Annotated in this window: 56 protein-coding genes and 2 pseudogenes (1 of these 58 running past the window's edge); 25 read left to right on the plus strand and 33 right to left on the minus strand. The window is 67.2% G+C overall.

The genetic code is table 11. The features are described from left to right. Positions 1 to 155, minus strand: a pseudogene (locus AC07Z7_RS06915) (5-dehydro-4-deoxyglucarate dehydratase); the annotation flags it as partial. A gap of 224 nt (positions 156 to 379) precedes the next feature. On the opposite strand from AC07Z7_RS06915, the gene AC07Z7_RS06920 reads away from it, so the two are divergent. Then, a complete protein-coding gene (locus AC07Z7_RS06920; protein WP_494765787.1) occupies positions 380 to 1417 on the plus strand; it encodes a LacI family DNA-binding transcriptional regulator in 1038 nt (345 codons plus the stop codon). Here the strand turns inward: AC07Z7_RS06920 and pdxR are convergent. Then, entirely contained in the window at positions 1414 to 2883 is a 1470-nt protein-coding gene (pdxR, locus tag AC07Z7_RS06925; RefSeq protein ID WP_494765788.1) for a MocR-like pyridoxine biosynthesis transcription factor PdxR, read from the minus strand. The genes AC07Z7_RS06920 and pdxR overlap by 4 nt on opposite strands. Positions 2884 to 2989: 106 nt before the next feature. Here pdxR and AC07Z7_RS06930 point away from each other — a divergent pair, with 106 nt between their 5' ends. Further along, on the plus strand, positions 2990 to 3646 hold the full coding sequence (locus AC07Z7_RS06930) for a pyridoxamine 5'-phosphate oxidase family protein (RefSeq protein ID WP_494765789.1): 657 nt from the start codon (positions 2990 to 2992) through the stop codon (positions 3644 to 3646). A gap of 4 nt (positions 3647 to 3650) precedes the next feature. Here the strand turns inward: AC07Z7_RS06930 and ispF are convergent, their stop codons facing one another. Beyond that, complete coding sequence (gene ispF, locus AC07Z7_RS06935; RefSeq protein WP_494765790.1) at positions 3651 to 4130, minus strand: 2-C-methyl-D-erythritol 2,4-cyclodiphosphate synthase; 480 nt, start codon at positions 4128 to 4130, stop codon at positions 3651 to 3653. 148 nt (positions 4131 to 4278) lie between these two features. Continuing rightward, on the minus strand, positions 4279 to 5184 hold the full coding sequence (locus AC07Z7_RS06940; RefSeq protein ID WP_494765791.1) for an IspD/TarI family cytidylyltransferase: 906 nt from the start codon (positions 5182 to 5184) through the stop codon (positions 4279 to 4281). A gap of 192 nt (positions 5185 to 5376) precedes the next feature. On the opposite strand from AC07Z7_RS06940, the gene mfd reads away from it, so the two are divergent. From mfd to AC07Z7_RS06985, 9 genes and pseudogenes are all read left to right on the plus strand, one after another. Continuing rightward, complete coding sequence (mfd, locus tag AC07Z7_RS06945) at positions 5377 to 8853, plus strand: transcription-repair coupling factor (RefSeq protein WP_494765792.1); 3477 nt, start codon at positions 5377 to 5379, stop codon at positions 8851 to 8853. An 82-nt stretch (positions 8854 to 8935) separates the two neighbouring features. Beyond that, positions 8936 to 9598, plus strand: a complete 663-nt coding sequence (locus tag AC07Z7_RS06950) for a hypothetical protein (protein WP_494765793.1) — start codon at positions 8936 to 8938, stop codon at positions 9596 to 9598. Then, complete coding sequence (locus tag AC07Z7_RS06955) at positions 9582 to 10367, plus strand: alpha/beta hydrolase (RefSeq protein ID WP_494765794.1); 786 nt, start codon at positions 9582 to 9584, stop codon at positions 10365 to 10367. Before AC07Z7_RS06950 ends, AC07Z7_RS06955 begins: the two co-directional genes overlap by 17 nt. Before the next feature lie 136 nt (positions 10368 to 10503). After that, positions 10504 to 10617: pseudogene (locus AC07Z7_RS06960) on the plus strand (DUF3149 domain-containing protein); the annotation flags it as partial. A 211-nt stretch (positions 10618 to 10828) separates the two neighbouring features. Further along, on the plus strand, positions 10829 to 11542 hold the full coding sequence (serB, locus tag AC07Z7_RS06965) for a phosphoserine phosphatase SerB (protein ID WP_094287681.1): 714 nt from the start codon (positions 10829 to 10831) through the stop codon (positions 11540 to 11542). A gap of 22 nt (positions 11543 to 11564) precedes the next feature. Continuing rightward, entirely contained in the window at positions 11565 to 12149 is a 585-nt protein-coding gene (locus tag AC07Z7_RS06970) for a redoxin domain-containing protein (protein WP_494765795.1), read from the plus strand. A 166-nt stretch (positions 12150 to 12315) separates the two neighbouring features. After that, positions 12316 to 12780: a (2Fe-2S)-binding protein gene (locus AC07Z7_RS06975; RefSeq protein WP_494765796.1), complete on the plus strand. Its 465-nt coding sequence runs from the start codon at positions 12316 to 12318 to the stop codon at positions 12778 to 12780. Beyond that, positions 12777 to 14888 carry a xanthine dehydrogenase family protein molybdopterin-binding subunit gene (locus tag AC07Z7_RS06980; protein ID WP_494765797.1) on the plus strand — a complete coding sequence of 704 codons (2112 nt, stop codon included), beginning with the start codon at positions 12777 to 12779 and terminating at the stop codon, positions 14886 to 14888. Before AC07Z7_RS06975 ends, AC07Z7_RS06980 begins: the two co-directional genes overlap by 4 nt. A 29-nt stretch (positions 14889 to 14917) precedes the next feature. After that, positions 14918 to 15952: a helix-turn-helix transcriptional regulator gene (locus AC07Z7_RS06985; protein WP_494765798.1), complete on the plus strand. Its 1035-nt coding sequence runs from the start codon at positions 14918 to 14920 to the stop codon at positions 15950 to 15952. Positions 15953 to 15992: 40 nt separating this feature from the next. Here the strand turns inward: AC07Z7_RS06985 and AC07Z7_RS06990 are convergent, their stop codons facing one another. Further along, complete coding sequence (locus tag AC07Z7_RS06990) at positions 15993 to 16523, minus strand: RrF2 family transcriptional regulator (protein WP_494765799.1); 531 nt, start codon at positions 16521 to 16523, stop codon at positions 15993 to 15995. 92 nt (positions 16524 to 16615) lie between these two features. Here AC07Z7_RS06990 and ytfE point away from each other — a divergent pair, with 92 nt between their 5' ends. Further along, the gene (gene ytfE, locus AC07Z7_RS06995) at positions 16616 to 17386 is read left to right on the plus strand and encodes an iron-sulfur cluster repair protein YtfE (RefSeq protein WP_205734102.1); all 771 of its coding nucleotides are present in this window, start codon (positions 16616 to 16618) and stop codon (positions 17384 to 17386) included. Next, positions 17383 to 17823: a group III truncated hemoglobin gene (locus tag AC07Z7_RS07000; protein WP_494765800.1), complete on the plus strand. Its 441-nt coding sequence runs from the start codon at positions 17383 to 17385 to the stop codon at positions 17821 to 17823. The genes ytfE and AC07Z7_RS07000 overlap by 4 nt, the downstream gene beginning before the upstream one ends. 31 nt (positions 17824 to 17854) lie before the next feature. Here the strand turns inward: AC07Z7_RS07000 and AC07Z7_RS07005 are convergent, their stop codons facing one another. After that, a complete protein-coding gene (locus AC07Z7_RS07005; RefSeq protein ID WP_165773869.1) occupies positions 17855 to 18028 on the minus strand; it encodes a LiaI-LiaF-like domain-containing protein in 174 nt (57 codons plus the stop codon). 36 nt (positions 18029 to 18064) lie between these two features. Next, a complete protein-coding gene (locus tag AC07Z7_RS07010; RefSeq protein WP_494765801.1) occupies positions 18065 to 18958 on the minus strand; it encodes a LysR family transcriptional regulator in 894 nt (297 codons plus the stop codon). 132 nt (positions 18959 to 19090) lie between these two features. Here AC07Z7_RS07010 and AC07Z7_RS07015 point away from each other — a divergent pair, with 132 nt between their 5' ends. Then, on the plus strand, positions 19091 to 19627 hold the full coding sequence (locus tag AC07Z7_RS07015) for a GNAT family N-acetyltransferase (protein WP_165773868.1): 537 nt from the start codon (positions 19091 to 19093) through the stop codon (positions 19625 to 19627). Then, entirely contained in the window at positions 19624 to 20727 is a 1104-nt protein-coding gene (locus tag AC07Z7_RS07020; protein WP_494765802.1) for a branched-chain amino acid ABC transporter permease, read from the plus strand. The genes AC07Z7_RS07015 and AC07Z7_RS07020 overlap by 4 nt, the downstream gene beginning before the upstream one ends. A 27-nt stretch (positions 20728 to 20754) precedes the next feature. On the opposite strand, the gene AC07Z7_RS07025 is transcribed toward AC07Z7_RS07020, so the two are convergent. The 3 genes from AC07Z7_RS07025 to AC07Z7_RS07035 are packed head-to-tail and all read right to left on the minus strand — an operon-like array spanning position 20755 to position 21819. Continuing rightward, a complete protein-coding gene (locus tag AC07Z7_RS07025) occupies positions 20755 to 20982 on the minus strand; it encodes a DUF3820 family protein (protein ID WP_094287647.1) in 228 nt (75 codons plus the stop codon). Positions 20983 to 20992: 10 nt separating this feature from the next. Then, positions 20993 to 21355 (minus strand): translation initiation factor Sui1, encoded by a 363-nt coding sequence (locus tag AC07Z7_RS07030; protein WP_494765803.1) that lies wholly within the window; start codon positions 21353 to 21355, stop codon positions 20993 to 20995. After that, on the minus strand, positions 21352 to 21819 hold the full coding sequence (locus AC07Z7_RS07035; RefSeq protein WP_094287643.1) for a DUF2721 domain-containing protein: 468 nt from the start codon (positions 21817 to 21819) through the stop codon (positions 21352 to 21354). Before AC07Z7_RS07035 ends, AC07Z7_RS07030 begins: the two co-directional genes overlap by 4 nt. Before the next feature lie 210 nt (positions 21820 to 22029). Here AC07Z7_RS07035 and AC07Z7_RS07040 point away from each other — a divergent pair, with 210 nt between their 5' ends. Then, the gene (locus AC07Z7_RS07040; RefSeq protein ID WP_494765804.1) at positions 22030 to 23310 is read left to right on the plus strand and encodes a DEAD/DEAH box helicase; all 1281 of its coding nucleotides are present in this window, start codon (positions 22030 to 22032) and stop codon (positions 23308 to 23310) included. A 32-nt stretch (positions 23311 to 23342) separates the two neighbouring features. On the opposite strand, the gene AC07Z7_RS07045 is transcribed toward AC07Z7_RS07040, so the two are convergent. After that, positions 23343 to 23717: a DUF6172 family protein gene (locus tag AC07Z7_RS07045; RefSeq protein ID WP_494765805.1), complete on the minus strand. Its 375-nt coding sequence runs from the start codon at positions 23715 to 23717 to the stop codon at positions 23343 to 23345. A 91-nt stretch (positions 23718 to 23808) separates the two neighbouring features. On the opposite strand from AC07Z7_RS07045, the gene AC07Z7_RS07050 reads away from it, so the two are divergent. After that, positions 23809 to 25071 (plus strand): sensor domain-containing diguanylate cyclase, encoded by a 1263-nt coding sequence (locus AC07Z7_RS07050; RefSeq protein ID WP_252658985.1) that lies wholly within the window; start codon positions 23809 to 23811, stop codon positions 25069 to 25071. A gap of 56 nt (positions 25072 to 25127) precedes the next feature. On the opposite strand, the gene AC07Z7_RS07055 is transcribed toward AC07Z7_RS07050, so the two are convergent. Beyond that, positions 25128 to 25331: a hypothetical protein gene (locus AC07Z7_RS07055; protein ID WP_063461871.1), complete on the minus strand. Its 204-nt coding sequence runs from the start codon at positions 25329 to 25331 to the stop codon at positions 25128 to 25130. A gap of 67 nt (positions 25332 to 25398) precedes the next feature. Then, positions 25399 to 27090, minus strand: a complete 1692-nt coding sequence (locus tag AC07Z7_RS07060) for a methyl-accepting chemotaxis protein (protein WP_494765806.1) — start codon at positions 27088 to 27090, stop codon at positions 25399 to 25401. A 309-nt stretch (positions 27091 to 27399) separates the two neighbouring features. On the opposite strand from AC07Z7_RS07060, the gene pstS reads away from it, so the two are divergent. The 3 genes from pstS to AC07Z7_RS07075 all read left to right on the plus strand — a co-directional run bounded on the left by pstS (position 27400) and on the right by AC07Z7_RS07075 (position 30841). Next, the gene (gene pstS / locus AC07Z7_RS07065) at positions 27400 to 28470 is read left to right on the plus strand and encodes a phosphate ABC transporter substrate-binding protein PstS (protein ID WP_494765807.1); all 1071 of its coding nucleotides are present in this window, start codon (positions 27400 to 27402) and stop codon (positions 28468 to 28470) included. Positions 28471 to 28561: 91 nt separating this feature from the next. After that, entirely contained in the window at positions 28562 to 30121 is a 1560-nt protein-coding gene (locus tag AC07Z7_RS07070) for a CYTH and CHAD domain-containing protein (protein ID WP_494765808.1), read from the plus strand. Between the two features lie 72 nt (positions 30122 to 30193). Then, a complete protein-coding gene (locus tag AC07Z7_RS07075) occupies positions 30194 to 30841 on the plus strand; it encodes a 3'-5' exonuclease (RefSeq protein WP_252658981.1) in 648 nt (215 codons plus the stop codon). 118 nt (positions 30842 to 30959) lie between these two features. Here AC07Z7_RS07075 and AC07Z7_RS07080 read toward each other — a convergent pair whose 3' ends face one another. Then, positions 30960 to 33014 (minus strand): oxidoreductase, encoded by a 2055-nt coding sequence (locus tag AC07Z7_RS07080; RefSeq protein ID WP_494765840.1) that lies wholly within the window; start codon positions 33012 to 33014, stop codon positions 30960 to 30962. Positions 33015 to 33123: 109 nt separating this feature from the next. Between AC07Z7_RS07080 and AC07Z7_RS07085 the strand changes: the two genes are divergently transcribed. Beyond that, positions 33124 to 33756 (plus strand): TetR/AcrR family transcriptional regulator, encoded by a 633-nt coding sequence (locus AC07Z7_RS07085; RefSeq protein WP_494765809.1) that lies wholly within the window; start codon positions 33124 to 33126, stop codon positions 33754 to 33756. Between the two features lie 7 nt (positions 33757 to 33763). Here AC07Z7_RS07085 and AC07Z7_RS07090 read toward each other — a convergent pair whose 3' ends face one another. Together AC07Z7_RS07090 and AC07Z7_RS07095 are read right to left on the minus strand one after the other, a co-directional pair. Beyond that, positions 33764 to 33991, minus strand: coding sequence for a SlyX family protein (locus AC07Z7_RS07090; RefSeq protein WP_094287625.1), 228 nt, complete (start codon positions 33989 to 33991; stop codon positions 33764 to 33766). A gap of 7 nt (positions 33992 to 33998) precedes the next feature. Beyond that, positions 33999 to 35189 carry an aminotransferase-like domain-containing protein gene (locus tag AC07Z7_RS07095; RefSeq protein ID WP_494765810.1) on the minus strand — a complete coding sequence of 397 codons (1191 nt, stop codon included), beginning with the start codon at positions 35187 to 35189 and terminating at the stop codon, positions 33999 to 34001. Positions 35190 to 35307: 118 nt separating this feature from the next. Here AC07Z7_RS07095 and AC07Z7_RS07100 point away from each other — a divergent pair, with 118 nt between their 5' ends. After that, positions 35308 to 35784, plus strand: a complete 477-nt coding sequence (locus tag AC07Z7_RS07100; protein WP_252658978.1) for an AraC family transcriptional regulator — start codon at positions 35308 to 35310, stop codon at positions 35782 to 35784. Between the two features lie 22 nt (positions 35785 to 35806). On the opposite strand, the gene AC07Z7_RS07105 is transcribed toward AC07Z7_RS07100, so the two are convergent. Then, positions 35807 to 36790, minus strand: coding sequence for a Bug family tripartite tricarboxylate transporter substrate binding protein (locus AC07Z7_RS07105; RefSeq protein WP_494765811.1), 984 nt, complete (start codon positions 36788 to 36790; stop codon positions 35807 to 35809). Positions 36791 to 36843: 53 nt separating this feature from the next. Next, positions 36844 to 38316, minus strand: a complete 1473-nt coding sequence (locus AC07Z7_RS07110) for an amidase (RefSeq protein ID WP_494765812.1) — start codon at positions 38314 to 38316, stop codon at positions 36844 to 36846. 124 nt (positions 38317 to 38440) lie between these two features. On the opposite strand from AC07Z7_RS07110, the gene AC07Z7_RS07115 reads away from it, so the two are divergent. Both AC07Z7_RS07115 and nth read left to right on the plus strand, forming a co-directional pair. After that, on the plus strand, positions 38441 to 39406 hold the full coding sequence (locus AC07Z7_RS07115; RefSeq protein ID WP_094287616.1) for a LysR family transcriptional regulator: 966 nt from the start codon (positions 38441 to 38443) through the stop codon (positions 39404 to 39406). Positions 39407 to 39408: 2 nt separating this feature from the next. Then, the gene (nth, locus tag AC07Z7_RS07120; RefSeq protein ID WP_494765841.1) at positions 39409 to 40047 is read left to right on the plus strand and encodes an endonuclease III; all 639 of its coding nucleotides are present in this window, start codon (positions 39409 to 39411) and stop codon (positions 40045 to 40047) included. An 89-nt stretch (positions 40048 to 40136) separates the two neighbouring features. Here the strand turns inward: nth and AC07Z7_RS07125 are convergent, their stop codons facing one another. The 8 genes from AC07Z7_RS07125 to AC07Z7_RS07160 form a co-directional block, all read right to left on the minus strand. After that, the gene (locus tag AC07Z7_RS07125) at positions 40137 to 40532 is read right to left on the minus strand and encodes a type II toxin-antitoxin system death-on-curing family toxin (RefSeq protein WP_494765813.1); all 396 of its coding nucleotides are present in this window, start codon (positions 40530 to 40532) and stop codon (positions 40137 to 40139) included. Then, positions 40529 to 40753, minus strand: coding sequence for an AbrB/MazE/SpoVT family DNA-binding domain-containing protein (locus AC07Z7_RS07130; RefSeq protein ID WP_063461858.1), 225 nt, complete (start codon positions 40751 to 40753; stop codon positions 40529 to 40531). Before AC07Z7_RS07130 ends, AC07Z7_RS07125 begins: the two co-directional genes overlap by 4 nt. Before the next feature lie 54 nt (positions 40754 to 40807). Continuing rightward, entirely contained in the window at positions 40808 to 41554 is a 747-nt protein-coding gene (locus tag AC07Z7_RS07135) for an aspartate/glutamate racemase family protein (protein WP_494765814.1), read from the minus strand. 22 nt (positions 41555 to 41576) lie between these two features. Then, positions 41577 to 42341 (minus strand): GntR family transcriptional regulator, encoded by a 765-nt coding sequence (locus tag AC07Z7_RS07140; RefSeq protein WP_056747172.1) that lies wholly within the window; start codon positions 42339 to 42341, stop codon positions 41577 to 41579. A 13-nt stretch (positions 42342 to 42354) separates the two neighbouring features. Then, positions 42355 to 43242 carry an ABC transporter permease gene (locus AC07Z7_RS07145; RefSeq protein ID WP_494765815.1) on the minus strand — a complete coding sequence of 296 codons (888 nt, stop codon included), beginning with the start codon at positions 43240 to 43242 and terminating at the stop codon, positions 42355 to 42357. Between the two features lies 1 nt (position 43243). Continuing rightward, positions 43244 to 44155 (minus strand): ABC transporter permease, encoded by a 912-nt coding sequence (locus AC07Z7_RS07150; protein WP_291507309.1) that lies wholly within the window; start codon positions 44153 to 44155, stop codon positions 43244 to 43246. Between the two features lie 178 nt (positions 44156 to 44333). Next, positions 44334 to 45647: an ABC transporter substrate-binding protein gene (locus AC07Z7_RS07155; protein WP_494765816.1), complete on the minus strand. Its 1314-nt coding sequence runs from the start codon at positions 45645 to 45647 to the stop codon at positions 44334 to 44336. A gap of 61 nt (positions 45648 to 45708) precedes the next feature. After that, the gene (locus AC07Z7_RS07160; RefSeq protein WP_494765817.1) at positions 45709 to 46779 is read right to left on the minus strand and encodes an ABC transporter ATP-binding protein; all 1071 of its coding nucleotides are present in this window, start codon (positions 46777 to 46779) and stop codon (positions 45709 to 45711) included. A 270-nt stretch (positions 46780 to 47049) separates the two neighbouring features. Here AC07Z7_RS07160 and AC07Z7_RS07165 point away from each other — a divergent pair, with 270 nt between their 5' ends. Next, the gene (locus AC07Z7_RS07165) at positions 47050 to 48246 is read left to right on the plus strand and encodes a GGDEF domain-containing protein (RefSeq protein ID WP_494765818.1); all 1197 of its coding nucleotides are present in this window, start codon (positions 47050 to 47052) and stop codon (positions 48244 to 48246) included. A 13-nt stretch (positions 48247 to 48259) separates the two neighbouring features. On the opposite strand, the gene cobT is transcribed toward AC07Z7_RS07165, so the two are convergent. The 7 genes in view from cobT to AC07Z7_RS07200 are tightly spaced (at most 50 nt apart) and all read right to left on the minus strand, a layout consistent with a single transcriptional unit that may run on beyond the window. Beyond that, positions 48260 to 49330 (minus strand): nicotinate-nucleotide--dimethylbenzimidazole phosphoribosyltransferase, encoded by a 1071-nt coding sequence (cobT, locus tag AC07Z7_RS07170; RefSeq protein ID WP_494765819.1) that lies wholly within the window; start codon positions 49328 to 49330, stop codon positions 48260 to 48262. A 50-nt stretch (positions 49331 to 49380) separates the two neighbouring features. Further along, positions 49381 to 50859: a cobyric acid synthase gene (locus AC07Z7_RS07175; protein WP_494765842.1), complete on the minus strand. Its 1479-nt coding sequence runs from the start codon at positions 50857 to 50859 to the stop codon at positions 49381 to 49383. Between the two features lie 35 nt (positions 50860 to 50894). Next, positions 50895 to 51287: a DUF3037 domain-containing protein gene (locus AC07Z7_RS07180; RefSeq protein WP_094287594.1), complete on the minus strand. Its 393-nt coding sequence runs from the start codon at positions 51285 to 51287 to the stop codon at positions 50895 to 50897. After that, complete coding sequence (locus tag AC07Z7_RS07185; RefSeq protein ID WP_494765820.1) at positions 51274 to 52068, minus strand: HipA family kinase; 795 nt, start codon at positions 52066 to 52068, stop codon at positions 51274 to 51276. Before AC07Z7_RS07185 ends, AC07Z7_RS07180 begins: the two co-directional genes overlap by 14 nt. Then, complete coding sequence (locus AC07Z7_RS07190; RefSeq protein WP_494765821.1) at positions 52065 to 53165, minus strand: aminotransferase class I/II-fold pyridoxal phosphate-dependent enzyme; 1101 nt, start codon at positions 53163 to 53165, stop codon at positions 52065 to 52067. Before AC07Z7_RS07190 ends, AC07Z7_RS07185 begins: the two co-directional genes overlap by 4 nt. Then, positions 53162 to 54166: an adenosylcobinamide-phosphate synthase CbiB gene (gene cbiB, locus AC07Z7_RS07195; RefSeq protein WP_494765822.1), complete on the minus strand. Its 1005-nt coding sequence runs from the start codon at positions 54164 to 54166 to the stop codon at positions 53162 to 53164. The genes AC07Z7_RS07190 and cbiB overlap by 4 nt, the downstream gene beginning before the upstream one ends. Further along, positions 54154 to 54233, minus strand: the final stretch of a protein-coding gene (locus tag AC07Z7_RS07200) for a PepSY domain-containing protein (RefSeq protein ID WP_494765823.1). It continues 1465 nt past the right edge of the window; 80 of the gene's 1545 nt are visible here — the last part of the coding sequence; its start codon lies off the right edge, out of view; the stop codon is at positions 54154 to 54156. Before AC07Z7_RS07200 ends, cbiB begins: the two co-directional genes overlap by 13 nt.

Here is a 54233-nt window from a genome sequence, read left to right on the forward strand (position 1 = left end):
CCGGCGGCAAACGGGGCACTGGCGCCGTAGGGGGCGAGCCACTCCAGGCGCTCGATGTAGGTCTTGGGGCGGAAGTTACCCTGCGCGTCGAAGTCCGTGATGGGGAAGGACAGCAGGCCGGAGCCCATGATGGTTTTGAGGTCTTGGGGAGTCATGGTGAATGGCGCGCGGTGAAGGGTGGAAAACAAACCAACAGGTCGTACAAGCTAGTTCTTCTCGCGGTAAATCTGAAAAATCTCGCCTGAATACGCAAATGTTAACGTTAACATCATCAGACAACATAGGATAAACCCTTGGTTTTGACTTCAATGAACGCGGATGCACCGCGAGGCCGCCTGCGGCATCGGTCAAGCGACTTCCCGCTTTAGACTCCGCCACCATGCACGCCCCCGACCCGGCCCACCCTGCCCCTCTCCTTGGCCGCGACCGCCCCGCCGTCACGCTGCGCGAGGTGGCCGAGCGCGCAGGCGTGTCGATGATCACCGTCTCGCGCGCCATCAATACGCCGCAGCAGGTGTCCGAGCGCACGCGGGAACGCGTGCAGGAGGCCGTGTCTGCACTGGGTTATGTACCCAACCTGGTGGCGGGCGGGTTACGGTCGGCACGCAGCCATGTGGTCACGGCTTTAGTGCCCACACTCACAGGCCCCTTGTTTGGCGAGATGGTGCAGGCGCTGACCGAGGCTCTGGAACTGCGCGGCTTTCAGGTGATGCTGGGCCAAGTGGGCTACGCGCGTTCCCGCGAGGACGAATTGCTGCGCGCCATCGTCGGCCGACGACCCGATGGCATCGTGCTCACGGGTGTGATGCACTCACCCGAAGGGCGGCGTCTGCTCACCGCCTCGGGCATCCCTATTGTCGAAACCTGGGACTTCACCGACACCCCCATCGACATGCTGGTGGGCCTGCGGCATGAAGCGCTGGGCGCGGCCGTGTGCGAGCACCTGTTTGCCAAGGGTCGGCGACACCTGGCGCTGCTCAGTGGTGGCGACGAGCGCGCCGCCCGCCGCGCACGCGGCTTTGAAGCCGCCGCCCTGCGCCTGGGACTGCGCCAGCCCGCCATACGGCTGGGCAAATCCCCCACCACCCACGCCGATGGTCGCGAGGGATTGGTGGCCCTGCTGGCCGATACGCCCGACATCGATGCAGTGTTCTGCAGCTCCGACATGCTCGCCCTGGGCGTGCTGACCGAAGCGCGCGTGCGCGGCATCGCCGTGCCCGATCAGCTCGCAGTGATGGGATTTGGCGACATCGACTTCGCAGAGACCGTGAGCCCCAGCCTCTCCACTGTGCGCATCGACGGCACCCGCATGGGCCAGGCGGCGGCGCAGCTGATTGCCGACCGGGCCGAGGGCCAGCCCGTGTCAGAACCCGTAGTGGACATCGGCTTTTCCATCATCGAGCGGGACAGCACCTAGGCACCGCCACGCACCACGGCAGCGAGCTTTTTCACCAGCGGCTCCATCGCCTCCACCGGCACCTGCGCATAGCCCAGCAGAAAGCCGCGCCAGGGCTGCGCGCGCAGGCCCACGGCGTGCAGACTCAGGGCCGGAGCCATGATGCCGTGCTGTGCCATGAGGCGCCTGCTCAGCGCCACATCATCGGCCGCAGCGTCGTGCAAGCGCAGAGCCAGGTGCATGCCCGCCGTGCCGCCGTGTACGGTAGCCACATCGCCCAGGTGCTGCGCCAGCGCGGCCACCAGCGCATCGCGCCGCTGGCGGTACAGGCGGCGCATGCGCCGCAGGTGCAGGGCGAACTGGCCACTCACGATGAACTCGGCCAACGCCCGCTGGTCGGCCGTGCGCCCACGCGGCGCGGCGCGGTCCAGCAGCAGGGCCAGCGCGGGCGCCAGGGCCGTGGGCACCACCATGAAGCCGATGCGCAGGCCGGGGAACATGGTCTTGCTGAAGGTGCCCAGGTAGACCACCGGCGCGTCGGGCGCCAGCCCCTGCATGCAGGCCAGGGGCGGCCCGTCGTGGCGAAACTCGCTGTCGTAGTCGTCCTCTATCACCAGCGCGCCCGCCTGGCGCGCGCCATCAATCAGCGCCAAGCGCCGCGCCAGGCTCATCACACTGCCCACCGGGTACTGGTGCGAGGGGGTGGTGTAGATCAGCCGGGGCCGCTGGCGCAGCCAGTCGCTCGCCGTGGGGGCCATGCCGTCGGCGTCCACCACAATGCCCACGGCCTTGAGCTGCGCGGCGCGGAAGGCCGCCACGGCGCCCTGGTAGCCGGGGTTCTCCATCCACAGCTTGTCGCCTGCATCGGCAAAGGCGCGAGCACACAGGTCCAGGCTGCTTTGTGTGCCGTCGGTGATGAAGACCTGCGCGGCGTCTACCAACGCGCCGCGTGCCACGCGCAGGTGGCCCGCGATGGCCTCGCGCAGCGCGGGCTCGCCCGCCGGGTCGGCATAGTTGAGCTGTGCGGGTGCTAGCGACGCCCAGGCTTTGTCCAGCATGCGCCGCCAGCGCACCACCGGGAAGTCGCCCAGCGCGGGCACGCCGGGGGCGAACGCCGCCGCCGTTTCCGATCCGGGCAGCAGTGGCATGTTCTGCGCGCGCCGCGACAGACACGAGCGTCCCTCAAGCACAGGCGCCACGGGCGTGGAGCCTGCCACCAGTCGCCCAGCCAGCGGTGCCACCACACTGCCGCGCCGGGTGGCCACGATGAAGCCCTCGGTGGCGAGCTGCTCGTAGGCATACAGCACACTGTTGCGCGCCACGCCCAGCTCGACGGCCAGCGTGCGGCTGGCGGGCAGGCGGGTGCCGCTGGCCAGGGCGCCACTGCGGATGCCATGGCGCAGGCACTCGTGCAGCTGGCGCTGCTGCGACCAGCGCACATGTGCAGGCTGCGCCTTGAAGGCGCCGAACAGCAGCTGAAAATCCATGGCGGTCTGTGGCCCTAAAAAATAGTTTGCTTGTGGGTCTTATTCTGGCACCAAGCAGCGTCTACATTGCGCCCCTTCATCCACTTCCCCATCGGAACCACGCACCGTGAACGACACAGCCGCCACCCAGCCCGCCACCGACCGCACCCGCGTCCGCCGCGTGGCCGAAAACGCCCGCTACGACCGCGCCACGCTGCACGCCATCATCGACGCCGCCTACCTGTGCCATGTGGCCTTTGCCGACGACAAGGGCACACACAACATCCCCACGGCCTGCTGGCGCGAGGGCGAGCACCTATACATCCATGGCTCGAATGGCGGGCGCATGGTCAAGTGGCTGGGCCAGGGTGCGCAGGCCTGTGTCACCATCACCCACCTCGACGGCCTGGTGCTGGCGCGCTCGGCCTTCAACCATTCGATGAACTACCGCTCGGCCATGGTGTATGGCCGCTTCGAGCCCGTGGCCGACAAGCACGCCGCACTGACCGCGCTCATGGACCACATCGCAGTGGGCCGCCAGGCCGATATCCGCGCGGGCAATGACAAGGAGTTTGCGGCCACCACCGTGCTGCGCATTGCCCTCGATGAAGCCGCCTGCAAGGTGCGCAGCGGCCCGCCGGTGGACGACGCTGAGGACATGCTGCACCCCGTGTGGGCGGGTGTGCTGCCGCTGGTGCAGGTGCGCGGTGCGCCCGTGGCCGACCCGCTGAACACGGCCGCCACACCGGGCTATGTAGCAGCCTGGGCGGTGCAAACCGACTGAAGGCTCAGGCCTTGTAGATCAGCGCCACTGCGCGCGCTTCCATGGCCAGGCCCTGGCCCACGGGCCCCAGGCGCTCGGCCGTCTTGGCCTTCACATTCACCTGGTCGGGCGCCACCTGCAGGGCCTTGGCGATGCACTCGCGCATGCCGGGGATGTGCGCGGCCAGGCGCGGCGCCTGCGCCACCACGGTGCTGTCCACATTGCCAATACTGTACCCCGCAGCGCGCACCCGGCGCGCCGCCTCGGCCAGCAGCACGGCCGAATCGGCGCCGCGAAACTGCGCATCGGTGTCGGGAAAGTGCCGGCCGATGTCGCCCAGCCCTGCTGCACCCAGGATGGCGTCGGTGATTGCATGCAGCAGCACATCGGCATCGGAGTGGCCGAGCAGGCCCATGGTGTGCGGAATGAGAACGCCGCCGATCACCAGGGCACGGCCGGGCACCAGCGCATGCACATCCCAACCCTCACCAATCCTGAAATTCATCTCTATCCTTTTCTAAGCGATTCACAAAGCTGTCTTGGCGCGGCTGCACCACCCTGACAGAGCCGCTGCACAAAGCTTGGTGAACCGCTGCATGTCTATTGATCCATCACTTCTCTGCACAAACACTGACCACGCGCGCAGGAAGGCTTCAAAAAATCGTCTTGCGCCCTGTCTCGCTGGCGCCGTGGCCGCGCTCGCCGCCAAAACGGGCCAGCGTAGTGCCGTAGCCGCGCTGGGCCAGCACGGCCTCGGCCAGCGCAAAGTCGTCGGGGTAGGTCACCTTGAAGTTCTGTGCGCCGCCCGGCACCAGGCGCGGGTGCAGACCCATGGCCTCCATGGCGCTGGCTTCGTCGGTCACGTTGGTGCCCACCTTGGCCAGCGCGTCCTGCAGCGGGCCAATGCGAAACATCTGCGGCGTCTGTGCCAGCCACTTGTTGCTGCGGTCCACGGTGGAGGCCACGCGCACGCCGCCCGGTCCATCGATGGAGGTCTTGAGCGTGTCGGCCAGCTGGTGGGCCAGCAAGCCGCCTACGGAGTCGTGCACACAGGCGTCGATGAGCCGATCGATCTGCTCGGCCGTGACCAGGCAGCGCGCGGCATCGTGCACCAGCACCCAGTCGTCGCGCTGGGCGCCGCGCTCCAGCAAGGTTTTGATACCACCCTGCACCGTGGCGGCGCGCGTCGGGCCGCCGCAGTGGGCCACAAAAAACGAGGGATGGGCATGGGCGTCCAGGAAGTGGTCCCCCGGCGCCACCGCCACCAGCGTGCCCGCCAGCCGCGCCACGCCCGCAAACGCGGCCAGCGTGTGCATGACCATGGGGTGGCCCGCCACCAGGTGGTACTGCTTGGGCAGCGGCGGCGGCGCGGGCTCGCCCGCAGCACCAGCCAGCGCGCCAAAGGCCGACACCGTGCTGCCTGCGGGGGCTGCAGGCGGTGCAGCCACGGCCCGCAAGCCCATGCCCGCGCAGGGCACCAGCGCCCACAAACGCCCTGGTGACGACGTGGGTGCGTGGGGGGCAGCGAGCGAGGGTTGCAGCAGCGGGTCGATGGTCATGAGAGGCGCATTCTAGGAGGATGCACCCAGGGGTCTGCGCAACAACCCGACGCCCGACGTGGCACCGGCATCCAAGGCGGCATACAGCGCATCCGGCCATGGGTCACTAAAATGTCCCGTTGCCCCCGATCCAGCCCGTGCGCGCTCCGTGCCCCGGGGGATGCGGTGGCCCTGACGACCGACACCGTCCGCATGGAACTCCCCAAACTCTCCCCCGGAAAACGCTTTGCCCTGCCCCGCCCCGTGGGCAGCGCCGACTCCCTGCTGCTGGCCCGTCTGGCCGAGCGCGACAAGGCCGCAGGCCGCACCACCGCCATCGTCACGGCCGACGCCACCGATGCGCAGCGCCTCATCGACGAGATGGCTTTCTTCGCACCCACGCTGCGCTGCGCGTTGTTCCCCGACTGGGAGACCCTGCCCTACGACACCTTCTCGCCGCACCAGGACCTGATCAGCGAGCGGCTGGCCACGCTGTGGCACATCTCGCAGAAAGACAAGGAAACAGGCGCCGACGTGGTGCTGGTGCCCGCCACCACGGCGCTGTACCGCCTCGCCCCGCCCTCCTTCCTGGCGGGCTACACCTTCCACTTCAAGGTCAAGCAAAAGCTCGACGAGGCGAAGTTCAGGGCCCAGCTCACGCTGGCGGGCTACTCGCATGTTTCGCAGGTGGTGAGCCCGGGCGAGTACGCGGTGCGCGGCGGGCTGATCGACCTGTTCCCCATGGGCTCCCTGGTGCCCTACCGGGTGGACCTGTTCGACGACGAGATCGACAGCATCCGCACCTTCGACCCGGACAGCCAGCGCAGCCTGTACCCGGTGCCCGAGGTGCGACTGCTGCCCGGCCGCGAGTTCCCGATGGACGACGACGCGCGCGCCAAGTTCCGCAGCCGCTGGCGCGAGATGCTGGAAGGCGACCCGACCAAGAGCCGCATCTACAAGGACATGGGCGCGGGCGTGGCCACGGCCGGTATCGAGTACTACCTGCCGCTGTTCTTCGACGACACGGCCACCGTGTTCGACTACCTGGGCGGCGAGGCGACCGTGGTGCTGCATGGCGACCTGGAGCCCGCGTTCCAGCGCTTTTGGCAGGACACGAAAGACCGCTTTCGCCTGGTGCAGGGCGACCCCGAACGGCCGGTGCTACCGCCCGAGTCACTATTCCTCTCGGCCGACCAGTTCTACACACGTGCCAAGGAGCATGCCCAGCTGTCCATCCGCCCCGGGGTGGAGGACGTGGACGACAACCCGCACTTCCAGAAGCTGGGCGACCTGTCGGTGGTGCGTGGGGCCGAGGACCCGCTGGCCCGCCTGCATGCCCACATCCGCAACACGCAGCACCGCGTGCTGCTGCTGGCCGAAAGCGATGGCCGCCGCGAGAGCCTACTCGACTTTCTACGCGCCAGTGGGGTGAACCCACCCGCCTTCGACTCGCTGGCCGAGTTCCAGGGCACGGAGGGCGAAAAGGTGGGCATTGCCACCGCCGGCCTCACCGTAGGCTTCAGCTGGATCGAGGACGGTATCGACTTCGTCACCGAGACCGAGTTGTTTGCCGCCGGCCCCACCACGCGCCGCCGCAAGAAGCAGGAGCAAGTGAGCGATGTCGAGGCCCTGATCAAGGACCTGGCCGAGCTCAACGTGGGCGACCCGGTGGTGCACAGCCAGCATGGCATCGGCCGCTACCGGGGCCTCGTCAACATGGACGTGGGCAACAAGAACCCCGACGGCACGCCCGCCATGCAGGAGTTCCTGCACCTGGAATACGCCGACAAGGCCGTGCTCTACGTGCCCGTGAGCCAGCTGCAGCTGATCAGCCGCTACACCGGTGTGAGCGCCGACGAGGCCCCGCTGCACAAGCTCGGCAGCGGCCAGTGGGAAAAGGCCAAGCGCAAGGCCGCCGAGCAGGTGCGCGACAGCGCGGCCGAGCTGCTCAACATCTACGCCCGCCGCGCGGCGCGCGAGGGCCATGCCTTCCGCTACAGCCCGCAGGACTACGAGACCTTTGCCAACGACTTCGGCTTTGAAGAAACGGCCGACCAGAACGCCGCCATCCACGCCGTGATCCAGGACATGATCAGCCCCCGCCCCATGGACCGCCTGGTCTGCGGCGACGTGGGTTTTGGCAAGACCGAGGTCGCCCTGCGCGCGGCCTTCGTGGCCGTCACCGGGGGCAAGCAGGTGGCCTTCCTCGCGCCCACCACGCTCTTGGCCGAGCAGCACTACCAGACGCTGGTGGACCGCTTCAGCAAATGGCCGGTGAAGGTGGCCGAAGTGTCGCGCTTTCGCTCGGGCAAGGAGATCACCGCCGCCATCAAGGGCATCGGCGACGGCACGGTGGACATCGTGGTGGGCACGCACAAGCTGCTGTCCGAATCCACCAAGTTCCACAACCTGGGCCTGCTCATCATCGACGAGGAGCACCGCTTTGGCGTGCGCCACAAGGAGCAGATGAAGGCCCTGCGCGCCGAGGTGGACGTTCTCACCCTCACGGCCACGCCCATCCCGCGCACGCTGGGCATGGCGCTCGAAGGGCTGCGCGACCTCAGCGTCATCGCCACCGCGCCGCAGCGGCGCCTGGCGATCAAGACCTTCGTGCGCAACGAGGGCACGGGCGTGATCCGTGAAGCGGTGCTGCGCGAACTGAAGCGCGGCGGCCAGGTCTACTTCCTGCACAACGAGGTGGAGACCATCGAGAACCGCCGCCAGAAGCTCGAAGAAATCCTGCCCGAGGCCCGCATCGCCGTGGCCCACGGCCAGATGCCCGAGCGCGAGCTGGAGCGTGTGATGCGCGACTTCGTGGCCCAGCGCTTCAACATTCTGCTGTGCTCGACCATCATCGAGACCGGCATCGACGTTCCCACGGCCAACACCATCATCATGAGCCGCGCCGACAAGTTCGGCCTGGCGCAGCTGCACCAGCTGCGTGGCCGCGTGGGCCGCAGCCACCACCAGGCGTATGCCTACCTCATGGTGCCCGACACCGAGGGCCTGACCAAGCAGGCCGCGCAGCGCCTGGACGCCATCCAGCAGATGGAGGAACTGGGCAGCGGCTTCTACCTGGCCATGCACGACCTGGAAATCCGCGGCGCCGGAGAGGTGCTGGGCGAAAACCAGAGCGGCAACATGCTGGAGGTGGGCTTCCAGCTGTACAACGAAATGCTGAGCGAGGCCGTCAAGGCGCTCAAGGCCGGCAAGGAGCCCGACCTGCTCTCGCCCCTGTCGGTCACCACCGACATCAACCTGCACGCCCCCGCCCTGCTGCCCGACGACTATTGCGGCGACGTGCACCTACGCCTGTCGTTCTACAAAAAGCTGGCCACCGCCAAGACGCCCGACCAGATCGACGGCCTGCTCGAAGAGATCGTGGACCGCTTCGGCAAGCTGCCGCCCCAGGCCCAGACCCTGATCGACGTGCACCGCCTGCGCGTGCTGAGCCAGCCCTACGGCGTGGTGAAGGTGGATGCGGCGCCTGGCGTCATCAACATCACCTTCAAGCCCCAGCCCCCCATCGACCCGATGCGCATCATCGAGCTGATCCAGAAGAACAAGCACATCAAGCTGGCGGGCAACGAGAAGCTGCGCATCGAGCGCGAGCTGAAGGAGCCCAAGGACCGCGCGCAGATGGTGCGGGACATCCTGCGGTCGCTGGGGCAGCCGGTGGTGGCCGCATGAGTGACCAATTTTGAGAAAAATTGGCCTCTCCCGCGCTTCCATCAAGCCGCAACAGCTATCAATAGCGTAGCAAAAGACGGCCATGTGGATTGAAGGCATCCTCCTCCTTGTGTCCCTGGCTGCCGCCCTGGCCGCACGGCCCTGGCGCATGCTGGCCAGCCGCAAGCCGCTGGCGCACGAAACCCACGGCACGCCGTCGGCGCTGTGGACGCCGCTGCTTGCCACGCTGGTCTTTCTGCCCTGGATGTGGGCCCTGCCCACACTGCACGCCATGCCGCTGCAGCTGCAGTGGTCAGGCGCCTGCCTGGTGGTGCTGATGCTGGGCTGGCCGCTGGCCATCCCCGTGCTCATGGCCGTGGGCACCCTGGCCTGCCTGGTTTCGCCCGCACTGGCCTGGGCGGACGCGCTGGGCGCCACGGTGTGGCTGGGCGTGGTGCCCGCCACGCTGGCGCTGGGCCTGGGCGCGCTGGTGCGGCGCTACACCGGCACCAAGCCATTTGTCTATGTACTGGGCCGCGCGTTTCTGGGCACGGTGGTCTGCGTGTTTGCAGCGGGCGTGCTGTCGCAGTGGAGCGGCCACCTGCTGCCCGGCGTGGGCGATGAGCTGTCACTGGTGGCGCGCTGGCTGATGGCCTGGGGCGACGGTTTTGTCACCGGCATGCTCGCGGCGATTTTTGTGGCCTTCAAGCCCGAGTGGCTGGCCACCTGGTCGGACCGGCTGTACCTGCATGGCCGAAAGCCCTGACTCCGACGCCCCAGAGGCCGCAGTGCACAGCGCACCCGTCGCCGTGCGCACGCCTTTTACCGTGGCCCACGGCGCCCACCAGTTGCATGGCTGCACCTGGAGCCACATGGCCGCATCGGTGCCGCGCCTGCTGTCTCTGCATGGCGGCGGTGCGACCACCAACCACCGGCGTGTGGACTACCTGCTCCAGCCTCTGGCCACCCAACGCTGGGCCGGTGCTGCCTTCGACTTTGTAGGCCACGGCACCACGGGCGGCAGCCTGCTGGGCTCCAGCCTGGCAGACCGCCAGGCTCAGGCGCTGGCTGTAGCGGCCCACCTGGGCCTGGGGGCAACACATCCGCCCTTGGCCTTGATCGCCTCCAGCATGGGCGGCCACACGGCCTGTCAGCTGCTGGATACGCTGCAGCCACGCGCCCTGGTGCTGTTCTGCCCAGCGGCCTACACACCAGCGGCAGAGCACCAGCCCTTCGGCCCAACCTTTCAGCAGACCTTGCGCGCCACCACGGACTTCGCCGATGCCCTTGCCTGGGCAGCATTGCGGCGCTTTCGCGGTCGGTTGCTGCTGGTCTGGGGCGCGGAGGATGCGGTGATCCCGCCCACGGTCATCCGGGGCTACAGCCAGGCCGCCATGGCCGCGCGCAGCGTGGACGTGGTCCAGTTGCCTGGCGTGGGCCATGCCCTGCACGCGTGGCTGCAGACCCAGCCGGTGGCGGCCCTGGCGCTGCTGCAGCGCATCGCCGCCCTGCTGGCGGCGGCGGAACGGGATTGAGTCACACGGCGCCATAGCCGAGCACGTCCCTCCCGCTTCAGGCCATGCCAGCATGCAGCCGATGCTTGACAAAGCGCAAGAGGCATTGCCCGGCGCAGCGCGATAGTGCACGCCACACCAACCAGGAGTGCCCACCATGAAGCTGCTGAACGATCTTTTCTCTACCGACTACGGCCTGATGAGCATCATTGGCATCGGGTTCATGCTGTGCATGGCCGCGTTTTTCCTGCGCATGTTCCTGGTCAAGATGAACGAGCCGCCCGCACCCAACCCTGCGGGTCGCGCAGGGGCTGGCAGTGGCAGCATCAAGGGCCCGCCGCCGTCGCGCTGAAGCGGCGGCGCTGCGGGGGCGCCGCACCCACTGTGGCAGGGCAACCGGCGCAGACGGAAGGGGCATGAAGCGGGGCGATACCATTGCGGGTTCTGTTCTCCCCCACACCAAACACCCCGTCGTCTGCGCCATGACCCACGCTACCGAATTCGCCCCCGGCCTCGTCATCCAGGGCATCACGCCCCCGCTGTCCCTGTCGAGCTACAAGCTCATCGCTTTTGACATGGACTCCACCCTCATCAACATCGAGTGTGTGGACGAAATCGCCGACGCCGCAGGCCGCAAGGCCGAGGTGGCCGCCATCACCGAAGCGGCCATGCAGGGCGTGATCACCGACTACAAAGAGAGCCTGCGCCAGCGCGTGGCCCTGCTCAAGGGCGTGACAGTGCAGCACATGGAGCAGGTCTTCACCGAGCGCCTGCGTTTCAACCCCGGTGCCAAGGAGTTGATCACCGCCGCCAAGGCGGCGGGCCTGACCACGCTGCTGGTCTCCGGCGGCTTCACCTTTTTCGCCGACCGCGTGAAGGCCGGGCTGGGCATTGATTTCGCCCGCTCCAACATGCTCGAAGTGCAAGATGGCCAGCTCACCGGCCGCATGGTGGATCAGGCCTGGGGCGACATCTGTGATGGTGCCGAAAAGCGCCGCACGCTGCTGGAAGTGGCTTCGCTCATGGGCATCTCGCCCCAGCAGGCGATTGCCGTGGGCGACGGCGCCAACGACCTGCCCATGATGGGTGCAGCGGGCCTGTCGGTGGCCTACCACGCCAAGCCCGCCGTGCGCGCGCAGGCCAAGGTGGCCATCAACCAAGGCGGGCTGGACCGGCTGCTGGAAGTGCTGCGCTGATTCGCAACACCACAGCCCCGCCATGCTGAAGGCCCTTTCCGCCCGCGCCGCGCAGTCCTTGCGCAAAAGCTGGAAGCAGCACCTGACGACCCTCGTGCTCGCCTGGGTCGCCATCGTGGCGGTGGACACCTGGCGCACGCGCGACCTGCCACAGGGGCCCGCACCCGATGCTGCGCTGGTGATGGCCGCCAGCGCTGGCGCCCCCGCCCCCACCACCCTGGCCGCATGGCGCGCCCAGCATCCCGGCCAGGCCGTGGCCGTGCACTTCTGGGCCGAATGGTGTGCAGTGTGCAAGCTCGAAGAGCCCAGCATTGCCAGCCTGTCCGGCCACTGGCCCGTGCTGGGCGTGGCTATGCAGTCGGGCAACGCCGAGCGGGTGGCCCAGGTGCAGCGCCAGCGCGGCATGCCCTGGCCCACGGCGGTGGACCCACAGGGCACCCTGTCGCACAGCTGGGGCGTGCGCTCCGTGCCCGCGCTGGTGGTGATCGATACGCACGGCCAGGTGCGGTTTGCCACCTCGGGCTACACGCCCGAGTGGGCCATGCGCCTGCGGCTGTGGTGGGCACAGACCATGCCACAGTGGAAAGCATTGCTTCCAAAACAATAGCTGCTTGCGCTTGATGGACGCGCGCAGACGGCTATTTTGACCACTATTTTTTGTTCCACCGGGCGCCCCATGCCCTGATGCGCCCCGCGCTGCGTGTGGCGCAAATCTTCAAGACCCGCCACCCCCGTCCTTTGCACACTGGCCCCGTCACACCCACGGAGGCCCCATGCACATCACCCTGAACCAACAAGCCCAGCCGGTGCCCCCCGGCTGGGAGGACGAACCCCTGCTCTGGCTGCTGCGCGAGCCGCTGGGCCTCACGGGCACCCGCTTTGGCTGCGGCATGGGCCAATGTGGCGCCTGCACCGTGCTCATCGACGGCGTGGCGCAGCGCGCCTGCCTGCAGACGGCGCGCGGGCTGCAAGGGCGCTCCATCACCACCATCGAAGGCCTGGCGGCGCCCGATGGCACGCTGCACCCCGTGCAACAGGCCTGGCTGGACCTGCGCGTGCCCCAGTGCGGCTACTGCCAGAGCGGCCAGATCATGGGCGCCGTGGCCTTGCTGCGCGCCACGCCCCGCCCGAGCGATGCACAGATCGACGCCGCCATGTCGGCCCACCTGTGCCGCTGCGGCACCCAGCACCGGGTGCGCGAGGCCATCCACCAGGCTGCTGAGGGTGCGAAGCCATGAAGCGCCGCCAGTTTTTGGCAGCGGCAGGCGCCGGGGTACTCACCGTCACGCTGGCGGGCTGCAGCCTGGTGCCGGTGATCCCCAAGCGCCCCACCTCCACCGCCGATGACGCGCTGGGCTGGATACGGCACGAAAACGGCCGCTACACCCTGTGGCTGCCCAGTGCCGAAATGGGCCAGCAGATCAGCGCCGCGCTGCAGGGCCTGGCCGCTGCCGAGCTGGGTGTGCCGCCCGCACAAGTACACCTGCAACTGCCCAGCACCCGCCACATCGCCCGCGTGCGCGCCACCCTGGGCAGCGCCAGCGTGCAGGACTTTGCCCTGCCCCTGGCCCGCGCCTGCGCCACGCTGCGCGAGGCCCTGGCGCAAGGCCAGACCACGGGTACGCTGGCCGCGCGCGACATCCCGGCCAGCGCGCTGCGCAGCCTGCAGCCGCGCACTGGGGCCGCCAAAGAAGCTGCGGTGGCGCCGGGCCAGCTGCACGCCCTCGTCACCGGCCAGCCGCTGTTTGCGGGCGACACACGCCTGCCCGGCCTGCTCTATGGCCGCGTGCTGCGCGCACCGGTGTCGGCCGAAATCACCTCGCGCCCCAAGGCGTGGGACGAAACAGCCGCTCGCGCCGACCCAGCCTGCGTGGCCGTGGTGCAGCACCCGCGCCTGTTGCAGATGGGCAGCCTGGGCCTGGGCATCGTGGCGCGCACGCCCTCAGCGCTCGACCGCATCGAGGCCACGCTGGCGGTGCAGTGGCAGGTGGAAGATGGCAGCGCCTTCGAACAGGCGGCCATCGACGAGCGCATCGACATCGACACGCACCTGCGCCGGGGCGCGCTGCAGCACCGCCTGCGCAAGGACGACCTGCCCACAGACACAGCCTGGTCGCTGGACCTGCGCATGGACGTGCCCCTGGCCGCCCACGCGCCCATCGAGCCACGCAGCGCCACGGCGCATTGGCTGGCCGACGCAGGCAAAGAAGGCATCGCCCTGAAGGTATGGGCGGGCACCCAAGACCTGTTCTACATGCGCGACGTGCTCGCCCGCCAGTTCAGCCTGGACGCTGAACGCATCGAGGTCCAAGCCTGCCGCATCGGCGGCGGCTTTGGCGGCCGCACCCTGTGCACGGTGGAGCTGGAGGCCACCGTGCTCGCCCAGGCCGTGGGCGCGCCCGTCAAGGTGCAATGGAGCCGCGCGCAGGAGTTTGCCCAGGGCTTCCAGCGCCCGCCCTCCAGCCACCGTGTGCGGGCCCGCGTGCAAGGCGGGCGCATCACCCACTGGTGGCATGCGCTGGCCAGCAGCCACATCCTGTTCACGCCCGCCGCCATGCCGGTGTGGATGCAGACCCTGGCCGACCTGGCGGGCGACAGCGGCGTGGCCCGCGGCGCACAAATGCCCTACGACGTGGCCCAGCAGCGCATCGAATTCACCGCCCAGCGCCTGCCCGTGCACACCGGCCCTTGGCGCGGCCTGGGCGCGGGGCCCAACACCCTGGTGGTGGAAAGCGCCATGGACGAATGCGCGCGCCACGCCGGGGCCGACCCGCTGGCCTGGCGCCTGCAGCACACCACTGATGAACGTCTGGCCCAGGTGCTGCGCCGCGCCGCCGCCGAAGCCCGCTGGCCAGCGCGCCCCGCCAGCGACGCCACCACCCTGCGCGGGCGCGGCATCGCAGGCGGCATCTACAAAGGCGTGAGCTATGCCGCCGCCGTGGCCGATGTGGAGGTGCAGCGCGCCACCGGCCAGGTGCGTGTGGTGGCGATGTGGTGCGCGCACGACTGCGGCCTGGTGCTGCAGCCCGACGGCGTGCGCGCGCAGACCGAGGGCAACCTCGTGTGGTGCCTGGGCATGGTGCTGCACGAGCAACTGCCCGTGGCCCGCTCGGGCGTGGCAGCGGCCAGCTTTGCCGACTACCCGCTGCCACGCATGGGCGACATTCCGCCGCTGCATGTGCACCTGATCGACAGCAGCGCGCCGCCCACCGGTGCTGGAGAAACCGCCATGGTGGCCGGGGCCGGAGCGATCGCCAACGCGCTGCGCGACGCCACCGGCGTGCGTTTTGCCCGCCTGCCGGTGCGCAGTGCTGATGTGCTGCAGGCCTTGTCCACGCAGGCTTAGCGGGGTCGCACCAACGGCACAATCCGCCCATGCAAGACTTTGCCAGCGCCGCCATGGTCCGCCTGCTGGTGCGCGCCATGGCTGCGCACGGGCTGGTGCCGCCACCGCCCCCACCGGGTGCCGACGGGCTGGCCGCGAGCCACGTGCCCCTGGCCTACAAGCGCAGCGTGGTCGAAGCCGTGCTGCACCAGGGCGGCCTGGGCACGCTGCTGCAGCTGGCGCAGCGGGTGGACCTGCTGGCGGGCGACCCGGTGCACCGCGCGCTGCTGGGGGCAAGCAGCCCGCCCGAGCTGATGGCACGCTGGCAGCGGCTGGAGCGGTATGTGCATTCGCGCCACCAGGTCAGCATCACGGCCAGCATCCCCGGCGAACTGGCACTGCGCCACCACGCGCGCCCCGGTGTGCCGGAAGAACCCCACCCCACCGAAAGCCTGGCAGTACTCGGCGTGCTGATGGGCGCCAGCCGGGCCCTGGGCGTGCGCGGGTTGCGGGTGGAGATCGGCGCGCCCGAGGCCGCAGGCCACCGCGTGAACCTGCGGATGGAAGCCCCTGTCGCCACCCCGGCCGAACTGCACGCGCAACTGGCACCGCTGGCCGCGCAAAAATTGCTAGGCCATTGGACCTTGCATTGGGAACATCACGACAGCAAGGCGCCCACGCCCCCCACCTTGCAGCCCCAGCCCGCCACCCACCTGTGCGACGCCCTGCCCTGGCCACCGCTGGCGCACCAGCTGGCGCGCCATGTGCTGCAGGACCCGGCAGCGCTGCACACGGTGGATGCACTGGCCCAGCACACGGGCCTGGCCCGCCGCAGCCTGCAGCGGGCGCTGACCGAACGCGGCCTGAGCTGCCGCCACATCGTGACAGAGGCACGTGCGCGGGTAGCTGCGCAATGGCTGCTGGAGAGCCCGCATGGCCTCGCAGAAATCGGGTTTGCGTGCGGCTTTGCCGACCAGCCCCACTTCACACGCGAATTTGCGCGGCATGTGGGCCTGACCCCGGCGCGCTACCGGAAGGCGTTTGCTGGTGCATGCATGGCAGAGCCGCAGAAACTATCAATTTGATAGCAAATAGCCGATATCCATCGCGCGGAAACCGCGATTTTTATTCAAGATTCTCGGCTTTGGACGGCAGCCCGGCCACGGGTGCGCGCCTGCGCGTGGCGCCACCGCCCTGGGGCAGTGCCACCGTGGGCAGCAAGGCCCGTGCGGCCGCCCCACCCGCAGCGGCCGGGGCCATCAGGTCGGCCAGCGTCACGCTGTCCAGCACCGCCAGATAAGCCTGCATGGCCTGCCACAACACGCCCTTGAGGCGGCAGTGGCTGCTCAGGCGGCACTGGTTGGTGGTGGGGTCAAAACACTCCACCAGGTTGAAGTCGGTCTCGGTGGCGCGCACCACGGCGCCGACGTTGATGGCCGACGCAGGCACCATCAGCCGCATGCCACCGCCCCGCCCGCGCGTGGTCTCCAGCAGCCCTTGGGCGGCCAGCTGCTGCACGATTTTCATCAGGTGGCTGCGCGAGATGCCATAGCCCTCGGCCACTTCGGTGATGGTCGCCGGCTGCTCGCGGGCTTCGGTGGCCGCGCAGTACATGAGCACGCGTAGCGTGTAGTCGGTCCATTGGGTCAGGCGCATGGGTTTTGCCGCAGGTCAATTTAAAGAGGTATGCGGGATGAATTTTATTGAATAAAATATTCACAACAAATGAATCTTTAAAAGGAACCGCCATGAACGCCCGCGTTGACCACCTGGATACTGCTCCCGCCCACCCCACGCCCCTCAGCACCGACCAGCAGATCGGCCAGATCGCGGTGCAACTGCCCGGTGCCACGGCGGTGTTTCGTCGGCTCAAGCTCGACTTTTGCTGCGGCGGCCAGGTGAGCCTGGCCCAGGCGGCGGCTGACAGGGGGCTGGATGCCAACGCCGTGCTGGCCGAGCTGGCCACCCTGCAACGCAGCGACGCCGTGCCCGAAGCCGCATCGCCCAGCGCGCTCATCGACCACATCCTGGCGCGCTACCACGAGGTGCACCGCCAGCAGCTGCCCGAGCTGATCCGCATGGCCCGCCGCGTGGAAGCCGTGCACCGCGACAACCCCCATGTGCCCGCCGGGCTGGCCGATCACCTCGAAACCATGCATGAGGAGCTGCTCTCGCACATGCTCAAGGAAGAGCAGGTGCTGTTCCCCATGCTCAAGAGCGGCGGCAACCCCTTTGTGGGCCAGCCCATCGGCATGATGCGCGCCGAACATGTGGACCATGGCGAGGCGCTGGACAAGCTCAACGCCCTGACCAACGACGCCACACCGCCCCAAGGCGCCTGCAACACCTGGCGCGCGCTGTATGCAGGCATTGCCCAGCTGGGCGACGACCTCATCCACCACATTCATCTGGAGAACAACGTGTTGTTCCCGGTTTTCGAGGCCAGCGCGGCACCTGCGTCGCAAGCTTGCGGTCCGTCAGGCTGCGCCTGCAGCGGCGGGGGCACACTGCAGGCATGACGCAGCAAACACCTTTACCCGACAGCTCCGTGAGCCATATGCCACCCAGCGTGGAAAGCATCACGCGGCTGGTGCATGGCTTCTACGGCGATGTGCGCCAGAACCCGCTGCTGGGGCCCGTGTTTGAAAAGGCCCTGCACGGCCAGTGGGACGCCCACCTGCAGCGGCTGGTGGACTTCTGGAGCACGGTGGCGCTGGGCACGCGCAGCTTCAAGGGAGATGTGTTTGGCAAGCACATGGCGCTGGAGGGCGTGACGCCCGCCCACTTTGCAGCCTGGGTGGGGCTGTGGCAGCAGCACACCAGCCGCCTGTTCGCCCCCGAGGTGGCACACGACCTGCAGGTGGCGGCGCATGGCATTGCGCGCAATCTGTTCCGGGGCTACTTTGGCAGCGACCCGGCGTTTGTGCCGCCGCGCAGCGAGCACGGCGGAGATTGAGTCAGGGCCCGGCCTGTTGTGCCGGGGCCAGTTACTTCTTTTTGTCGCCAGGCGTGAAGAACAGCGCCAGGCCCACCGCAATCAGCGCCACCGGCCACCACACCCGCAGCAGCTCGCGCAGGCTGATGCTGATCAGCCCCAGGTTGGTCAGCAGAAAAAACACGCCCAAAACGACCAGGACGATCGCAGCGATATGGCCTCTCATGTGCATTCCCTCGGGTAGTTGTGTGAATGGGCGCGATTATGGCGGGCCGGAGAGCTGGGCCCCCAGGTGATCCACAAACACACGCACCTTGGGTGACAAATGCCTGCTGGAGGGCCACAGCGCCCTGAATTGGCGGCTGGGGCCCATGTCCTGCTCCAGCACGCTGACCAGTCGGCCATCGGCCAGGGCATTGCGCACCAGAAAGTCAGGCAGACAGGCAATGCCAAGCCCGCGCAGCGTGGCGCCTAACACCGCCTCGATGTTGTTGCAGGCGAGTACGGTGCGCAGGCGCGGCTCGGGGCTGTCCAGGTTCTCGCGCCAGGGCCAGTCGAGCAGTTTGCCGGAGTCCGGGTGGCGAAAACGCACGCAGGCGTGCAGCTCCAGGTCGCGCATGGCAACGGGGGTGCCATGGCGCGTCAGGTAGGCCGGGGCCGCGCACAACAACAGCCGAAACGCCTGCAAAGGGCGCGAGACAAGACGGGAGTCGCGCAGATCGCCGCTGCGGATGGCCACGTCAATGCCTTCGTCGATCAGATCGACCGCACGGTCGCTGAAATTGATGTCCAGCTCCACTTCGGGGTGGCGCGCCAGAAACTCCGGCACCAGGGGAATCAGGAAGTGGTAACCCACGATGGGCGCGCTCACCCGCAGCCGTCCACGGGGGGCCTCGCGCGACAGGGACAGCATGGCCTGAGCATCGTCCAAGTCATCCAGGATGCGCCTGCAGCGCTCGTAAAACAAATTCCCCTCTGCCGTGAGCTGGATGCGCCGGGTGCTGCGCTGCAAAAGCCGCACACCCACCTCCTGCTCCAGCCGCGCCACGCCCTTGCCCACGGCAGACGCGGAGATCGCCAGCGCCCTTCCCGCCGCCACAAAGCTGCCCAGTTCTGCCGTTTTGACAAAGGCCCACATGCCGCTGAACTTGTCCATATGCCCCGCCGTTTTGGGTGTGTGCAATGCGCCTCATTCAAGCGTTTCATTCCGCAATGAAAGGAATAGAAACCACTTTTTTAACCATTCAAGCCAGTTTAATCTTCTCCAACCCACCCTCAAACCCACCGCATGACCACCCCGTTGTTCATTCACGCGAGCGCCCAAAGTCCCAGCGCTCTCCATGATTCACTGCTTGGCCTGCAAGCGGAATATCTGTCCTGGGTGCACCGCGAGATGGCGCGGTGCACTCCCGAAGTCGAGCTGCCGCAGGCCAATGGCGACGTGGATGTGGTTCAGGCGCTCTGCGCAGGGCTCTCAACGGGCAGCGCGCTTTATCTGATCGAAGTGGACGGCAAGGCTGCTGGCATGTGCGGCCTGCGCAGACTGGCTGGCAACATCGCCGAGATCAAGCGCCTGTACGTCCGCCCCGCCTATCGGGGCATGCAGCTGGGGTCGTCGGCCCTGCAAAGGCTGCTCGCAGATGCCCACCGATGGGGCCACACTCACCTCTGCCTGGATACTGCCCCCTTCATGGAGGCGGCACACCGGCTGTACGACACCCACGGGTTCACCGACTGCGCAGCATACGAAGGCACCGAGGTGCCTGTCGCGTGGCACAGCCAGTGGCGTTTCATGCAGCGCAGCATCGCTCCCGCCCGCCCATGAGGACATGTTTCGCACGGCATGCCAGGCACGCTGGCCTGGCCGCCAGCCTGCTCCTGCTGCCCCTGGTGCTGCAGAGCTGGGGCCACCACTGGGTGCGTGTGGCGGACATCAGCCTGCTGTACGTGATGTTGGCGCTGGGCCTGAACGTCGTGGTGGGCTATGCGGGCCTGCTCGACCTGGGGTATGTTGCCTTCTACGCTCTGGGTGCCTACCTGTTTGCGCTGCTGACCTCGCCGCACCTGACAGAGCACTTTGCCTGGATCGCAGCACGGTTTCCCAACGGGTTGCACACCCCCTGGTGGGTGACCATCCCGTTGGGCGCGGCGCTGGCAGCCATCCTGGGCATGCTGCTGGGGGCACCCACCCTGAAACTGCGCGGCGACTATCTGGCAGTGGTCACGCTGGGCTTTGGCGAGATCGTGCGCTTGCTGGTCATCAACATGGGCCACCCTGTCAACATCACCCACGGCGCACAGGGCCTGGGGCTGATCGACCCGGTCCGCATCCTGGGGGTGGACCTGGGCAAACCTCTGGTCGTGGCAGGCCACGAACTGGCCTCTGTCACCCTCTACTACTACCTGTTCCTGGCCCTGGTGCTGATCACCATAGGGGCCTGCCAGCGCCTGCAGGATTCGCGCATTGGCCGCGCATGGATGGCCATCCGCGACGACGAAACTGCGGCACGCTCCATGGGCATCAACACCCGCAATCTCAAGCTGCTGGCTTTTGGCGTGGGAGCCAGTTTTGGCGGTGTCACCGGCGCCATGTTTGCGGCCTTCCAGGGCTTTGTCTCGCCCGAAGCCTTCAGCCTGAACGAGTCAGTGCTCATCGTGGCCATGGTGGTGTTTGGCGGCATGGGCCATATCCCGGGCGTCGTCCTGGGAGCCGTGCTGCTTGCTGCCCTGCCCGAAGTGTTGCGCTACGTGGTCGGCCCTTTGCAGGCGGTGACCGACGGACAACTGGATGCCGGAGTGATGCGCCCCTTGCTGATTGCGCTGGCGATGATCGCCACCATGCTGTGGCGCTCCAGCGGTCTGTGGCCAGCGCCCGACAAGGCACAGGCACCCGGGTCAGCCCAAGCAGCCGGGCACGGCAGGTAACTGGCAGATCAGGACCTGTTCAGGACCTCAGCGTTCTGCAGCGCGCGCTCCGCGCAACGGCTTGAGCAGGTCCGACAAACCGTTGTGGTCAATCTCATGCATCAGCGCCAGCAACTGACCCAGCTCGCCCTTGGGGAAGCCCTCACGCGCAAACCAGTTCAGGTAGTTGCCGGGCAGGTCGGCCAGCAACGTGCCTTTGTGCTTGCCGTAAGGCATCTCGGTGGTGACCAGGCGCTGCAACTTGTCCGCATCCATCGCCAACCCCTCAGCCGCCCTCGCGCTTGACCTTGTGGCCGAGTTTTTGCAGCGCGGCCATCACACGCTCCACATGGTCGCCCTGCACTTCGATCACACCGTCTTTCACCGTGCCGCCACTGCCGCAGGCCGCCTTGAGCTGCTTGCCCAGTTGCGTGAGTGCAGCCTCGTCCACCAGCACGCCCTTGACCAGGGTCACGGCCTTGCCGCCCCGGCCCTTGGTTTCGCGGGACACGCGCACGATGCCGTCGCCGGTGGGCAAAGGCTTGTTCTGCTTGCAGGTGCATTGCGCCACGGGCTGGCGGCAGTCGGGGCACATGCGGCCCGATTCGGTGGAGTAGACGAGGCCACCCAGGTCTGCGAATGACTTCATCGCTTGTGCTCCACCTCGTTTTGCAGCATGTGGAAGTCCAGCAGGCGGGTGGCCAGCAGGGTTTCGGTGAGGAAGCACACCAATGCCAGCAGGAAGGACGCCACGCCCGCCAGGAAACCCGCCACCGCCAGCCGGTTGGACTGGAAGTTGGTCGTTTCGCCAAGGAACAGCAGGATGATGGTGATGCCGATCAGGAAGGCGCAGAACGTGAGCAGGGCAATGCAGCCGTTGGCCAGCCGCCCGCGCAGGCGCAGGTCGGCCAGCTCCTTGTAGGCGCGGGCCAGAAACTCGGGCTCGGTGCTGGCACGGGCACGGTCTTCCACCACGCGGGCCCGGTCGATGATGCGGGCCAGGCGCCCGGCCACCGCGCCGATCATGCCGGACACGGCGGTGAGCAAAAACACAGGGGCCACCGCCAGCTGGATGCCGTGGGTGATGGCAGAAGAGTCAAGGGTGAGGGCCATGGCGCTACCAAAAAGGGAAAACCGGCGGGGCGCCGGTGGCCCCGATTATCTGCGCGATGCCCCTTTGCAGGGCCCGCAGTGCGGCCCGGAATGCCATCGCCCCGGTGCGCGCGGGGGCCAGGACAGCAACTGCGGCGACAATCCCCCCATCTCCTTCCCCGTTTCGCGCTGCTGTGTAGCCCTTCCTGCCGCCGCCCCAGCGCCGCTTCCATGCCCTTTGCCTCCCTCGGTCTGTCCCCTGCCCTTGTCCACGCTGCAGAAAAAGCGGGTTTTGTCGCGCCCACGCCCATCCAGGCAGGCGCCATCCCCGCCATCCTGCAAGGGGCTGACCTGCTGGGGGCAGCCCAGACGGGGTCCGGCAAAACAGCGGCTTTTGCCCTGCCTTTGCTGCAGCAACTGCAGCTTAGCGAGACGCAAGGGCCTGGCGGCCCGCGCCGGGTGCGCGCCCTGATGCTGGTGCCCACGCGCGAGCTGGCCGCCCAGGTGGGCGAGGTGCTGCGCAGCCTGGCCCAGCACCTGCAGCAGCCGCTGAAAGTAGCCATCGTGTTTGGTGGCGTCTCGATCAACCCGCAGATGCTGGGCCTGCGTGGCGGCGCCGACATTGTGGTGGCCACGCCGGGCCGCCTGCTGGATTTGGTGGATCACAACGCGCTGCGCCTGTCGGCCGTGGCGCACCTGGTGCTGGACGAGGCCGACCGCCTGCTGGACCTGGGCTTTGCCGAAGAGCTGCAGCGTGTGCTGGCATTGTTGCCTGCACAGCGGCAGAACCTGTTCTTCTCGGCCACCTTCCCTGCAGCGGTGCAGGCGCTGGCCGATGGCCTGCTGAAAAACCCCGTGCGCGTGGAGGTGCCCCACACCCCGGGCAACGAACCCGCCATCGAACAACGCGCCATTGCGGTGGACGCCAGCCGCCGCACCCAGTTGCTGCGCCACCTGGTCAAGGAGCACAACTGGTCGCGTGTGCTGGTGTTTGTGGCCACGCAGTACGCGGCCGAACATGTGGCCGAGAAGCTGTACAAGGCGGGCATCTATGCATCGCCTTTCCACGGCGGCCTGAGCCAGGGCGCGCGCAAGCAGGTGCTGCAGGAGTTCAAGGACGAGCGCTGGCAGGTGGTGGTGACCACCGACCTGGCCGCGCGTGGCATCGACATTGCGCAGCTGCCTGCGGTGGTCAACTACGACCTGCCGCGCTCGGCCGTGGACTACGTGCACCGCATCGGCCGCACCGGCCGCGCGGGTGAGAGTGGCATGGCCGTGAGTTTTGTGACGGCCGATGCCGAGGCGCATTTCCGGCTGATCGAAAAGCGCCAGCACCTGGCCCTGCCGCGCGAGCAGATTGAGGGCTTCGAGCCCACCGAAACCGCAGCCCCCGCCACCGATCCGCAGGGTACCGGGGGCGTCAAAGGCAAACGGCCGAGCAAAAAGGACAAGCTGCGCGCCGCTGCGGCCGCGGCCGCTGCAACGTCAATCGCCGAAAAAAAAGGCTCCTGAACGGAGCCTGGGAGCGGGAAAAAGCGGCGGGGTCAGGCCCCTTCGCCATCGCCATCGCCATCGCCATCGCCATCGCCATCGCCATCGGCCGCATCCACGCCATGCACCTCGGCCGCGCCTGCAGCGCGGGGCTGGCGCTTGCCGGGCTTGGCGAGGATTTCCACATAGAACTGCGCCCCGCCCTCGGCCGCGACTTCATTGATCAGCCCGGTCAGGGCCGATAGATGCGCCACGGCGGCGTCTTCCTTGGTGCGGCCAAAGCGGCAGTCAAAGTCCCAGAAGTCGGCGCCTTCCGGCAGGTCGCGGCGCCGTTCGCGTTTGATGTACTTGCGGATTTCGTGCTTGACGGCATCCAGAACACGGTCGCGGTTCTTGCCTTCGACGTGGAGTTGGAAAGTTTTTCTCATGGGCGATGGTACCGCCTGTGACACCCGCCCGTTCCCAGCCAGGCCCCCAGGTGCCACAATGGTGCATTACTTTTGGTTACCGCCAAGCCCCATGTCCCACGACCTGCGTCTGCTGCACCTGCTGCCAGCGGCTGTGCTCGTCACACAGGATGGCGCCATTCGCTTTGCCAACGCGGCCAGCGTGGAGCTGCTGGAAGCGCCCAGCGCCGACAGCCTGATCGGCCGCCTCTCGGGCGATTTTGTGCACCCTATCGACCAGGTGCGCTCCAGCAACCGCATCCAGCAGGTGGCCGTGCCCGGGCAGGCGGGGCGGCCCAACAAATCCTCCGAGTTCCGCATCCGCACCGCGCGCGGCAACCTGCGCATGGTGCTGATCAGCAGCGTGGCGACGGAGTGGGACGGCGCCCCCGCCGTGCTCATGTGTGGCCTGGACATGACCCACCAGAGCGAGATCGAAGCCCAGCTGCGCGAGAGCGAGCAGAACTTCCGCCGCCTGTTCGACAGCCTGCAGGACGTGTACTACCGCACCAATGCCCAGGGCGTCGTGCAGCATGTGGGGCCTGGGGTGCGGCGTGTGCTGGGCTACGAACCGCACGAGATCGAGGGCCGCACGGCAGAGTCGTACTACCCGCACAGCTCCGATCGCGATGCGTTCAAGGCCGCGATCCTGGCGGATGGTGAGGTCAGCGACTTTCCCGGCCAGATGGTGCGGCGCGACGGCCAGGTGATCGACATCTCCATCAGCAGCCACGCGCTGTACGACCATGCGGGCAATTTCGCGGGGGTCGAAGGCATCTACCGCGACGTGACGCAGCGCAAGAACCTGGAGCGCGAGCTGCAGCGGCTGGCCACCACCGACATGCTCACCGGCATTGCCAACCGACGCGCGTTTCTGGAGACGGCGGAATCCGCGTACGCCCACTCATGCCACAGCGGCGAGCCGCTCACGCTGCTGATGCTGGACCTGGACCATTTCAAGGCCATCAACGACCGCTATGGCCACCTGGAGGGGGACCGGGCCCTGGTGGCCTTTGCCCAGGCCGTCAAAAGCCAGCTGCGCGCCAGTGATGCCGTGGGGCGCCTCGGGGGCGAGGAATTTGGTGTGCTGCTGCCGCTGACCACCCTGGCCGAGGGCCTGGAGGCCGCCCACCGCATCCTGCAGAGCGTGCGCGCGCTGCAGCTGAACGACGACACGGGCCAGGCCTACCGCATCACCACCAGCCTGGGTGTGGGCGCCTTCCGCCAGAGCGACCGCAGCCTGCGCGACATGCTGGACCGCGCCGACCAGGCGCTTTACCTGGCCAAGCACCGGGGGCGCGACCAGATCGCCTCGCTCGAAACACCGGGCGACTGACGCGGGGCGACCCGCCCCTGCCGTGTCTCCGCAAGGCAGGCGGGGCCACGCCACTTTTACAAGCGCATCCGCTCCTGCTGCAGGTTCCACAGGCAGGCGGCAATCCCCAGCAGCATTTCCATCACCTGCTCGGCGCCCTGCTGCGACAGCTCCAGGCCGTCGATGATCATGGCCAGTTGCGCGATCGCGTCCTCAGGCGCTGACGCGCCGCCACTGCGCGCCACTTCGGCAATGGCGATCAGGACATCGGTGTGATTCATGGCCGGGCTGCCGGTGCGCCACCGTCCCACCGGTGCATGGTCACGGAAGATGCGGGCACGCCGTGGCCTAGCGCGGCGCCATGGACAGCTGCGGCTGGCGCGGCGTAGCCCCGGCGGGCAGCGCCGCCCCCAGCGCGTTTGGCGCTGTTGATGGCAGCGGCAATCCGCCCTGTCGGGGCCCCTCCAGTGCATCCACGGCCGGGCGGGCCCCATCGGGCGCCAGCCGGAACTGGTGGATCACCTCCAGCAGGCGCCGGACCTGGTTCTTCACACCGGTGGAGGCGGACGAGCTGTCGTCCACCAGGGCGGCGTTCTGCTGCGTGGCAACATCCAGTTGCCGCACGGCCTCGCCAATCTGGGCGATGCCCCGGGCCTGTTCCTGGCCCGCGTTCTGGATCTCGCTGATCAAGGCCACGACCTGGTTCACATGCCGCACGGTGTTGGCCACGCGCTCACCCGCCTGGCCCACCAGCGCCGAGCCCCGCCCCACGCCCTGCACGCTGGCCGCGATCAGGCCCCGGATCTCACGCGCCGCCGTGCTGCTGCGCTGCGACAGCCCCCGCACCTCGCCCGCCACCACGGCAAAACCCCGGCCCTGCTCGCCGGCGCGGGCTGCTTCCACGGCGGCATTGAGGGCCAGCAGGTTGGTCTGGAAGGCAATGTCGTCAATCACCTTGATGATGTCGGTGATCTTCTGCGATTGCAGGTTGATCTCCTGCATGGTAGCGACCACGTCACGCATCACGCTGCCGCCTTCATTGGCCACTTTGCTGGCCTCTTGCGCCAGTTGCGTGGCGCGGTGGGCGTTGTCGGTGTTGTGCTGCACGGTGATGGTGAGCTGCTCCATCGAGGCCGCCGTCTCCTGCAGGTTGGAGGCCTGCACCTCGGTGCGGCGGGCCAGGTCTTCGGCGCCACCGGCCATCAGCACGGCATCCCGGGCCACGGTTTCGGTGCTGTCGCGGACCTCGGTGATCACGCGCACCAACTGCTGGTTCATCTCCCGCAGGGCGCCCAGCAGTTCGGCGGTTTCATCGCTTCCGCGCACCACAATCTGCGCGCTCAGGTCGCCGCCTGCCACGGTGCGGGCCAGTGCCACGGCCTGCTGCAGAGGGCGCGAGATGGAGCGCGTGATGACCAGCGCCATCGCCGCCCCAACCAGCAGCGCCAGCGCGGTCGCGGCCAGCATCCACACATGGATGGTCTCGCTCATCGCCTTGGCGGCACCAAACTCTTCTGCGCCCACATCGATCTGCAGGCCCACCAGCTGCTCGACCGCCGCCTGCACCTTGGCAGCCTGGGGGCGGATCTGGGTGATGTACAGCTCCGACCCGTCGTCGTACTTGCCCGAGACCAGCGCCTGCGCGGCGGGCAGCAGCCCTTTGTCCAGGTACTGGGTGTTGGCCTCGGCAAAGGCCTGGGCCAGGGATTGTTCTTGAGCGGCCAGCGGCTTGGCCGTGTAGCTGGCCCACAGGCTGCGGATGCGCTCGACGTTCGCCGTCAGCTCGGTGTGGCTGGCCTGCAGGTTGCTGGTGCCAGGGTCCATCAGCATGTCCATCACCAGCACCCGGTTGCGCTGGGTGAGGTGGCTGATCTCGGACAGCACGCCCAAAGGCACCGTGCGGTCGCCATACAGCGCTGCGCTGCGCTCGGTCAGGCGCTTGGCACCGCTGATGCCGCCCGCCGCCAGGGCCGAGATCAACAGCAGCAGCACGGCAAATGCCAGGGCCAGTCGGGTGCCAATTTTGATTTTTTGAAGCATCTGAAAGTCTCGTCAATGTCCCGGTGGCGGCCCCGGGGGCACCACCATCGCGTTCGATCCGTGTGGCGAAAACCTGGTGTGGTCGTGCCACCCCTGTTTCAGCCACCATTTCCGGCCACGGTATGGCCATCGGAGAAAGATACTATTTGTTTCAAATGACAAAACCATGACGCAGCAACAAGACCATTGCACCCTCACCGGGCTTTAAAGAAAGATAATATTTTTTGTTAAGCTACCGGCCTCGCAGGCCAGGGGCCTGCAGGGTTTCGACAAATACAAACATATTCAAAACAAATAACAGAAAAATCCATGAAAGCTATCTACGCCCTTTTGACCCTCTCATGGGCCCTGCTGACCGCGGGCGCCGCTGGCGCGCAGACTGTGACCGGCGCAGGGTCTTCAGCCGCAGCGCCCATTTACCGCAGCTGGGCCAAGGCCTACACCAAGGCCACGGGCTCCGGGGTGGCCTACGATCCCGTCGGATCCAGTGCGGGCATGAAGAAAATCCAGCAACAGGCCGTGGGTTTCGGGGCCACCGATGTGCATCCGTCCGACAAGGACCTGATCGAGCACGGCCTGATCGCCCTGCCCGTGGCCATCACCGGCATCAGCCCCATCTTCAACCTGCCCAAGGTCCAGAACGCGCAGCTGCGTCTGACGGGCGAGGTGCTGAGCCGCATCTTCATGGGCGAAATCACCCGCTGGAACGCCCCCGACATCAACGCCCTGAACCCGGACACGCCCCTGCCCGACCTGCCCATCAAGGTGGTGGTGCGCGCCGACGGCTCGGGCACCACCTACAACTTCGCGGATTACCTGGCCAAGGTCAGCGCCCCATGGAAGGCGTCTTTTGGCGTCAAGACCAGCATCAAATGGCCCGACGGCCATATGGCTTTCAAAGGCAGCGAGGGCGTGGCCAAGGGCGTGCGCGACACCGTGGGCGCCATTGGTTATGTGGATTTTGGCTATGTGGCCGAGTACGGCCTGGCCTCGGTGCAGATGAGGAATGCCGAAGGTGTTTTTGTCAAACCCTCCATCGATGCCTTCAAGGCCGCACTGGCCAACAGCGAATGGTCTGCCACCGGCGCATTCAACAACACGCTGACGCAGAAGCCCGGCAAATCGGCGTGGCCCATTACCATGGGCACGTTTGTGGTGTTCCCCAAGGTCACCAGCAACCCGGAGCAAACCACCCAGGCGCTCAAATTCATTATCTGGTCCTTTGTGAATGGCGATACCCTGGTCAGTGAAAACAATTTTGTGCGCCTGCCAGACCGGGTGCAAGCCACTGCATTCAAGGTCATCACATCCATTCGCGACCAGAAAGGAACGCCCTTGGGCTTGAGTTTGATTTCTTCTTCCGCGCCTTTGCAGCAATAAATCAACCAAATCCCAAATTGCTGAAAATTTATTTTTATATTCATTTTCATTAATCAAAAAAAACAATTCAGCGCGAGCGCCGCAGTCATCCATGGAAATCGAGTTCAAGTTCTGCATTCCCCCCGAGCGGCTGGCCGCTGTGCAGGCGGCCGTGCGCCGGGGCCGGTGGACGCCGATCCGCATGGAGGCGCGCTACTTCGACACGCCCGACGCGGCCCTGTCGTCCCGGGGCATTGCCTTGCGGCTGCGCCGCGAGGGCGCGCAGTGGGTGCAGACCGTCAAAGCCCTGGGCCTGGGCCCGCTGGACCGGGAAGAACACAACGTGGTTCTGGGCGATGCTCCACCGAGCCTGGCGCCGCGCCCCGAGTTGCATGCGGGCTCGGTCGCTGGTGCGCGGCTGGTGGCGGCGCTACAGGCGGCCCAGGGCCCTTTGGTAGAAACCTACGGCACCGAGATGGACCGCGTGACGCGGAACATCGCTTTCAAAGGGGGTGTGGTGGAGCTGGCTCTGGACACCGGGCGGGTGGTGGCCCAGCGGGGCACCCCACAGCAACAAGAAGCCCGCATCTGCGAGCTGGAACTGGAACTCACCACCGGGCCCGTGGCAGGGCTCGCCGCCCTGGCCACCCGCTGGGCCACGCGGCATGGGCTGTATCTGAGCACGGTGTCCAAGGCCGAGCGCGGCGAGCGGCTGCTGGCAGCACAATGGTCCCGGCCTGCCACCAAAGCCAGGGCCATGGTCGCCCATGCTGCGGGCCCCGCCTTTTGGCAGGGCCCGGCCTTGCAACGGGCCGTGGTCGCCTATTGCCTGCAGCAGGTGCTGAGCAACAGCAGCGAGATCGCGGAAGGCACGGGCACCGATGAACATGTGCACCAGTTGCGCATTGGCCTTCGCCGCCTGCGCACGGCCCTGCGCGAGCTGGCGCCGCTGGCCCCCGGCCGTTTCGACCCCGCGTGGGACGCGCCCCTGGTGGACGTGTTCCGGCGCCTGGGCGAGCTGCGCGACCGAAGCCAGGTGCTGCAGTCCGTCCATGCCCGCATGCAGGCCGCCAGTGCCCCTGCCCTGGCCGAGCCGCCCACGGGCAGTGCCAGCGCAGCAGGTGCCAGCACGGGTGCAGCCGACATCGTGTGCACCTCCGCATTCCAGACCGCGCTGATCGGTCTCATGACCTTCACGGCCCAAAGCCACGCGCCCCTTGCCACCACGCCAGACACAGACGCGGACGGAACGGAAGCCCTGGGGCCGAAAGACACCCGCCGCCTGCTGCAAAAACGCATCAAGCGCCTGCACACACAGGTGCGCCAGGACGCGCAGGGGTTCGCCGCACTGACCATGCAAAAGCAACATCGGCTGCGCAAACGCCTCAAGCGCCTGCGCTACCTCACCGAATTCGTGGCGCCTGGGCTGGATGCCGACAGCGCCGCTTTTCTGGACAGCCTGCAGCCCGCCTTGTCGGCCCTGGGCCAGCTGAACGACGAGCGCGTGGCCCAGGGGCTGTATGGCGACCTGGCAACCACCTCCAATGCCCCTGTGGCCTGGTTTGGCCTGGGCTGGCTGGCGGCGCACCAGGCCCTGGCGGTGGCGGCCTGCGAACAGGCCCTGTCGCACCTGGCCGACGCTCCCCGCCTGCGCAAAAGCGGCGTGCGCTGAGCGGTGGCGCGCAGCCGCACAGCAGCACATCCACGCAACTGTGCGCAGGCGGGAGCAGGGCACAATGCCCGCATGACGGCCACTCCCCCTGCCCGGCGCCACCACACCGGTGCACGCCCCTCCCACCACCCCACCCCGGACAAAGACCAGATCGCCCTGCTGGAACCCTTTGAGCGCCTGGGCACCGACCGCATAGCACTCGTCTCCACGCCCACCCAGGCCGACAAGGCCTGTGATGCCCTGGCCGCTGCCAGCGCCTGGGGGTTTGACACCGAATCCAAGCCCACCTTCGTGCAGGGCGAGCAGTCCGACGGGCCCCACGTCGTGCAGCTGGCGACACTCGACCATGCCTGGGTCTTCCAGCTGCACGACCCCGGCTGCCGCGCGCGTGTGGCCGAGCTGCTGGCGCTGCGCGGCGTGACCAAGGCGGGTTTTGGGCTGGGCGACGACACCAAGCGCATACAGGCCAAGCTGGGTGTGCAACCCAGCGACGTGCTGGAGCTGAACACCGTGTTCCGCCAACGCGGCTACCGCAAGGACATGGGCGTGAAAGGCGCTGTGGCCGTGCTGTTCAACCGGCGCTTCATCAAATCCAAGAAAGCCGCCACCTCCAACTGGGCCAACGAAAAGCTCACCGAGGCCCAATTGGTCTACGCCGCCAACGACGCCTGGGCGGCGCTGCGGGTGTTCCATGCGCTGCAGGCCCCCGCCGCCACCTGAGGGCCTGCGTCAGGCCAGGGCACACAACCGTCATTTGCTATTAAATATATAGCTATTCAGGCATATCCAGAGCGCGGAAACGGCCTTTTTTTGCCGTAAACCACGCCCTGCCCGTGCCTCACAGGCGCGCCGCCAGCCGCGCCGCCTGATCGATGGCGCGCTTGGCGTCCAGCTCGCCCGCCTCCAGCGCACCGCCGATCAGATGGGGCTTGCGACCCTGGGCCTCCAGGTCCAGCGCCAGGCTGCGCAAGGGCACCTGGCCCGCGCACAGCACCACGGTGTCGCAGGCGATCCAGGTGGGGTCCTCGCGCTTTTCGCCGTAAGAGACCAGCAGCCCTTCGTCGGCAATGCGCTCGTAGTTCACGCCGCCCACCATCTCCACTGCTTTCATCTTGAGCACGGTGCGGTGGATCCAGCCCGTGGTCTTGCCCAGGCCATTGCCCAGCTTGCCCTTCTTGCGCTGCAGCAGCGTCACCTGCCGTGCAGGGGGTGTCACGCGCGGGCCGCTGGCGGCCAGGCCACCGCGCGCTTCGGCCGGGTCGGTGATGCCCCATTCGGCTTTCCAGGCAGGCAAATCGAGTGTGGTGGAGGGGTGGTCGCCATGCGTGAGGAACTCGGCCACGTCAAAGCCGATGCCGCCCGCACCGATGATCGCCACGCGCTCACCCACCGGCTTGCCGTGGCGCAGCACGTCGATGTAGCTCAGCACCTTGGGGTGGTCCTGGCCGGGGATCTTCGGGTCGCGTGGCTCCACGCCGGTCGCGACGATGACCTCGTCAAAGCCCGCCAGGTCGGCGGCTGCGACCTTGCGGTTGAGGTGCAGCTTTACCCCCGTGTCCTCCACGCGCGTGCCCAGGTAGCGCAGCATCTCGTGGAACTCCTCCTTGCCCGGAATCACCTTGGCCATGTTGAGCTGACCGCCGATGGCGGGCGCCGCGTCGAACAGGTGCACCTCGTGCCCGCGTTCCGCCGCCACCGTGGCGGCGGTCAGGCCCGCTGGCCCTGCGCCCACCACCGCCACACGCTTGCGCGACGACACCGGGCGGTACACCAACTCGGTCTCATGACAGGCGCGCGGGTTGACCAGGCAGCTGCTGGTCTTGTTCTGGAACACATGGTCCAGGCAAGCCTGGTTGCAGGCGATGCAGGTGTTGATGCGGTCGGCCCGGCCCTGCGCCGCCTTCTTCACAAACGCGGCATCGGCCAGCAGCGGCCGCGCCATCGACACCATATCGGCGCAGCCGTCGGCCAGCACCTGCTCGGCCACCTCGGGCGTGTTGATGCGGTTGGAAGTGACCAGCGGCGTGGCGATGCCTGCCGCTGCAAATTCGGCCTTCATCTTCTGCGTGACCCAGGCAAACGCCGCGCGCGGCACGCTGGTGGCTATTGTTGGCACCCGCGCCTCGTGCCAGCCAATGCCGGTGTTGACGATGGTGGCGCCGCCCGTGGCCACGGCCTTGCCCAAGGTCACGATCTCGTCCCAGGCGCTGCCGCCGGGCACTAGGTCAATCATCGACAGGCGGTAGATGATGATGAAGTCCGGCCCCACGGCTTCGCGCATGCGGGCCAGGATTTCGACCGGCAGGCGCATGCGCTGGCTGTAGTCGCCGCCCCAGGCATCGCGCCGCAGGTTGGTGGCTTGCGAGAGGAACTGGTTGATGAAGTAGCCCTCCGAGCCCATCACCTCCACGCCGTCGTATCCGGCTTCGCGCGCCTTCACGGCGCAGTTCACAAACGCGCGGATCTGGCGCTCCACCCCGCGCGCCGACAGCGCAAACGGCGTGAACGGCGAGATGGGCGACTGCAGGCGCGAGGGCGCCACGGCCAGCGGGTGGTAGGCGTAGCGGCCCGTGTGCAGGATCTGCAGTGCAATCTTGCCGCCCGCGCCATGCACCGCGTCGGTCACCACCCGGTGGCGCTTGGCCGCGCCCGAGGTGGACAAGGTGCCCGCAAACGGCTTGGCCCAGCCCGCGATGTTGGGAGCGAAGCCGCCCGTCACGATCAAGCCCACGTCACCTTCTGCCCGCTCACGGAAGTACGCCGCCATGCGCGAGAGGTCGCGCCCGTCCTCCAGCCCGGTGTGCATGGAGCCCATGAGCACACGGTTCTTGAGGGTGGTGAAGCCCAGATCGAGCGGGGCGAGCAGGTGCGGGTACAAGGCGGCGCCGGGCATGGAGGTAGCGGCTGCAGAGGCGGCAGGAGCAGCCATGGGAGGAGAGGAATGCATGGAAGAATCGTGGACTAGAAGTATTTTCTAGAACTTTATTCTAGAATCCCGTTCCATGGCAAGCCGCAATTCCCCGCCCCCCGTCTCATCCCCCGCCGAAGCAACGGCAGACCGCCGTCAGGACATCCTGAACGCCGCCCTGGCCTGCGCGGCCGAAGGCGGGGTCGATGCCGTCACCATCGATGGCGTGCGCGCGCGTTGCGGGGCCAGCGTGGGCAGCATCTACCACCACTTCGGCAACCGCGACGGCATCGTGGCGGCGCTGTTCTTCGAGATTTATCACGACCAGTCGCGCAGCGTGCAGGCGCAACTGGATGCCGCCCAGGGTGTGGAGGCGGGCGTGCATGCCCTCGTCACGGGCTATCTGGACTGGGTGGTGGCGCAGCCCGAGCGGGCGCGTTTTCTGTTTCAGTCCCGCGGCGCGGTGGCTGCTGGCCCCCGCACGCCCGACCTGGCCGACGCAGCCCACCGCCGCAACCAGGCACTGGTGGCCTGGTTCGAGCCCCACCGCCGCGCCGGTGCGGTGCGCGACCTGCCGTGCGAGCTGATGCCATCGCTGGTGATGGGGCCGGTGCAGAGCTATTGCAGGGCCTGGCTGTCGGGCAATGCGGCCCAGGGTGGTTTGCCCTCGCCCACCACCTACCGCGCAGAGCTGGCAGACGCGGCGTGGCGGTCGGTGAAAGCCTAGAGCCAGTTCAGTAGTGCGGAGGCAACTCGTCGCGCAGGTTGCGCGGCGCCACGCCGCCGCCCTCGGGCACCTGGCGGCGCAGCTGGATGACCTCCTGCGCGAGGCGGTCGATCAGCTCCTGCTGGCGGTAGATGGTCATGTTCAGCTGGTCCAGCAGGTCTTCGGTGAAGCTGGCCTTGATCTCCAGGCTTTCGAGGCGCTGGAGAACGCTGGCGAGATCGTTGGCGTCAGACATGGAGGCGTCAGATCGCCTGACCCAGGCGCGCCACGCCTTCGCGGATCTTGTCCACATCGGCCGTGGCGAACGACAGGCGGAAGGTGGCGTGGTCGGGGTTGGCGCAGAAGAACGGCGTGCCGGGCACAAAGGCCACGCCCTTTTCAATCGCACGCTTGGCCAGCACGTTGCCATCGGCCACCTTGCCGCCTGAACCCGTGAGGCGTGCCCACACGAACAGGCCGCCCTGCGGCTGCACAAACTCGATGGCATCACCCAGCTCCTTGCGCAGCGCGTCGCCCATGGCCTGGGCGCGCTCGGCATACACCTTGCGCACATGGGCCAGCGTACCGGGCATGCGACCTGCCTTGAGATACTGCGCGGCTGTCGCCTGGGCAAAGGTGCTGGTGTGTGCATCGCTGAACTGCTTGCACATGGTGGCCTTGCCCAACAGCTCGGCCGGGGCAATCATCCAGCCCACGCGCAGGCCGGGCGACAAGACCTTGCTCAGGCTGCCGCAGTGCACCAGCAGCTCACGGCTGCCGGGCACGGTGGCGGACAGGTTCAGCAGGCTGGGGGGAGGCGCATCGCCAAAGTACAGGTCGCCGTAAGGGTCGTCCTCGACGATCAGGGTGTTGTGCTTCACGGCCATCTCCAGCACCGCCTTGCGGCGCTCCAGGCTCAGCATGGCGCCGCTGGGGTTGCCGAAGGTGGGGATCAGATAGACGAACTTGGGCTTGTGCTCAGCGATGAGCTTTTCCAACTCATCCGTCTTCACGCCGTTGCCGTCGATGGGCGCGCTGATGAGCTCGGCGCCGTACAGGCGGAAGCACTGGATGGTCGCCAGGAAGGTCGGGCCTTCCACAATCACCTTGTCGCCGGGGCTGATGAGGGTCTTGCCCAGCAGGTCCAGCGCCTGCTGGCTGCCGGTGGTGACGATGAGGTTGTCGGCCGCCACATCCTTGGCGCCCTTGCTCGTCATGAAGGCGGCCAGTTGCTCGCGCAGCGGGTTGTAGCCTTCGGTGGCGCCGTACTGCAGTGCTGCGCCGGGCTCCTCGGCCAGGGCTGCATTGCTGGCGGCGCGGATGCCTTCCACGTCGAACATCGCGCTGTCGGGGAATCCACCCGCAAAGCTGATGATGCCGGGCTTGCCCAGCAGCTTGAAAAGCTCGCGGATGGCGGAGGTTTCTACGTTGTTCAGGCGGTCGGCAAATTGCATGGCGTGGACAGAAGTGGGTGGCAAAGGATCCCGCATTGTCGCCAATTGGCGTGCAGGTTTCCTGCGGCTTAGACTGCGGGGGCCAAAACCTGAACCACCGCCTCGCTACGGAGCCCCCATGCCCCTCGAAATCCGCCAGCTGCCACCGATGCGCCTCGCCTACATGCGCCAGACCGGCCCCTATGGCCCCTCCCTCACGCAGCTGTGGGACCGCTTTGGCCGCTGGTGCGAGGCCCATGGCCTGAGCGAGCCGCGCCCCAAGTACTACGGCATCAGCCTGGACAACCCCGCCTGCACACCGCCTGCGCAGTGCCGCTACGACGCCTGTGTGCAAGTGGGCGTGGGCCTGCGTACGGGCACCGAGGCCCTGGTGCAGGACTTCCCCGGAGGCGACTACGCCTGTTTTCAGTTTGTTGGCACCGGGCCCGAGATCGGCGCAGCCTGGGCCCGCATGACGGCCCCGGGGCAGATCCCCGAAGGCTGGGAGGTGGCGGCCAGACCCGCTGTCGAGGTGTATGACGAGCACTTCGCCGTCAACCCCGCCACCGGCGCGTTTCCGTGCTGGCTGTGCCTGGCGGTGCAGCGCGTGACCTGAGTCACACGCCGGCGCCCGCGTATCAATCCACGCGGATATCGGCCCGCGCAGCCACGGCGCGCATGAGTGGCAGTTCGCGCTCGATGCGGGCGCGCAGCGCATCGCCGTTGCCCCAGGCCGGGGTCATGCCGATGTCCACCAGCTTCTTCTTGAATTCGGCCGATGCCATGGTGTCGGCCAGGGCCTTCTCCAGCTTCTTCTGCACCGGAGCGGGCAGGCCTGCAGGGCCGACAAAAGCGAACCAGGAGCCCATGTCGAAACCCGGGTAGCCGCTCTCGGCCACAGTGGGCACATTCGGCAGCAACGCCAGGCGCTGCGGGCTCAGCGCGGCAATGGGCTTGATCTTGCCCGCCTTGATGAGCGGGGTGGAGGCCACCACCGTGTCCACCGCCAGCTGCACCTGCCCGCCCATCAGCGCCGTCAGGTTGGGCGAGCTGCCGTTGAAGGGCACATGCATCATCGGAAAACCTGCGGTGGTCTTGAGCATCTCGGCGCCAAAATGCACCGATGAGCCCGTGCCGTAGGAGCCATACGAGAACTTGTCCGGCGCGGCCTTGGCCTGCGCCACGATGTCCTTGAGCGTGCTGCCCTGCACATCGTTGTGCGCCACCAGCAGCAGCCCCATGTCCGCCACCATGCCGATGGGTGTGAAGCTACGCACGGGGTCATACGGCAGGTTGGTGCGGATGGCGGGGTTCATGGTGAGCGTGGTGTTGGCGCCCAGCAGCAGGGTGTAGCCGTCGGCCGGTGCCTTGGCCACCAGCGAGGCCGCCACCACCGTGCCCGCACCGGGCCGGTTCTCTACCACCATGGGCTGGCCCAGGCGCTCGCCCAGGGCCGTGGCCAGCAGCCGCCCCAAAATGTCGGTGGCACCGCCGGGTGCAAACGGTATGACCAGCTTGACCGGCCGCTCAGGATAGGCCTGCGCCCAGGCCACGGCGGGCGCCGCCAGCGCGCACGCGCCAGCCAGAAGACAGGAAATAAAGCGGGAGCGCAGCAAGGGCATGGGGAGTTCTCCGGTCAAAAAATTCTGGAAAAGCGGGACGGACTTCAGGCGCATCAACCCAGCAGCGGGCTCGCCGCAAGGGCATAGCCACTGGCCTGGTCATAGGCATGGCCGATCTGCAGCACGGCGGCATCCTGCTGCGCCGGGGCAAGGATCTGCAAGCCCGCAGGCAGCCCGCCAGGCCCAAAGCCTGCGGGGGCAGCTAGCGCGGGCAGGCCCGCCATGGTGGCGGGCACCACGGCCTCCATCCAGCGGTGGTAGGTGTCCATGGTGCGGCCGCCCACCTCATAGGGCCAGTCCAGCCCGGCATCGAAGGGGAACACCTGGGCAGCGGGCAACACCAGAAAATCGAACTGCTCGAACAGGCCGCGCAGCACCTGGTACCACGCGCTGCGCACGCGGGCCGCGTCGTACACCTGCAGAGCCGTCAGGCGCATGCCACGCTCGATCTCCCACACCGCCTCGGGCTTGAGCAGCGCATGCGTGGCCGGGTTGCGATACAAGGCCGCATTGGCCCCTGCCACGCTGAAGCTGCGCAAGTCGATCCATGCGTTCCACAGCTGTTCCAGATTGAATGCGGGCACCACAGATTCCACGGTGCAACCCACCGTGCGGAAGTGTTCCAGCGCCTGCTCGCAGGTGGCCAACACGCCAGGCTCGGTGGGCAAATGGCCGCCCAGGTCACCCAGCCAGCCAATGCGGGCGCCGCGCCAATCACGCTCCAGCGGCTGGCCCAGCAGGGCCACGTCCTCATGGCGCCGCGTGAGCGGCAGGCGCGCATCAAAACCCGCCTGCACCGACAGCAGCAGCGCCAGGTCCGGGATGTTGCGGGCCATGGGCCCGGCCACGCTGAACTGCTGGAAGAACACTTCTTCCGTCGGCCCGTGCGGCACCAGGCCGAACGAGGTACGCAGCCCATACACGTTGTTGAAAGCCGCTGGCGTGCGCAGCGATCCCATCATGTCCGAGCCATCCGCCACGGGCAGCATGTGCAGCGCCACGGCCACCGCTGCGCCGCCACTGCTGCCGCCCGCCGACACGGCCGGGTTGTGGGCATTGCGTGTGGTGCCATACACCGGGTTGTAGGTGTGGCCGCCCAGGCCAAACTCCGGAGAGTTGCTGCGGCCGATGAACAGTGCACCGCCTGCGCGCATCCGCTCGAACACCACCGCATCCGTGGCCGAGACCTGTCCCGCAAAGATGGGTGAACCCCGCGTGGTGACCATGCCCGCAGCGGGCATGATGTCCTTGGGCGCCTGCGGAAAGCCATGCAGCGGGCCCAGGCTCTCGCCGCGTGCCAGTTGCGCATCGCGCTCTGACGCCTGCGTGCGCAGGGCGTTGCGGTCCGCCATCGCCACCAATGCATTCACCACGGGGTTGAGCCGGTCCACCTGGGCCAGGTAGGCGTCCAGCACCTCGGTGCAGGAGACCTCCCGCGCATGGATGGCGCGCGACAGGCCGGTGGCCGTGTAGTCCACGATGTGGCTGGGGGTGCCACCCGGGGTGACGCTGTTTGCGGAAGGCATGGAGGCTGAGGCCGGTGAATGTGTCATTTGCAAGTCAGCATAAGCAGCTCGCTGCGTTTCGATAATCAACGATATCTGGGGTTATCTTTGCGTTTTATGCAATCCACACTCCGAAAGGCCCCCCATGCTTTCCAGCCGCTTGCAGGACACGGCACTGCGCTACTTTCTGGAGGTAGTGCGCAGCGGCTCGGTCAGCGAGGCCGCCACGCGCCTCAATGTGTCGCCCTCGGCCGTGAGCCGCCAAGTCGCCGCCCTCGAAGACCTGCTGGGCGTGCCGCTGTTTGACCGGCGGCCGCGCGGCATGGCGCCCAGCGCAGCGGGCGAGCTGCTGGCTGCCCATGCGCGGCGGGGCGCGCTGGAGGCCGACCGCGTGGTCTCCGACATCCAGGCGCTGCAGGGCCTGCGCACGGGGCTGGTGCGCATCTGCAGCTCTGCGGGTTTCGCCATCGAGTTCCTGCCGCGCGTGATGGCGCAGTTCCGCCTGCAGTACCCCGGCATCCAGTTCCACCTGCGCGTGGCCAGCCCGGCAGCTGTGACCGTGGCGGTGCTCAACGGCGATGCAGACATTGGCCTGACCTACAGCCGCTCGGCCGAACGGGACATCACGGTGCAGCACCGTCAGGCCGCACCCGTCATCGCCATCATGCGGCCCGACCACGCGCTGGCGCGATTGCACTCCGTCACGCTGGCGCAGATGCACGCCTACCCCATCGCCCTACCCGAGCGCGACAACACCGTGCGCCAGCTGTTCGACATTGGCTGCAGCCAGCGGGGCCTGGTCTTTGAGCCCGCACTGGTGTGCAACCACTTCGAGACGCTGATGCACTTTGTGCTGCATGGTGGCGGCCTGTCCATCTCGGGCGAGGTGACGGTGCGCGACCGCGTGTTGCGCGGCGAGTTGCACGCCGCCCAGATCCGCGAGCCCGGCATGGGCGCCCGCGCCGCAGAGCTGCAGACCCTGAGCGGCCGCACCCTGCCCGCCGCCGTGCGCATGTTCCTAGAGTTCCTGCAGGCGCAGCTGCGGGACAATGCGGCACCAGCCACGCCCGCCAAAAGAAGCCAGCCCCCTGCCCCACCCCGCCAACGATGATGATGAAAACCGCCCAGATCGAGCCCTTCTTCGCCACCCTCAAGGCGGCCAACCCTATGCCCAACACGGAGCTGGAATACACCACCCCGTTCGAGCTGCTGGCCGCCGTGCTGCTATCGGCCCAGGCCACCGACGTGGGCGTGAACAAGGCCACGCGCAAGCTGTTCCCCGTGGCTGGCACGCCCCAGGCCATCCTGGACCTGGGTCTGGAGGGACTGGAGGGCTACATCAAGACCATCGGCCTGTACCGCACCAAGGCCAAGAACCTGATGGAGACCTGCCGCATCCTGGTGGAGCAGCACGGCAGTCAGGTCCCGCGTACGCGCGAAGCGCTGGAGGCCCTGCCCGGCGTGGGCCGCAAGACGGCCAACGTGGTGCTGAACGTGGCCTTTGGCCAGCCCACCATGGCGGTGGACACGCACATCTTTCGCGTGAGCAACCGCACCGGTCTGGCGCCGGGCAAAAACCCGCTGGCAGTGGAGCTGCAGCTGATGAAGCGTGTGCCTGAAGCCTACGCAGTGGACTCGCACCACTGGCTCATCCTGCTGGGCCGCTACGTGTGCCAGGCGCGCAAGCCGCGCTGCTGGGAATGTGTGGTGAGTGAATACTGCGACTACAAGCCGAAGACGCCGACGCCCTGAGTCAGCAGGCCCAGCATCTAGCTATTATTTTTATAGCTTGTAGCGCTTACTGGATAGGCGGTAGAGCCCAAAAAAGCTTCAGATTTCACTCAACGGGCTACAGCGTGCTCCCGCAGCCAGGCGGCAAAGGCTTCTTCGGTGATGTCGCCTGCGGCAACGGCGAGCATGGTCAACGTGGCGTCTGTCTGGGTGGCCTGTAAACGAAAGCCATTGAGGTACAGGAACAAGCCCACGGCCAGGAAGGCAGCCCGCTTGTTCCCGTCTACGAAGGGATGGTTCTTGGCCAAGCCTACCCCATAGCTGGCGGCTAGGGCCGCTGTGTCTGGAGGATTGTCGGCAGCCGCATAAGCCAAGATGTTCTGCGGCCGCATCAGCGCAGAGTCCAGCAACCCCTCATCGCGCATGCCTTCGCGCCCGCCGTGCGTGGCAAGGCTCTCACCGTGGAGTAGAACCAGCGCTTGCTTGCTCACCCAGCGCCAGCTCATTTAGCCAACTGGTGAAAGGTGTCACGAAAGTCGTGCATGAACTCACGGCCAGCCTTGATCTCTTCCTCAAGAGTGGGGTCGTACGGCGTCAGCGCATAGCCATCGGGCGTTTCAGTGAGGAAGATGGATTCGCCTTTGCCTAGCTTCAAACGCGCCAGGGCTTCTTTCGGCAAAACAACACCAACAGAATTTCCGATCTGGGTCAGCTTAAGCATGTGCATAGGAAGAACTCCAAGTAATTACAAACGTAATACTAAGCTTCCCCCCGGGCGCAGTCAAACCACCCCTGCCCGCCCTAAAGCTGCCATCTCTTGCGACACCCCCGCCCACGCCACATCAAACCCCGCCACCTTGCGCTCCGGCGGCACGGGATGCGCGCGCAGCGCCCAGGTGGCACCGGCCACCACGCTGTCGATCACGGGCACCGACACCTGCGGCTGCACGGCAGCAGCCATGCCTGCCAGCCCCGCCCCACCCAGGATGACGGCCTGCACGCCCATCTGGCGCACCACGTCCCGGCAGGCCTGGGCCAGCAAGGCACGGGCCGCCTCGGGGTCAGCCGCCAATTGGGCGCCGGTGGGGGCCACGGTGTGAATGCCTGCCAGTGCGTGGGCGTGGCCCAGCGCCTGGGCCAGGCGCTGCAGCATGGGGCCCCAGCGCTCGCCGCCCGTCACGATGGCAAAGCGGCCGTGGCGCGCGGCCTCGATGAATGACGCTTCAGCCAGGCCGGTGACGGGCACGGGGCTGCTCTCGCGCAGCGCCATCAGGCCCGGATCGCCAAAGCAGCCGATCAGCACCGCGTCGGGCGGGGCATGTGGCTGTGCGATCTCATGCGCCCACACATCGAGCGCGGCGTGGGCTGCCACGGCGTAGCTCGCCTCGCACGCGATGTACGGTGCGCCGAAACGGGCCGTGGCTGTGCGCACCGCCACATGCGAGCCCGCAGCCGCCTGCACATGCCGCTGCAGCAAGGCACTGACATGGGCTGACATGTTGGGGTTGATGACGAGCAGTTGGCGCATGGGCAAGCGTGTGGAAAAACCGTCAGACACCACCCAGCAACCGCGCCAGATCGGGCGCCTCTGCCGCAGGCGGCGTGAACTCCAGCTGCGACTCGATCCGCGCCAGGTGGGCCAGCATCAGCCGGGGTGCCTCGCGGGCATCGCGCAGCCGGATGGCATCAATCAGTGCCCGGTGTTCCCGGCAGCCGCAGGCGGTGGCCTCTTCGCGCGTCTGGGCGTGGCTGGGGCTGTAGGTCATCAGGATGAGCGAGGTGCGCGACACCAGCTCGCGCAGGATGCGCCCTAGCGTCTGGTGCCCGGCCGCCTGCGCGATGTGCAGGTGAAAGTCGCCCGAAAGGCGGATGGCGCGGCGCATGTCGCCGCTGGCGCGGGCGGCCTCTTCGTCATCGATGCAGGTGCGCAGCGCGGCGATGTCGGCATCGGTGGCGTTGGCAATGAACAGCTCCACCAGGCGCGGCTCCAGCAAGCGGCGGGCCTCGAACACCTCCAGCGCCTCTTGCGGCGTGGGCTGGGCGATGGAGGCACCCCGGTTGGGTGTGAGCGTGACCACCTGTTCATTGGCGAGCCGCACCAGAACAGGCCGCACCCGCGTGCGCGAGACACCGAAAGCCGCTGCCAGCTTGTCCTCCACCAGCTTGGTGCCGGGCGGCAGGCGGTGGTCGAGGATGGCCGACACCATGCGGTCGTACATGTCGTTGTCGCTGAGCTGGCCGGTCGTGTCGGGCTGCACGGGCGGTTCGGTGACCGCAGCGCGCGCGCGCCGGGGCTTGGGGAGGGTGGTCGTCATAAGGGTGTCGTTTTTACCCCGAACGGCCCTTGCGCCTGCGGCCCAGTGCCCACACCAGCAGCAGCGTCACGCCCATCACTGCAAACGACACCACGGTGGTGACCGTGCCCAGCGCGTAGATGGACGGAGTGGTCACCGTGCTGGTCAGGCCCTGCAGCTCCAGCGGCAGCGTATTTACATCGCCAATGGCTTGCGACGTACGCGCAATCTCGTCCCAGCTCAGCGTGAAGCCAAACATGCCAATGCCCACGACCGACGGCGCGATCAGCGGCAGCACCACATGTGCAAAGCCCTGCCAGGGCGTGGCACCCAGATCACGTGCGGCTTCTTCATACGCAGGGTTGAAGCGGTTGAACACCGCAAACATGATGAGCAGGCCAAACGGCAGCGTCCAGGTCAGGTGCGCGCCCAGGGCCGAGGTGAACAGGCCGAGCGAGGTACCGTAGCCTTCCAGCGCGCTCTCCATGCCCCCCCGCTCCAGCACAGCCTTGATGCCGGTGTCGATCAGCCGGAACTCCAGCCCGATGCCCAGCGACACGATGATGGACGGCATGATGAGGCTGGCCACGACGATAAAGAACAGCGTGTTGCCCCCCGCCAGCCGCTTGCGGAACGCGAGCCCGGCCAGCACCGACAACACCACGGTGCACAGCATCACCGCCACACCCAGGCCCAGTGAACGCCACAGCGCCGCACCTATGTCCACCACGCCCAGGCCCTCGGCCAGCTTGGTGAACCAGTGCAACGACACGCCGCGCATAGGAAACGTGAGCCCACCTTCGGGCCCCTGGAAGCTCAGGATGAAGATGACGAACATCGGCCCGTACATGAAAAGCACGAACAGCGCAAAGAAGATGGCCAGGGGCCAGAAGCTGGCGGGGCGGGAATCGCGCAGTTTCATCTCAAAGCTCCTTGCGGATATCGACGAGGCGCGTGAGGCCCCAGATGATCATCAGCACCACCGCCAGCAGGATCACCGCATTGGCCGCTGCCAACGGAAACTGCAGGTACGAGGTCTGCACCTGGATGATCTTGCCCACGGACGCGATCTGCTGCCCGCCCATCACGCCAATCGTCACGAAGTCACCCATCACAATGGTGAGCACAAAGATGGAGCCGATGATGATGCCGGTGCGCGACAGCGGCACGATCACGTTCCACAGCGTCTGCCAGCCGCTTGCGCCGCTGTCGCTGGCCGCCTCGATCAGACTGCGGTCGATGCGCATCATGCTGTTGAAGATGGGCACGATCATGAACATGGTGTACAGGTGCACAAACGCGAGCACCACCGAGAAATCCGAAAACAGCAGCCACTCGATGGGCGTCTCGATGAGGTTCATGCCCATCAGCGTCTGGTTAACCAGACCGTTGCGCCCCAAGAGCGGCACCCACGAGATCATGCGGATCACGTTAGACGTCCAGAACGGAATGGTGCACAGCACGAACAGCAGCGTCTGCATGCTCGATGAGCGCACATGGAAGGCCAGAAAATAGGCCACGGTGAAGCCGATCACCAACGTGATGAGCCAGACCAGGAAACTGAACTTGAGCGTGGACCAGTACGTCTTGAGCGTGACGCACAGCCCGTCCGACACATCGCCGCAGCCTTCGAAGATGGACACGTAGTTCTTGAACGTGAACCCGGGCAGCAGCTCGTAGTCGTTGAAATCCCAGAAGCTGACCATCACGATCAGCGCCAGCGGGATGATGAAGAACAGCGCAAACACCAGTGTGAACGGCGCGGCCTGCCACCAGGCGGCAATGCTGCGGCCGGGGACGGCAGCAGCGGGTAAGGACGGTGTGGTGGTACTCATGGTGTTTGCAAATCAGTTATCCGTCGCATCGGGCGACAGTCGTCAAAACTGGCGCGGCCCGATACCAGTGCCCCCGTGCAAGGGCCGCCCCGCCGCACCGGGCGCGTCCCCCTCCCAGATTGCGAAGCAATATGAGAGAGGGGGAAGGCGCGCAGCGCCTCAGGGGGTGGCACCTCTTCTACGCCGCGACGAATTCATTCCACTTCTGGACCATGTAGTTGTTCTCATCCATGATCGCGTTCCAGCAGGCAATGCCGCCCATGCGCGATTCGTAGCTGCCTCCGTCGCGCACCGCGCCGGACTTGGCCAGCACGTCGCCGTTGGGGCTCTTGATGTCCTGCGTGGCGGGCTTGCCTTCCATCCAGTAGGCCCACTCGTAGGCTTCCATCTTGGACTTGGCGGTCTCCAGCACGGCGCTGTAGTAGCCCTGGCGGTTCAGGTACGCACCGGCCCAGCCGTCCAGGAACCAGTTGATGAACTCGTAGGCGCCATCGAGCTTGCGGCCGCTCAGCGTGGCGGGCAGGCCGAAGCCCGCAGCCCAGGCGCGGTAGCCTTCCTTGAGCGGCTGGAAATTGCAGGCAATGCCCTTGGTGCGCACGGCCGTCACAGCCGGGCTCCACATCGACTGGATCACCACCTCTCCCGAGGCCATCAGGTTCACCGACTCGTTGAAGTCCTTCCACAGCGCGCGGAACTGCCCCTGCTTCTTGGCCTCGATCAGGGTCTTGATCGTGAGATCAATCTCCTTCTTGGTCATGTTGCCCTTGTCGGGGTACTTGTACAGGCCCATGGCCTCGACCACCATGGCGGCGTCCATGATGCCAATCGAAGGAATGTTCAGGATGGCGGCCTTGCCCTTGAACTCGGCGTTCAGCAGCTCAGCCCATGAATTGATGGGGCGCTTGATGAGGTCGGGGCGGATGCCCAGCGTGTCGGCGTTGTACACGGTCGGGATCAGGCTCATGAACTGCGTGGGCGCAGTCGCAAACTTCTTGGACTTTTCGCCTTCCAGGTAGATCACCTTCTTGGGTGCAGTGCCCTGGTCGCCCACGGCCTTGCCCGCCACCAGGCCGGTGGTGAACAGCGTGGTGATCTTGTCGGCGTTCTTGATCTTCTTGGTATCGATGCCTTTGAGGTTGCCCGTGGGCACGATCTTCTTGAGAGAGAAGTACTCGGTGTCGATCAAATCAAAGCTGTTGGGCGCGGTCACGGCGCGCTTGGTCACGTCGTCCGTGGTCACAGCGACGTACTGGATCTCGATGCCGGTGTCGGCCTTGAATTTCTCGGCAATGGCCTTGTCCTGGTTCACCGCCGTGCCCAGGTAGCGCAGCACGATCTTCTCTTGCGCATGCACGGCCGGGAACATGCCAGCGGCCAGGATGCCCGCCGTGCCCTTGAGCAGCGAGCGGCGCGCCACACCAGTGGCTTCACGGACGACGCCAGTGGCATCGGAGACAACAACAGGGGAATCAGTACGGGAAGCATCTGACATGGGAACACTCCTTGGGTTGCAGAAGGGACGGGTGAAAAAATAAAAAGACTTGGCGGCGCGGTCAGGCGGCTTGAGCCATTGCGGGAACGGGCACGGACAGCGGGTGCGCCTGATCGGGCGTCCAGTGCAGTTGCACGGCCTGCCCCACCTCGTAGGGCTGCGCAGCAAACGCGGCTTCAGGCACCATCACCGAATAGGCCGCCGTGGCGTTGGCCGACAGGGCCACGCCCTGCTTCTGCAGGCCGATCAGCACATAAGTGCCCTGGTACTCCACATCGGTGACCACCGCCTGCATACGCTGGGTGCCCCAGGGCAGTTCTGCGTTGAAGAGGGCAACCTGCAGATGGTCGGTGCGCACACCCACCTTGCCTTCGGGCGTGTCGATCACGTTGTGCCCCCCCATGAAGCGCGCCACGAATTCGCTGGCGGGCCGGTTGTAGACCTCGTGCGGGCTGCCCACCTGCTCGATCACGCCATGGTTCATCACCACCATGGTGTCGGCCAAGGCCATGGCTTCTTCCTGGCTGTGGGTCACATGGATGAAGGTCAGTCCCAGCTCCTTTTGCCAGCGGCGCAGCTCGGCGCGCATCTGGATGCGCAGGAAAGGGTCGAGGGCGGAGAGCGGCTCATCGAGCAGCAGCACGCGCGGCTGCGTGATCAGCGCACGCGCCAGCGCCACGCGCTGCTGCTGCCCGCCGGAGAGTTCTGCAGGCTTGCGTTCGGCCAGGTGGCCCAGGGCCACGCGCTCCAGCAGGTCGCGCGCCTTGGCCTGCCGTTCGGCCTTGGCCACGCCCTTCATCTTCAGACTAAAGGCCACGTTGTCCAGCGCCGAGAGGTGCGGAAACAGCGCGAAGCTCTGGAACATCATGGCCGTGCCGCGCGCGGCGGCGGGCAGGTCGGTGATGTTGCGGTTCTCCAGCAGGATGTCGCCGCTGGTCACCGACTCGTGCCCCGCAATCATGCGCAGCGTGGTGCTTTTGCCGCAGCCCGACGGGCCCAGCAGACAGCAGTAGCTGCCGCTGGCAATGCGCAGGTTGATGGCATCCACGGCGGGTTTGCCGCTGGCATAGCGCTTGGTGAGCGCAACAATTTCGATGGCGGCAGGAGCCTGCGCAGAAGTGGTGGCGTGCATGGGCCAGGGTGTACGCAAAGCCCATGCCAACTTTGTACACAATATTTTTAGTGCATTGCATACAAAATGCACCAACGCCGTGCGCGGCCGCCCCGGCGGGGCGCACGCCATGCACCATCCCCGGCCCACACCCGGGGCCTTCATGGTGCACAGGCGACTGGCGACGGGCCCTGGCCTCATAGACCAAGCCTCTGCAACGCGTGGCTATACTGGGCCCGGGCAGAAGAAACAATTGCTTACGCAGGCGCGCCACCCCACCACCCACGACGGATGACGAACCTCGACCCACGCTCCATGATTGCCATGGCGGGCTTCATGTCCGCCATCATGGCCGTCGTTCTGCTGTTCATGCGGCGCCACTACCCGCCCTCCATCCGGGGCGTGGGGGCCTGGGCTGTCGCCCCCCTGCTCTGGCTGGCGTCCACGGTGCTCTTCGGTGCGCGGGACTTCATTCCGGCCTGGCTGAGCCTGGTGCTTGCCAACCAGCTGCTCGTGCTGGGCAGCCTCGTCTATTACATGGGTACACGCCACTTCCTGGGCCAATCGTTTGACTGGCGCTTCTGGGGCTGGGTGATGGCGGGCAGCACCACCGTGTTTGTGGTGCTCACCTACTGGTTTCCCAACTACGGACTGCGGGTGGGCTTCTTCACGGTGCTGATGGGTTGCATCTACACGGCGCAGTTGCGCTTCATGCTGCGCCACGGCGAGCACAGCTTTCCGGTGCGGCTGGTGCAGGTGGTGCTGGCGTTGCACACGTTGATACTGGCCGTACGGCTGTTTTCCATCCTCATTGGAAAGGGTGGCTCCGACCTGATGGAGCCTTCCTTGTTCCAGACCCTCTACATCGGCGCCTACGTATTGATGGTGCTCATGCTTTCCATCGGCGCGGTGCTGATGGCCACCGACCGCCTGCGCACCGAACTGGAACACCTGGCCACGCACGACTCACTGACCAACACGCTGAACCGCCGCGCGCTGCTGGCGCACTGCGAGGAGGAACTGGAGCGCGCCCAGCGCTATGGCCACGGCCCGTCCATCATGATGGTGGACCTGGACAACTTCAAGGCCGTCAACGACACCCGAGGCCACCAGCATGGCGACGCGGTGCTGGTGCATTTTGCCGACTGCACGCGCCAGGTGCTGCGCCGCGCCGACCGGCTGGGGCGCTATGGGGGCGAGGAGTTTCTGGTGCTGCTGCCCGACAGCGATGCCGATGCCGCCATGGCGGTGGCACAACGCATCCACGCCACGCTGGCCACCGGCCATGCGCTGGATTGCCAGGTCAGCATCGGGCTGACCAGTTGGACCGGGGCCCACGACACGCTGGACGCCATGCTCTCACGCGCCGACGCGGCGTTGTACCGCGCCAAACACGAGGGGCGCAACCGGACCGTGGTGGCCTCGGAGCCCGTTCAAACACCACGCGCGGCGCAGGCAGGCTCCGCCCAAACGGTCGCCTGCGATTGAGCGCAAAGCCGTGTCAGGCCGTCTGGGTAGCCACCCCGGCCGACTCAAAGCTCGCCATTTCGGCCAGCACCGCGCAGGCCGACTGCAACAGCGGCCAGGCCAACGCGGCACCCGAGCCCTCTCCCAGTCGCAGGCCCAGGTCCAGCAACGGCTCGGCCTGCATCTGGGCCAGCATCAGGGAATGGCCCCGCTCGCCCGAGCGGTGGGCAAACACGCAGCGCTGCAACACGGCGGGCTGCACGCGGCTGGCCACCAGCACGGCAGCGCTGGTGATGAAACCGTCCACCACGATCACACGGCGCTCGGCCGCTGCCTGCAGCACCGCGCCCACCAGCGTCGCCACCTCGTAACCCCCCAGCGCAGCCAGGGCGGCCAGCGGCGTGGTGGCATCGGCATTGGTATCCAGCGCCTGTTGCAGCACGGCGCGTTTGCGCTCTATGCCTGCTGCGTCCAGGCCTGTGCCAGCGCCTGTCACCTCGGCCAGCGGCAGCCCAGCCAGCCGCGCCAGCAGCAGCGACGCCACCGAGGTGTTGCCAATGCCCATCTCTCCCAGCAGCAATGCATTGCCCGGCAGGCCACGCACCACGTCCATGCCGTTGGCGATGGCCTGGGCACACTGCTCCGCCGTCATGGCCGGGCCCACCGATGCATCGGCCGTGCCGGGCGCCACCTTGTGCACCAGCAGGCGCGGCGCACCGGGGGCTGTCTCGCGCTGCGCGATGGGGCGCGCCACGCCGCAGTCCACCACCGTGAGCTGCAGCCCGTGCTGGCGCGCCAGCACGCTCACCGCAGCGCCACCGGCCAGAAAGTTTTCCACCATCTGCCAGGTCACATCGCTCGGGAAGGCCGAGACCCCCTTGGCCGCCAGGCCATGGTCGCCCGCGCACACCAGCATCTGCGGCTGCAGCAGCGCGGGGGCCTCGGTGCCCAGCACCTGGCCGATGCGCAGGGCCAACGCCTCCAGCCGCCCCAGCGACCCCAACGGCTTGGTCTTGTTGTCGAGCAGGTGCTGCAGGCGGGCAGTCAATGGTGCGTCGGAGATGTCGGCAATGGCGGGGACAGTGAATGCGGCGAGGGATTGCATGGTGTGAGGAAAAGAAGCAGAAAGAACGAAATGGAACGAGGGACAGGCGGTCAGGCGGCCGCGTAATCTGGCGCGATCAGCGCCTGCAGCGCACCGGGTACAAAGCTGGCCTCGGCCATGCGGGCCAGGCCGTCGAACACGGCGTCGAGCGTGGGAACAGGGGATGCCCCCTCACGGCCGAACAGGGCCTGCAGCACAGCGGGGTCTTCGAGCAGGCCATGCAGATACACGCCCAGCACGTTGCCCGCCGGGTTTTGCCACGCGATACCCGGGATCACTTCACGCGACACATCCCCTTTGGCGGCCATGGCGGGGTGCTGGGCTGTCTGGCCGTGGTGGATTTCGTAGCCCGTGACGGGCACTCCGGCCAGCGCAGCCCAGGCGCCCAACACCGCGCCAAACCGGGCCTGTGTGCGTTGCACGGTTTTGGCGACCTCGAAGGTGGTGACCAGGGGCAGCAGGCCCAGGCCCGGCGCATTGCCATCGATGCCAGCGGTGTCGATCAGCGCCTCGCCCAGCATCTGCAGGCCACCACACACACCCAGCACCGTTCCGCCCTGCCCCGCGTGCTGGGCAATGGCCTGGTCCAGGCCCTGCGCGCGCAGCCAGGCCATGTCGGCGGCGGTGGCCTTGGAGCCGGGCAACACCACCCAATCGGAGGGCTTGAGGCCGCCCAGGTCCGCCGGACTGCGCGCCCACAGCAGGCGCACGCCAGGCACGTTCTTCAGGGGCTGGAACTCGTCGAGGTTGCTGATGCGCGGGTAAGCCACCACAGCCACCGTGGTGTGCACGGCACCCGCCACCAGCGTACGGTCATCGAACACGCCATCCTCTTCGGGCAGGCCGTGGCGCCACTGCATGGGAATGGTGGCCACGGTAGGCACGCCGGTCAGATCGTGCAGCATCTGCGGGGCGGGGGCCAGCAGGCTGGCATCGCCGCGAAACTTGTTGAGCACAAAGCCGTGGATCAGCGCCCGCTCATCTTGGGGCAGCAGCGCCCAGGTGCCGTACAGGTGCGCAAACGCGCCGCCCCGGTCGATGTCGGTCACCAGCAGGCAGCGCGCATCCGCGTGCCGGGCCACGCGCATGTTGACGATGTCGCTGGCGTGCAGGTTGATCTCAGCGGGGGAGCCCGCGCCTTCGATCACCACCACATCGTTTTCGGCACGCAGGGCATCCAGCGCAGCGGCAATCTGCGGCCACACTTTCTCGCTGCGGCCGCGCCAAGGCATGGCCGTCAGCTCCGCACTCACCTGCCCCATCAGCACCACCTGGCTGTGCGTGTCGGCCTCGGGCTTGAGCAGCAGGGGGTTCATACGCACCTCGGGCTCGGCGCGGGCCGCAAGGGCCTGAAAGTATTGGGCAGAACCGATCTCGCCGCTGCCCATCCCGCTGGCCACCACCCGCGCGTTGTTGCTCATGTTCTGCGCCTTGAACGGCGCCACCTTGAGGCCCTGGTTGCTGTAGTAACGGCACAGCGCGGTGGTAAGCCAGCTTTTGCCCGCCCCGCTGGTGGTGCCCAGCACCATCACACAGCGGGCTCGCTTGGAAGAGGTGGTGGAAGTCAAGGCAGAGGGCGGACCATGCGGTCCATGATGTGTTCAAGCGCCGCTGCCGCATCGGTGCAGCGGCCCGTGTGCACGGGGGATGTCTGGATGATGGCGCTGCGCTTGGCAGTGAGCCAGTGAAAGCGCTGGCGGTAAGGCAGGCGCGCAATCGGCCCGCAACCTGCGTCGCCCGCGCAGATGGCCACGATGGCGGCCAGGTGGCGCCGCACGGTGTCGATGTCGGCCTGCGGGTCCATGGCCAGCAGTCGAGCTTCGTCCAATGCCATGGCCGCCTGCAAAAAACCGGTGCGCTGGCACGACAGGATCACGCCCGCGTTGATGAACTCCTCGCGCTCCACACGCGGCACCACCCGCACGATGGCGTAGTCGTAGACCTCAGGCGCGTGCATCAACAGCCTCCTTCAATGCGTTCACCCACGCTGCACGCCCGGCCAGACGCGCGCAGAAGTAGTCCACGTAGGCCTGGCGGTGGCCTGCAGGCACCACCAGCGGGCCCTCGGTGTGCTCGGCCCCGGCCAGTGCCAGAAACTCATCGGGCACATCGCCAAGAACATGCGCAACCACCTCGGGCGTGAGGCGTGCGGCCAGCTCGGCATCCACCTGCGCCAACGCCGTGGCCCGGGCCAGCAGCACATGGTCCGCAATGGGCGCGAAGGGTTTGGCGGGCTGCGCCACAACACCATTCCACGCATGGTGAAACGTCAGCGCCGCACCATGGTCGATGAGCCAGGGCTGGCGATGCCACATGAGCAGGTTGGTGTTGCGCGCAGTACGGTCCACATTGCCCACCAATGCATCGAACCACACGAGGCGCGATGCAAAGTCATCCGACACCACATCCACCGCCGGGTCGAAGTTCAGCGCGCCCGAGAGGTAGTCCAGCCCCACGTTCAGGCCGCCGCTGGCGCGCACCAGGTCCTGTATCTCGGGGTCGGGCTCGGTCTGCGCCAGGGCGGGGTCGAGCTGGGCCAGCACGATCTCAGGCACGGGCAGGCCCAGCGCACGGGCGATGCCACCCGCAATCATTTCGGCCAGCAGGGCACGCACACCCTGCCCTGCGCCCCGGAACTTGAGCACGTAGGTGCCCAGGTCATCGCCCTCGACGATGGCGGGCATCGAGCCCCCCTCACGCAGCGGCGTGACATAGCGGTTGACAGTGATGGTTCTCACAAGGCTTCCTCTGAACCGGTTGAATGGCTGTCGGCGATGGTACGGCTGCTTTCGACGGCCCTCCAGGCCTGCCGCAACGCATCCTGCGCTGCGGGCGCCAGCACCCCCAGGCGCACGCTGCCCGGCAATCCAAACGAGGTGGTATCGCGCAGCTTGATGCCCGCCGCGCGCAAGGCCGCCAAATCATTCGGCAACGACATGCTGACAGGCTGCGCACAAAAGTAGTTGGCCAGGCTGCCCGCGTGCACGGCCCAGCCCAGGTCCAGGCACAGCGTCTGCTGGCGCGACTTCCACTCGTGCAGGGTGGAGAGGCTGTACACCAGCCACTGCTGCACCACAGGCAACACCCAAGCGTGCAGCAAGGCCACACCATGCGCGCCCACCGGCCACGATGGCGCCAGGGCCACGAGCGCGCGCACCAGTTCATCGCTGCCAGCGGGCGCAATGGCGTAAGCGGCACGCACACCGGTCAGCCCCAGGGCCTTGTTGGGGGTCCACAGCTGCCAGCAGGCCGATGGCAAATGCGCAGGCGGCGTGCCGGTCCACGCGCCCTCAGGCCCCAGGCGCAGGGGCACATAGGCGCAGTCGAGCACCCGCAGCACACCGGCTGCATCGTCACCACCACGCTCCACGCCCAGCTGCTGCCAGGCCCGCACCGCCGGGTCGGCCAGGCCCAGGGGGCTGGAAGGTTCACACGCCCACTGCAAGCCCGCTGCCGCGCCGCCACTTCGCACCAGGTCCAGCCCACGCACTTGTGCGGCCTGGGCATAGTCGCCATAGCTGTGCGCAGGCAGGGCCACCTGCACCACGCCCTGTTGCGCCGCCAGCGCGGTGATGCGGTGGATGAACTCGCTGGCGCTGGCTGCCAGCACGATGCGGGCGGGGACCACGCCGTGGAAGGCGGCCAGGCGCTCGCGCAAGGCGGTGTACGCCGGATCGGGATACCGCGTGGCATCGGCCGCCTGCACTGCCTCACGCGCTTCTATGCAGGGGCCGCAGGCATTGCTGTTGGTTGAAAAATCAAACAGCGGCACGCCCGCAGCATCAGGGCCGCCGTGAATGGAACCCCACACGGGCGTGATTTCGTGCATCGTCATGCGGACATCCACGCTGAGAAAACCATGGCCACCAGCAACTGGATGGCCGCCACCACCGGCACCAGGGCCAGCACCACCCGGGTGCCCACCCGCGCGGCGCGCCGTGTATCCAGCGGCCCCGCACTGCGCCCCTTGCCGTGCAGGGTGTACACCCCCGGCTTGGCCAGGCGCACGCCCAGCACCAGCGCCATGGCCGCCATGGGCCAGCCGCTGTTGGGCGATGGTGTCTTGCGCGCCTGGCGCGCCAGGGTGCGCAGCGGCAGGCCCTGGACCCCCAGCACCAGCAGCAGGGCTGTGATGCGCGCAGGCAGCCACGACAGCACATCGTCCGCCCGTGCAGCCCACTTGCCCGCCCACTGCCAGTAACGCCCGCCGCGCATGCCGGGGTAGCCCCACATGGCATCGGCCGTGTTGGCAAACCGGTACAGCGCCGCCCCCGGCAAGCCCAGCAGCGCGAACCAGAACAGCGGCGCCACCACCGAGTCGTTGAGGTTCTCGGCCAGCGACTCGATGGCGGACTCACGCACCTGCACAGCGCTCAGGCTGCTCACATCGCGGCTCACCAGTCGCGCAAGCTGCGCGCGGCCTGCGGGCAGCGACTGGCCCAGCGCCACCTCCACCGCCAGCACCTCGTCGTGCAGCATGCGCCAGGCCAGCAGGGGCTTGAGCAGCAATGCCAGCAATGCTGCCGCCAGAAGCCCATGCAGCATCAGCACCAGGTGCTGCGCCAGCCCAGAAACTATCAAAACAATAGCTACCAAGGCACACCAGACAAGCGCAGAGCGCCAAAAAACCTTGAAATCCCGGGCCACGGGGCTGGCGGGCGCCAGCCGGTCGCCCGACCACTGCAGCGCCTGGCCCATCCAGACCACGGGGTGCCAGGCCACAGGCGGCTCCCCCAGCCACCAGTCCACCGCCAAGGCCAGCAGCGGGCACCACAAGAGCACGTAGAACAGGGCCCCGCCCATGCCGGGGACCAACAAGGCGGTCAGGCTGTCCATGCGCCCTCCCCCATCGGCACGGTGGGTGCGGGCACCCGCCGCCGACGCGGCACCAGCACGCGCCAGG

Source organism: Acidovorax sp. GW101-11A03 (genome assembly GCF_059424825.1).

Excerpts from the sequence above, each read along its gene's own strand:
- AC07Z7_RS06920 (WP_494765787.1), top strand. The coding sequence starts at position 380 with ATGCACGCCCCCGACCCGGCCCACCCTGCCCCTCTCCTTGGCCGCGAC.
- pdxR (WP_494765788.1), bottom strand. The coding sequence starts at position 2,883 with ATGGATTTTCAGCTGCTGTTCGGCGCCTTCAAGGCGCAGCCTGCACAT.
- ispF (WP_494765790.1), bottom strand. The coding sequence starts at position 4,130 with ATGAATTTCAGGATTGGTGAGGGTTGGGATGTGCATGCGCTGGTGCCC.
- AC07Z7_RS06940 (WP_494765791.1), bottom strand. The coding sequence starts at position 5,184 with ATGACCATCGACCCGCTGCTGCAACCCTCGCTCGCTGCCCCCCACGCA.
- mfd (WP_494765792.1), top strand. The coding sequence starts at position 5,377 with ATGGAACTCCCCAAACTCTCCCCCGGAAAACGCTTTGCCCTGCCCCGC.
- AC07Z7_RS06950 (WP_494765793.1), top strand. The coding sequence starts at position 8,936 with ATGTGGATTGAAGGCATCCTCCTCCTTGTGTCCCTGGCTGCCGCCCTG.
- AC07Z7_RS06955 (WP_494765794.1), top strand. The coding sequence starts at position 9,582 with ATGGCCGAAAGCCCTGACTCCGACGCCCCAGAGGCCGCAGTGCACAGC.
- serB (WP_094287681.1), top strand. The coding sequence starts at position 10,829 with ATGACCCACGCTACCGAATTCGCCCCCGGCCTCGTCATCCAGGGCATC.
- AC07Z7_RS06970 (WP_494765795.1), top strand. The coding sequence starts at position 11,565 with ATGCTGAAGGCCCTTTCCGCCCGCGCCGCGCAGTCCTTGCGCAAAAGC.
- AC07Z7_RS06975 (WP_494765796.1), top strand. The coding sequence starts at position 12,316 with ATGCACATCACCCTGAACCAACAAGCCCAGCCGGTGCCCCCCGGCTGG.
- AC07Z7_RS06980 (WP_494765797.1), top strand. The coding sequence starts at position 12,777 with ATGAAGCGCCGCCAGTTTTTGGCAGCGGCAGGCGCCGGGGTACTCACC.
- AC07Z7_RS06985 (WP_494765798.1), top strand. The coding sequence starts at position 14,918 with ATGCAAGACTTTGCCAGCGCCGCCATGGTCCGCCTGCTGGTGCGCGCC.
- AC07Z7_RS06990 (WP_494765799.1), bottom strand. The coding sequence starts at position 16,523 with ATGCGCCTGACCCAATGGACCGACTACACGCTACGCGTGCTCATGTAC.
- ytfE (WP_205734102.1), top strand. The coding sequence starts at position 16,616 with ATGAACGCCCGCGTTGACCACCTGGATACTGCTCCCGCCCACCCCACG.
- AC07Z7_RS07000 (WP_494765800.1), top strand. The coding sequence starts at position 17,383 with ATGACGCAGCAAACACCTTTACCCGACAGCTCCGTGAGCCATATGCCA.
- AC07Z7_RS07005 (WP_165773869.1), bottom strand. The coding sequence starts at position 18,028 with ATGAGAGGCCATATCGCTGCGATCGTCCTGGTCGTTTTGGGCGTGTTT.
- AC07Z7_RS07010 (WP_494765801.1), bottom strand. The coding sequence starts at position 18,958 with ATGGACAAGTTCAGCGGCATGTGGGCCTTTGTCAAAACGGCAGAACTG.
- AC07Z7_RS07015 (WP_165773868.1), top strand. The coding sequence starts at position 19,091 with ATGACCACCCCGTTGTTCATTCACGCGAGCGCCCAAAGTCCCAGCGCT.
- AC07Z7_RS07020 (WP_494765802.1), top strand. The coding sequence starts at position 19,624 with ATGAGGACATGTTTCGCACGGCATGCCAGGCACGCTGGCCTGGCCGCC.
- AC07Z7_RS07025 (WP_094287647.1), bottom strand. The coding sequence starts at position 20,982 with ATGGATGCGGACAAGTTGCAGCGCCTGGTCACCACCGAGATGCCTTAC.
- AC07Z7_RS07030 (WP_494765803.1), bottom strand. The coding sequence starts at position 21,355 with ATGAAGTCATTCGCAGACCTGGGTGGCCTCGTCTACTCCACCGAATCG.
- AC07Z7_RS07035 (WP_094287643.1), bottom strand. The coding sequence starts at position 21,819 with ATGGCCCTCACCCTTGACTCTTCTGCCATCACCCACGGCATCCAGCTG.
- AC07Z7_RS07040 (WP_494765804.1), top strand. The coding sequence starts at position 22,030 with ATGCCCTTTGCCTCCCTCGGTCTGTCCCCTGCCCTTGTCCACGCTGCA.
- AC07Z7_RS07045 (WP_494765805.1), bottom strand. The coding sequence starts at position 23,717 with ATGAGAAAAACTTTCCAACTCCACGTCGAAGGCAAGAACCGCGACCGT.
- AC07Z7_RS07050 (WP_252658985.1), top strand. The coding sequence starts at position 23,809 with ATGTCCCACGACCTGCGTCTGCTGCACCTGCTGCCAGCGGCTGTGCTC.
- AC07Z7_RS07055 (WP_063461871.1), bottom strand. The coding sequence starts at position 25,331 with ATGAATCACACCGATGTCCTGATCGCCATTGCCGAAGTGGCGCGCAGT.
- AC07Z7_RS07060 (WP_494765806.1), bottom strand. The coding sequence starts at position 27,090 with ATGCTTCAAAAAATCAAAATTGGCACCCGACTGGCCCTGGCATTTGCC.
- pstS (WP_494765807.1), top strand. The coding sequence starts at position 27,400 with ATGAAAGCTATCTACGCCCTTTTGACCCTCTCATGGGCCCTGCTGACC.
- AC07Z7_RS07070 (WP_494765808.1), top strand. The coding sequence starts at position 28,562 with ATGGAAATCGAGTTCAAGTTCTGCATTCCCCCCGAGCGGCTGGCCGCT.
- AC07Z7_RS07075 (WP_252658981.1), top strand. The coding sequence starts at position 30,194 with ATGACGGCCACTCCCCCTGCCCGGCGCCACCACACCGGTGCACGCCCC.
- AC07Z7_RS07080 (WP_494765840.1), bottom strand. The coding sequence starts at position 33,014 with ATGCCCGGCGCCGCCTTGTACCCGCACCTGCTCGCCCCGCTCGATCTG.
- AC07Z7_RS07085 (WP_494765809.1), top strand. The coding sequence starts at position 33,124 with ATGGCAAGCCGCAATTCCCCGCCCCCCGTCTCATCCCCCGCCGAAGCA.
- AC07Z7_RS07090 (WP_094287625.1), bottom strand. The coding sequence starts at position 33,991 with ATGTCTGACGCCAACGATCTCGCCAGCGTTCTCCAGCGCCTCGAAAGC.
- AC07Z7_RS07095 (WP_494765810.1), bottom strand. The coding sequence starts at position 35,189 with ATGCAATTTGCCGACCGCCTGAACAACGTAGAAACCTCCGCCATCCGC.
- AC07Z7_RS07100 (WP_252658978.1), top strand. The coding sequence starts at position 35,308 with ATGCCCCTCGAAATCCGCCAGCTGCCACCGATGCGCCTCGCCTACATG.
- AC07Z7_RS07105 (WP_494765811.1), bottom strand. The coding sequence starts at position 36,790 with ATGCCCTTGCTGCGCTCCCGCTTTATTTCCTGTCTTCTGGCTGGCGCG.
- AC07Z7_RS07110 (WP_494765812.1), bottom strand. The coding sequence starts at position 38,316 with ATGCCTTCCGCAAACAGCGTCACCCCGGGTGGCACCCCCAGCCACATC.
- AC07Z7_RS07115 (WP_094287616.1), top strand. The coding sequence starts at position 38,441 with ATGCTTTCCAGCCGCTTGCAGGACACGGCACTGCGCTACTTTCTGGAG.
- nth (WP_494765841.1), top strand. The coding sequence starts at position 39,409 with ATGAAAACCGCCCAGATCGAGCCCTTCTTCGCCACCCTCAAGGCGGCC.
- AC07Z7_RS07125 (WP_494765813.1), bottom strand. The coding sequence starts at position 40,532 with ATGAGCTGGCGCTGGGTGAGCAAGCAAGCGCTGGTTCTACTCCACGGT.
- AC07Z7_RS07130 (WP_063461858.1), bottom strand. The coding sequence starts at position 40,753 with ATGCACATGCTTAAGCTGACCCAGATCGGAAATTCTGTTGGTGTTGTT.
- AC07Z7_RS07135 (WP_494765814.1), bottom strand. The coding sequence starts at position 41,554 with ATGCGCCAACTGCTCGTCATCAACCCCAACATGTCAGCCCATGTCAGT.
- AC07Z7_RS07140 (WP_056747172.1), bottom strand. The coding sequence starts at position 42,341 with ATGACGACCACCCTCCCCAAGCCCCGGCGCGCGCGCGCTGCGGTCACC.
- AC07Z7_RS07145 (WP_494765815.1), bottom strand. The coding sequence starts at position 43,242 with ATGAAACTGCGCGATTCCCGCCCCGCCAGCTTCTGGCCCCTGGCCATC.
- AC07Z7_RS07150 (WP_291507309.1), bottom strand. The coding sequence starts at position 44,155 with ATGAGTACCACCACACCGTCCTTACCCGCTGCTGCCGTCCCCGGCCGC.
- AC07Z7_RS07155 (WP_494765816.1), bottom strand. The coding sequence starts at position 45,647 with ATGTCAGATGCTTCCCGTACTGATTCCCCTGTTGTTGTCTCCGATGCC.
- AC07Z7_RS07160 (WP_494765817.1), bottom strand. The coding sequence starts at position 46,779 with ATGCACGCCACCACTTCTGCGCAGGCTCCTGCCGCCATCGAAATTGTT.
- AC07Z7_RS07165 (WP_494765818.1), top strand. The coding sequence starts at position 47,050 with ATGACGAACCTCGACCCACGCTCCATGATTGCCATGGCGGGCTTCATG.
- cobT (WP_494765819.1), bottom strand. The coding sequence starts at position 49,330 with ATGCAATCCCTCGCCGCATTCACTGTCCCCGCCATTGCCGACATCTCC.
- AC07Z7_RS07175 (WP_494765842.1), bottom strand. The coding sequence starts at position 50,859 with ATGGTGCTGGGCACCACCAGCGGGGCGGGCAAAAGCTGGCTTACCACC.
- AC07Z7_RS07180 (WP_094287594.1), bottom strand. The coding sequence starts at position 51,287 with ATGCACGCGCCTGAGGTCTACGACTACGCCATCGTGCGGGTGGTGCCG.
- AC07Z7_RS07190 (WP_494765821.1), bottom strand. The coding sequence starts at position 53,165 with ATGACGATGCACGAAATCACGCCCGTGTGGGGTTCCATTCACGGCGGC.
- cbiB (WP_494765822.1), bottom strand. The coding sequence starts at position 54,166 with ATGGACAGCCTGACCGCCTTGTTGGTCCCCGGCATGGGCGGGGCCCTG.